The 56,212-nt window shown below is 70.3% G+C and carries 59 protein-coding genes and 2 pseudogenes (2 of these 61 cut by a window edge); 36 read left to right on the top strand and 25 right to left on the bottom strand.

All coding sequences use genetic code 11. The annotated features are described in order from the left end of the window. From coaD to mutM, 6 genes are all read left to right on the top strand, one after another. Positions 1–227, top strand: partial view of a pantetheine-phosphate adenylyltransferase gene (gene coaD / locus AC3ETA_RS22435; protein WP_030950733.1) — the 3' end only. The gene continues 253 nt to the left of window position 1, outside the view; 227 of the gene's 480 nt are visible here — the last part of the coding sequence; its start codon lies beyond the left edge, outside the window; it ends in the stop codon at positions 225–227. Positions 228–288: 61 nt separating this feature from the next. Further along, on the top strand, positions 289–1,386 hold the full coding sequence (locus tag AC3ETA_RS22440; protein WP_432194679.1) for a F0F1 ATP synthase subunit B family protein: 1,098 nt from the start codon (positions 289–291) through the stop codon (positions 1,384–1,386). Between the two features lie 138 nt (positions 1,387–1,524). Further along, entirely contained in the window at positions 1,525–2,169 is a 645-nt protein-coding gene (locus tag AC3ETA_RS22445) for a YceD family protein (RefSeq protein WP_432194680.1), read from the top strand. 2 nt (positions 2,170–2,171) lie between these two features. Continuing rightward, the gene (gene rpmF, locus AC3ETA_RS22450; RefSeq protein ID WP_003951102.1) at positions 2,172–2,345 is read left to right on the top strand and encodes a 50S ribosomal protein L32; all 174 of its coding nucleotides are present in this window, start codon (positions 2,172–2,174) and stop codon (positions 2,343–2,345) included. A gap of 19 nt (positions 2,346–2,364) precedes the next feature. Continuing rightward, the gene (gene rnc / locus AC3ETA_RS22455) at positions 2,365–3,153 is read left to right on the top strand and encodes a ribonuclease III (RefSeq protein WP_432194770.1); all 789 of its coding nucleotides are present in this window, start codon (positions 2,365–2,367) and stop codon (positions 3,151–3,153) included. Between the two features lie 125 nt (positions 3,154–3,278). Next, entirely contained in the window at positions 3,279–4,139 is an 861-nt protein-coding gene (gene mutM / locus AC3ETA_RS22460) for a bifunctional DNA-formamidopyrimidine glycosylase/DNA-(apurinic or apyrimidinic site) lyase (RefSeq protein WP_432194681.1), read from the top strand. Here mutM and AC3ETA_RS22465 read toward each other — a convergent pair. Then, positions 4,112–4,513, bottom strand: coding sequence for a winged helix-turn-helix transcriptional regulator (locus AC3ETA_RS22465; RefSeq protein ID WP_432194682.1), 402 nt, complete (start codon positions 4,511–4,513; stop codon positions 4,112–4,114). The two genes, mutM and AC3ETA_RS22465, sit on opposite strands and share 28 nt — an antisense overlap. A 107-nt stretch (positions 4,514–4,620) precedes the next feature. Between AC3ETA_RS22465 and AC3ETA_RS22470 the strand changes: the two genes are divergently transcribed. Continuing rightward, complete coding sequence (locus AC3ETA_RS22470; protein WP_030950741.1) at positions 4,621–5,211, top strand: flavodoxin family protein; 591 nt, start codon at positions 4,621–4,623, stop codon at positions 5,209–5,211. Between the two features lie 94 nt (positions 5,212–5,305). Here the strand turns inward: AC3ETA_RS22470 and AC3ETA_RS22475 are convergent, their stop codons facing one another. Then, a complete protein-coding gene (locus AC3ETA_RS22475; protein WP_432194683.1) occupies positions 5,306–6,463 on the bottom strand; it encodes a CAP domain-containing protein in 1,158 nt (385 codons plus the stop codon). A gap of 152 nt (positions 6,464–6,615) precedes the next feature. Here AC3ETA_RS22475 and AC3ETA_RS22480 point away from each other — a divergent pair, with 152 nt between their 5' ends. The 4 genes from AC3ETA_RS22480 (at position 6,616) to AC3ETA_RS22495 (ending at position 12,958) form a co-directional block, all read left to right on the top strand. Next, positions 6,616–6,897, top strand: a complete 282-nt coding sequence (locus AC3ETA_RS22480) for an acylphosphatase (protein WP_107902414.1) — start codon at positions 6,616–6,618, stop codon at positions 6,895–6,897. Between the two features lie 382 nt (positions 6,898–7,279). After that, complete coding sequence (locus AC3ETA_RS22485; RefSeq protein WP_030048901.1) at positions 7,280–7,483, top strand: hypothetical protein; 204 nt, start codon at positions 7,280–7,282, stop codon at positions 7,481–7,483. Between the two features lie 236 nt (positions 7,484–7,719). Beyond that, positions 7,720–11,319 carry a chromosome segregation protein SMC gene (gene smc / locus AC3ETA_RS22490; RefSeq protein WP_432194684.1) on the top strand — a complete coding sequence of 1,200 codons (3,600 nt, stop codon included), beginning with the start codon at positions 7,720–7,722 and terminating at the stop codon, positions 11,317–11,319. Positions 11,320–11,542: 223 nt separating this feature from the next. Next, positions 11,543–12,958 carry a sugar porter family MFS transporter gene (locus AC3ETA_RS22495; protein WP_432194685.1) on the top strand — a complete coding sequence of 472 codons (1,416 nt, stop codon included), beginning with the start codon at positions 11,543–11,545 and terminating at the stop codon, positions 12,956–12,958. Positions 12,959–13,076: 118 nt separating this feature from the next. On the opposite strand, the gene AC3ETA_RS22500 is transcribed toward AC3ETA_RS22495, so the two are convergent. After that, positions 13,077–14,048 carry an LLM class flavin-dependent oxidoreductase gene (locus AC3ETA_RS22500; RefSeq protein ID WP_432194686.1) on the bottom strand — a complete coding sequence of 324 codons (972 nt, stop codon included), beginning with the start codon at positions 14,046–14,048 and terminating at the stop codon, positions 13,077–13,079. Between the two features lie 105 nt (positions 14,049–14,153). Between AC3ETA_RS22500 and ftsY the strand changes: the two genes are divergently transcribed. After that, complete coding sequence (gene ftsY / locus AC3ETA_RS22505) at positions 14,154–15,365, top strand: signal recognition particle-docking protein FtsY (protein ID WP_432194687.1); 1,212 nt, start codon at positions 14,154–14,156, stop codon at positions 15,363–15,365. A gap of 263 nt (positions 15,366–15,628) precedes the next feature. Here the strand turns inward: ftsY and AC3ETA_RS22510 are convergent, their stop codons facing one another. After that, the gene (locus AC3ETA_RS22510) at positions 15,629–16,285 is read right to left on the bottom strand and encodes a bifunctional DNA primase/polymerase (RefSeq protein WP_432194688.1); all 657 of its coding nucleotides are present in this window, start codon (positions 16,283–16,285) and stop codon (positions 15,629–15,631) included. 458 nt (positions 16,286–16,743) lie between these two features. Between AC3ETA_RS22510 and nsdA the strand changes: the two genes are divergently transcribed. The 6 genes from nsdA (at position 16,744) to ftsH (ending at position 26,369) form a co-directional block, all read left to right on the top strand. Then, positions 16,744–18,237, top strand: a complete 1,494-nt coding sequence (gene nsdA / locus AC3ETA_RS22515) for a transcriptional repressor NsdA (protein ID WP_432194689.1) — start codon at positions 16,744–16,746, stop codon at positions 18,235–18,237. A gap of 336 nt (positions 18,238–18,573) precedes the next feature. Next, positions 18,574–19,851 carry an ammonium transporter gene (locus AC3ETA_RS22520; RefSeq protein ID WP_432194690.1) on the top strand — a complete coding sequence of 426 codons (1,278 nt, stop codon included), beginning with the start codon at positions 18,574–18,576 and terminating at the stop codon, positions 19,849–19,851. Then, positions 19,848–20,186: a P-II family nitrogen regulator gene (locus AC3ETA_RS22525; protein ID WP_003997576.1), complete on the top strand. Its 339-nt coding sequence runs from the start codon at positions 19,848–19,850 to the stop codon at positions 20,184–20,186. Before AC3ETA_RS22520 ends, AC3ETA_RS22525 begins: the two co-directional genes overlap by 4 nt. 28 nt (positions 20,187–20,214) lie before the next feature. After that, entirely contained in the window at positions 20,215–22,665 is a 2,451-nt protein-coding gene (locus AC3ETA_RS22530) for a [protein-PII] uridylyltransferase (RefSeq protein WP_432194691.1), read from the top strand. A gap of 106 nt (positions 22,666–22,771) precedes the next feature. Further along, positions 22,772–24,325, top strand: coding sequence for a signal recognition particle protein (ffh, locus tag AC3ETA_RS22535; RefSeq protein ID WP_432194692.1), 1,554 nt, complete (start codon positions 22,772–22,774; stop codon positions 24,323–24,325). 106 nt (positions 24,326–24,431) lie between these two features. Beyond that, a complete protein-coding gene (gene ftsH, locus AC3ETA_RS22540; RefSeq protein ID WP_432194693.1) occupies positions 24,432–26,369 on the top strand; it encodes an ATP-dependent zinc metalloprotease FtsH in 1,938 nt (645 codons plus the stop codon). A gap of 30 nt (positions 26,370–26,399) precedes the next feature. Here the strand turns inward: ftsH and AC3ETA_RS22545 are convergent, their stop codons facing one another. Beyond that, entirely contained in the window at positions 26,400–27,263 is an 864-nt protein-coding gene (locus AC3ETA_RS22545) for an SAM-dependent methyltransferase (RefSeq protein WP_432194694.1), read from the bottom strand. A gap of 202 nt (positions 27,264–27,465) precedes the next feature. Between AC3ETA_RS22545 and AC3ETA_RS22550 the strand changes: the two are divergent. From AC3ETA_RS22550 to AC3ETA_RS22630, 17 genes and pseudogenes are all read left to right on the top strand, one after another. Beyond that, positions 27,466–28,231: pseudogene (locus AC3ETA_RS22550) on the top strand (hypothetical protein). Positions 28,232–28,492: 261 nt separating this feature from the next. Further along, positions 28,493–29,089: a hypothetical protein gene (locus AC3ETA_RS22555; RefSeq protein ID WP_030953381.1), complete on the top strand. Its 597-nt coding sequence runs from the start codon at positions 28,493–28,495 to the stop codon at positions 29,087–29,089. Positions 29,090–29,438: 349 nt separating this feature from the next. Continuing rightward, a complete protein-coding gene (gene rpsP, locus AC3ETA_RS22560; protein WP_432194695.1) occupies positions 29,439–29,867 on the top strand; it encodes a 30S ribosomal protein S16 in 429 nt (142 codons plus the stop codon). 2 nt (positions 29,868–29,869) lie between these two features. After that, positions 29,870–30,109, top strand: coding sequence for an RNA-binding protein (locus AC3ETA_RS22565; protein ID WP_003973401.1), 240 nt, complete (start codon positions 29,870–29,872; stop codon positions 30,107–30,109). Positions 30,110–30,191: 82 nt separating this feature from the next. Beyond that, the gene (gene rimM / locus AC3ETA_RS22570; RefSeq protein ID WP_432194696.1) at positions 30,192–30,737 is read left to right on the top strand and encodes a ribosome maturation factor RimM; all 546 of its coding nucleotides are present in this window, start codon (positions 30,192–30,194) and stop codon (positions 30,735–30,737) included. Beyond that, complete coding sequence (gene trmD, locus AC3ETA_RS22575) at positions 30,734–31,567, top strand: tRNA (guanosine(37)-N1)-methyltransferase TrmD (protein ID WP_432194697.1); 834 nt, start codon at positions 30,734–30,736, stop codon at positions 31,565–31,567. Before rimM ends, trmD begins: the two co-directional genes overlap by 4 nt. A gap of 134 nt (positions 31,568–31,701) precedes the next feature. Next, entirely contained in the window at positions 31,702–32,052 is a 351-nt protein-coding gene (gene rplS / locus AC3ETA_RS22580; RefSeq protein ID WP_018531094.1) for a 50S ribosomal protein L19, read from the top strand. 60 nt (positions 32,053–32,112) lie between these two features. After that, positions 32,113–32,829, top strand: coding sequence for a signal peptidase I (lepB, locus tag AC3ETA_RS22585; RefSeq protein ID WP_432194698.1), 717 nt, complete (start codon positions 32,113–32,115; stop codon positions 32,827–32,829). Continuing rightward, positions 32,822–33,913: a signal peptidase I gene (lepB, locus tag AC3ETA_RS22590; RefSeq protein WP_269641832.1), complete on the top strand. Its 1,092-nt coding sequence runs from the start codon at positions 32,822–32,824 to the stop codon at positions 33,911–33,913. The genes lepB (AC3ETA_RS22585) and lepB (AC3ETA_RS22590) overlap by 8 nt, the downstream gene beginning before the upstream one ends. Then, complete coding sequence (lepB, locus tag AC3ETA_RS22595; protein ID WP_432194699.1) at positions 33,801–34,766, top strand: signal peptidase I; 966 nt, start codon at positions 33,801–33,803, stop codon at positions 34,764–34,766. Before lepB (AC3ETA_RS22590) ends, lepB (AC3ETA_RS22595) begins: the two co-directional genes overlap by 113 nt. A 240-nt stretch (positions 34,767–35,006) precedes the next feature. Beyond that, positions 35,007–35,780 (top strand): signal peptidase I, encoded by a 774-nt coding sequence (gene lepB / locus AC3ETA_RS22600; RefSeq protein ID WP_432194700.1) that lies wholly within the window; start codon positions 35,007–35,009, stop codon positions 35,778–35,780. Beyond that, entirely contained in the window at positions 35,770–36,282 is a 513-nt protein-coding gene (locus tag AC3ETA_RS22605; protein WP_432194701.1) for an NUDIX hydrolase, read from the top strand. Before lepB (AC3ETA_RS22600) ends, AC3ETA_RS22605 begins: the two co-directional genes overlap by 11 nt. 56 nt (positions 36,283–36,338) lie before the next feature. After that, on the top strand, positions 36,339–36,647 hold the full coding sequence (locus AC3ETA_RS22610; RefSeq protein WP_003993268.1) for a DUF2469 domain-containing protein: 309 nt from the start codon (positions 36,339–36,341) through the stop codon (positions 36,645–36,647). Positions 36,648–36,754: 107 nt separating this feature from the next. Next, entirely contained in the window at positions 36,755–37,117 is a 363-nt protein-coding gene (locus AC3ETA_RS22615; protein ID WP_432194702.1) for a YraN family protein, read from the top strand. Position 37,118: 1 nt separating this feature from the next. Then, positions 37,119–38,126 (top strand): annotated as a pseudogene (locus tag AC3ETA_RS22620) (YifB family Mg chelatase-like AAA ATPase); the annotation flags it as partial. Between the two features lie 133 nt (positions 38,127–38,259). Beyond that, positions 38,260–38,631 (top strand): hypothetical protein, encoded by a 372-nt coding sequence (locus AC3ETA_RS22625; protein WP_432194703.1) that lies wholly within the window; start codon positions 38,260–38,262, stop codon positions 38,629–38,631. A 16-nt stretch (positions 38,632–38,647) separates the two neighbouring features. Continuing rightward, a complete protein-coding gene (locus tag AC3ETA_RS22630; RefSeq protein WP_432194704.1) occupies positions 38,648–39,253 on the top strand; it encodes a hypothetical protein in 606 nt (201 codons plus the stop codon). A gap of 453 nt (positions 39,254–39,706) precedes the next feature. On the opposite strand, the gene AC3ETA_RS22635 is transcribed toward AC3ETA_RS22630, so the two are convergent. After that, entirely contained in the window at positions 39,707–40,186 is a 480-nt protein-coding gene (locus AC3ETA_RS22635) for a hypothetical protein (protein WP_432194705.1), read from the bottom strand. Further along, entirely contained in the window at positions 40,183–40,917 is a 735-nt protein-coding gene (locus AC3ETA_RS22640; RefSeq protein WP_432194706.1) for an ATP-binding protein, read from the bottom strand. Before AC3ETA_RS22640 ends, AC3ETA_RS22635 begins: the two co-directional genes overlap by 4 nt. A gap of 113 nt (positions 40,918–41,030) precedes the next feature. On the opposite strand from AC3ETA_RS22640, the gene AC3ETA_RS22645 reads away from it, so the two are divergent. Beyond that, entirely contained in the window at positions 41,031–41,786 is a 756-nt protein-coding gene (locus tag AC3ETA_RS22645) for a GntR family transcriptional regulator (RefSeq protein WP_432194707.1), read from the top strand. A 55-nt stretch (positions 41,787–41,841) separates the two neighbouring features. Here AC3ETA_RS22645 and AC3ETA_RS22650 read toward each other — a convergent pair whose 3' ends face one another. The 18 genes from AC3ETA_RS22650 to AC3ETA_RS22735 form a co-directional block, all read right to left on the bottom strand. Further along, a complete protein-coding gene (locus AC3ETA_RS22650) occupies positions 41,842–42,177 on the bottom strand; it encodes a hypothetical protein (protein WP_432194708.1) in 336 nt (111 codons plus the stop codon). Beyond that, positions 42,174–42,434 carry a hypothetical protein gene (locus AC3ETA_RS22655; RefSeq protein WP_432194709.1) on the bottom strand — a complete coding sequence of 87 codons (261 nt, stop codon included), beginning with the start codon at positions 42,432–42,434 and terminating at the stop codon, positions 42,174–42,176. The genes AC3ETA_RS22650 and AC3ETA_RS22655 overlap by 4 nt, the downstream gene beginning before the upstream one ends. Positions 42,435–42,507: 73 nt before the next feature. Further along, a complete protein-coding gene (locus tag AC3ETA_RS22660; RefSeq protein WP_432194710.1) occupies positions 42,508–43,581 on the bottom strand; it encodes a peptidoglycan-binding protein in 1,074 nt (357 codons plus the stop codon). A 74-nt stretch (positions 43,582–43,655) separates the two neighbouring features. Then, positions 43,656–45,374 carry a hypothetical protein gene (locus AC3ETA_RS22665; protein WP_432194711.1) on the bottom strand — a complete coding sequence of 573 codons (1,719 nt, stop codon included), beginning with the start codon at positions 45,372–45,374 and terminating at the stop codon, positions 43,656–43,658. Positions 45,375–45,385: 11 nt separating this feature from the next. Then, complete coding sequence (locus AC3ETA_RS22670; protein ID WP_432194712.1) at positions 45,386–46,375, bottom strand: hypothetical protein; 990 nt, start codon at positions 46,373–46,375, stop codon at positions 45,386–45,388. Then, complete coding sequence (locus AC3ETA_RS22675) at positions 46,375–47,472, bottom strand: hypothetical protein (RefSeq protein ID WP_432194713.1); 1,098 nt, start codon at positions 47,470–47,472, stop codon at positions 46,375–46,377. Before AC3ETA_RS22675 ends, AC3ETA_RS22670 begins: the two co-directional genes overlap by 1 nt. Before the next feature lie 12 nt (positions 47,473–47,484). After that, positions 47,485–48,492, bottom strand: a complete 1,008-nt coding sequence (locus AC3ETA_RS22680; RefSeq protein ID WP_432194714.1) for a hypothetical protein — start codon at positions 48,490–48,492, stop codon at positions 47,485–47,487. 14 nt (positions 48,493–48,506) lie between these two features. Beyond that, positions 48,507–49,841, bottom strand: coding sequence for a phage distal tail protein (locus tag AC3ETA_RS22685; RefSeq protein ID WP_432194715.1), 1,335 nt, complete (start codon positions 49,839–49,841; stop codon positions 48,507–48,509). A gap of 2 nt (positions 49,842–49,843) precedes the next feature. Then, the gene (locus AC3ETA_RS22690; RefSeq protein ID WP_432194716.1) at positions 49,844–52,249 is read right to left on the bottom strand and encodes a phage tail tape measure protein; all 2,406 of its coding nucleotides are present in this window, start codon (positions 52,247–52,249) and stop codon (positions 49,844–49,846) included. 258 nt (positions 52,250–52,507) lie between these two features. Beyond that, a complete protein-coding gene (locus tag AC3ETA_RS22695; protein WP_432194717.1) occupies positions 52,508–52,969 on the bottom strand; it encodes a hypothetical protein in 462 nt (153 codons plus the stop codon). Beyond that, positions 52,966–53,442, bottom strand: a complete 477-nt coding sequence (locus AC3ETA_RS22700; RefSeq protein ID WP_432194718.1) for a phage tail tube protein — start codon at positions 53,440–53,442, stop codon at positions 52,966–52,968. Before AC3ETA_RS22700 ends, AC3ETA_RS22695 begins: the two co-directional genes overlap by 4 nt. 12 nt (positions 53,443–53,454) lie before the next feature. Beyond that, the gene (locus AC3ETA_RS22705) at positions 53,455–53,865 is read right to left on the bottom strand and encodes a minor capsid protein (RefSeq protein ID WP_432194719.1); all 411 of its coding nucleotides are present in this window, start codon (positions 53,863–53,865) and stop codon (positions 53,455–53,457) included. Beyond that, positions 53,858–54,211, bottom strand: coding sequence for a hypothetical protein (locus tag AC3ETA_RS22710; RefSeq protein ID WP_432194720.1), 354 nt, complete (start codon positions 54,209–54,211; stop codon positions 53,858–53,860). The genes AC3ETA_RS22705 and AC3ETA_RS22710 overlap by 8 nt, the downstream gene beginning before the upstream one ends. Further along, the gene (locus AC3ETA_RS22715) at positions 54,208–54,528 is read right to left on the bottom strand and encodes a hypothetical protein (protein WP_432194721.1); all 321 of its coding nucleotides are present in this window, start codon (positions 54,526–54,528) and stop codon (positions 54,208–54,210) included. The genes AC3ETA_RS22710 and AC3ETA_RS22715 overlap by 4 nt, the downstream gene beginning before the upstream one ends. Continuing rightward, entirely contained in the window at positions 54,525–54,914 is a 390-nt protein-coding gene (locus AC3ETA_RS22720; protein WP_432194722.1) for a hypothetical protein, read from the bottom strand. The genes AC3ETA_RS22715 and AC3ETA_RS22720 overlap by 4 nt, the downstream gene beginning before the upstream one ends. 4 nt (positions 54,915–54,918) lie before the next feature. Beyond that, the gene (locus AC3ETA_RS22725; RefSeq protein WP_432194723.1) at positions 54,919–55,107 is read right to left on the bottom strand and encodes a hypothetical protein; all 189 of its coding nucleotides are present in this window, start codon (positions 55,105–55,107) and stop codon (positions 54,919–54,921) included. A gap of 3 nt (positions 55,108–55,110) precedes the next feature. After that, positions 55,111–56,118 (bottom strand): major capsid protein, encoded by a 1,008-nt coding sequence (locus tag AC3ETA_RS22730; protein WP_432194724.1) that lies wholly within the window; start codon positions 56,116–56,118, stop codon positions 55,111–55,113. Between the two features lie 15 nt (positions 56,119–56,133). Then, positions 56,134–56,212: the final stretch of a hypothetical protein gene (locus tag AC3ETA_RS22735; protein ID WP_432194725.1), read on the bottom strand. Its footprint extends 566 nt past the window's final position; the window shows 79 of its 645 coding nt (coding positions 567–645); the start codon falls outside the window, past its right edge — the gene reads right to left on this strand; its stop codon occupies positions 56,134–56,136.

The raw sequence follows: 56,212 nt of genomic DNA on the forward strand, positions 1-56,212 counted from the left end.
TCGTGAAGGGCCTGCGCGCGGTCAGCGACTTCGACTACGAGTTGCAGATGGCGCAGATGAACAACGGTCTGTCCGGAGTGGAGACGCTCTTCGTGCCGACCAACCCCACGTACAGCTTCCTGTCCTCCTCGCTGGTGAAGGAGGTCGCCACATGGGGCGGCGATGTGTCCCACCTGGTGCCGCCGGTCGTGCTGGAGGCCCTCAACAAGCGTCTGCGCCAAGGCTGAACGGGCGGCTACAGTCGTTCCGTCCGTCTCCATCACAGCTGTAGAGAGTGGCGAGCACACGGTGGACGTACAGAACAAGCTCGACGAGATCGTCACGGCGGTCTCAGGTGCCCGGTCGATGCCGATGTCGGCCTCGTGCGTGGTCAACCGCGCCGAACTGCTCTCCCTGCTGGAAGAGGTCCGTGCGGCCCTGCCCGGCTCCCTCGCCCAGGCCCAGGAGCTGATCGGCGACCGCGAGCAGATGGTCGAGCAGGCCCGTCAGGAGGCCGAGCGCATCATCGGCCAGGCGCACGCCGAGCGCGGCTCGCTGATCTCCGACACCGAGGTCGCCCGCCGCTCCCAGGCCGAGGGCGACCGCATCCTCGCCGAGGCGCGCAAGGAGGCCGAGGACGTCCGCGCCGAGGCCGACGACTACGTCGACTCCAAGCTCGCCAACTTCGAGGTCGTCCTCACCAAGACCCTCGGCTCCGTCGGCCGCGGCCGCGAGAAGCTCCTCGGCACCGGGCCCGGCCTCGACGAGCAGGGCTACGAGGACGAGGACGCCCCCGAGCGCAGCCACGACCCGGAGACCCTGCGCCGCACGGCCGACCAGTACGTCGACGCCAAGCTCGGCGCCTTCGAGGCCGTCCTCGCCAAGACCCTGGAGGCCGTCGGCCGCGGCCGGCAGAAGCTGCACGGCCGGATCGCCACCGACGACCTGGGCGCCCTCGCCGACGACCTCGGCACCGTCCAGCACTCCAGCGACGCCGACTACCTCGCCGACCTCGCCGCGCTCGCGGAACGGGACACCCCGGCGGCCCCGGCCGAGCAGCCGTCGGCGGCCGTACCGGCACAGCCGCAGTACGACCCGCACCCCGTGCAGCCGGCGTACTCCCCCACCTCCGGCTACGCTCCGGCGGGAGGTGCCCCCGTCCAGCAGACGGACACCTACGGCGGCTACCCGCAGCAGGCCTACGCCCAGCAGCAGGACCCGTACGGCTACCAGCAGGCCGATCCCTACGGCTACCAGGGCTACGACGCCCAGCAGGCGGGCTACGACCAGCAGCAGGCCCAGCAGGGCGACCACCAGTCGTACGCCCTCGACGAGACCAGCCTCTTCGACACGAGCATGATCACGCCGGAGCAGCTGAGGGCCTACGAGCAGGGGCGCGGCCAGTAAGGGACCACCGGATTGGGCCGTGAGCGAAAGGTCCAGTATCCTGGCTCTTCGGTCGCGCGTACGTCCGCGATCAACGCTGCCCAGGAACACCGACGGGCAGTGACCCCCTGAGCTCAGCAGATCGAAAGCAGGAACGGCGTGACAGCCCGCCTCGACCACCGCAACCCTCTCGTGTTCGACACACACGAGCTGGGCCGGCGGCCCGGTGCGCTGCAGCGCCTGACCCGTACGATCGACGCCCCCAAGGACTTCGGTGTCCAGGGAGTCGTCGGAGTGCCGGAAGGCGCCCCGGTCGAGCTCGAACTCCGGCTCGAGTCGGTCATGGAAGGGGTGCTTGTCACAGGCACCGCCCGTGCACAGGCCGAGGGGGAGTGCGTAAGGTGTCTGGAGCCGCTTCAGCTCGACGTCGAAGCGGAATTCCAGGAGATGTTCTCGTACCCTGACGCCGACGACCGGGGCCGCGTCCACGCGGAGCCCGGCGACGACGCCGAGGACGACGAGGACAGACTCTTTCTCGAGGACGGCCTGTTCGACCTCGAACCAGTGCTGCGTGATGCGGTGGTGCTCGCACTGCCGATGCAGCCGGTGTGCCAGGAAGACTGTCCCGGCCTGTGCTCCGAGTGCGGAGCCCGGCTGGCGGACGACCCGGACCACCATCACGACGCCGTCGACATCCGTTGGGCGGCACTGCAGGGACTCGCCGGTTCACTCGGAGACGGCGAGAAGGACGAGATGAGCGGCGCCGACGCGGAAGCGGGCGTCGACGAGAAGCAGGAGAAGTAGCCGTGGCTGTTCCGAAGCGGAAGATGTCGCGCAGCAACACGCGCCACCGCCGGTCGCAGTGGAAGGCTGCGGTCCCCACCCTGGTTGCGTGCGAGCGCTGCCACGAGCCCAAGCAGCAGCACATCGCGTGCCCGTCTTGCGGCACCTACAACAAGCGCCAGGTCCTCGAGGTCTGAGCGGCTGGTGAGAGGCACTGTGTCCACGCCGAAGAAGAACGCAGCGGACAACCAGGCCTCGTCCCACACGCTGTTGGAAGGGCGGCTCGGGTACAAGCTCGAGTCCGCCCTTCTGGTGCGTGCGCTGACCCACCGTTCCTACGCGTACGAGAACGGCGGTCTGCCGACCAACGAGCGGCTGGAGTTCCTCGGGGACTCCGTCCTGGGGCTCGTGGTCACGGACACGCTGTACCGAACCCACCCCGACCTGCCCGAGGGCCAGCTGGCCAAGCTGCGGGCCGCGGTGGTCAATTCGCGTGCGCTGGCGGAGGTCGGCCGTGGGCTCGACCTGGGCTCCTTCATCCGGCTCGGCCGTGGTGAAGAGGGCACGGGCGGCCGGGACAAGGCGTCCATCCTCGCCGACACCCTGGAAGCGGTGATCGGCGCGGTCTATCTCGACCAGGGCCTGGACTCGGCGGCGGAGCTGGTGCACCGCCTGTTCGACCCCCTGATCGAGAAGTCCTCGAACCTCGGAGCCGGCCTGGACTGGAAGACCAGTCTCCAGGAGCTCACCGCGACCGAGGGGCTCGGTGTACCCGAGTACCTGGTCACGGAGACCGGCCCCGACCACGAGAAGACCTTCACTGCTGCCGCCCGCGTCGGAGGCGTCTCGTACGGCACCGGCACCGGCCGCAGCAAGAAGGAGGCGGAGCAGCAGGCCGCTGAGTCCGCGTGGCGGTCCATCAAGGCCGCCGCGGACGAGCGCGCCAGGAAGGCGGCCGAGAACGCCGCCGGGGACGACGCCGACGCGCCGTCCGCCTCCGCCTGACCGAACAGCGCGATCCGAGCGCCCGACCCTTCGCCGGGGCGGGCGCTCGGCCCATTCAGCAGGCTCCGCGGGACGCACAGGGGTGCGACAGCCCTACGTCCCGTCGCAGGTGTACAGGGGATCCGATGCCCGAGTTGCCCGAGGTCGAGGTCGTACGGCGTGGCCTGGAGCGGTGGGTCGCCCATCGCACGGTCGCCGACGCCGAGGTGCTGCACCCGCGTGCCGTACGGCGGCACATCGCCGGCGCGGACGACTTCGCGCACCGGCTCAAGGGGCACCGCGTCGGCGTCCCCAGCCGCCGCGGCAAGTACCTGTGGCTGCCCCTGGAGGACACCGGGCAGTCGGTCCTGGCGCACCTCGGCATGAGCGGTCAGCTGCTGGTCCAGCCGCACACCGCGCCGGACGAGAAGCACCTCCGGATCCGGGTGCGGTTCGCGGACGCGCTCGACACCGAGTTGCGGTTCGTGGACCAACGCACCTTCGGCGGACTGTCGTTGCACGACAACACCCCGGACGGACTGCCCGACGTCATCGCGCACATCGCGCGCGACCCACTCGACCCGCTCTTCGACGACGAGGCCTTCCACCAGGCTCTGCGCCGCAAGCGCAGCACCGTCAAACGGGCCCTGCTCGACCAGTCGTTGATCAGCGGCGTCGGCAACATCTATGCGGACGAGGCCCTTTGGCGCGCCCGTCTGCACTACGAGCGCCCCACGGGTACCTTCACCCGCCCCCGCACCCAGGAACTCCTGGGTCACGTACGGGACGTGATGAACGCGGCCCTCGCGGTGGGCGGCACCAGCTTCGACAGCCTGTACGTCAACGTCAACGGCGAGTCGGGCTACTTCGACCGCTCACTCGACGCGTACGGCCGTGAGGGGCTGCCCTGCAAGCGGTGCGGTACGCCGATGCGCCGGCGGCCCTGGATGAACAGGTCCAGCTACTTCTGCCCGAAGTGTCAGAGGGCGCCGCGCGTCCCGTCGTAGTTCCGGCGTGCTGCGAGCACGTCGTCCATCTGCCCCTCCACGAAGTGGATGAGGCTCAGCAGCCGCTCGGCGACCCCGCGCCCCAGCGGCGTCAGTTCGTAGTCGACCCGCGGCGGATTCGTCGGCTGGGCGTCGCGGCGCACCAGGCCGTCGCGCTCCAGGGCGTGCAGCGTCTGCGACAGCATCTTCTCGCTGACGCCGTCGACCCGGCGGCGCAGCTCGTTGAAGCGCAGCGAGCCGTCGTACAGGGCACCCAGGGTCAGTCCGCCCCAGCGGCCCGTGACGTGCTCCAGCGTGACGCGCGAGGGGCAGGCCTTGGCGAACACGTTGTACGGGAGGTCCTGCGCCTCCATGAGCTGCTCCGTGGTGTCCATGACTGAAGCGTACTCGAACACAGCGCTTACTGGGAGATTGCACTAACCAAGAGATAGTGCTTTCCTTTCGTCATTGCCAGTGAGCTGCCTATCCCAGGAGTACCCACGTGACCACCCCTGTCGTCTCCATCGCCTACCACTCCGGCTTCGGCCACACCGCCGTCATCGCCGAGGCCGTCCGTGCCGGTGCCGTCGAGGCCGGTGCCGAGGTGCACCTGATCAAGGTGGACGAGATCACCGAGGAGCAGTGGGCGATCCTCGACGCCTCGGACGCCATCGTGTTCGGCTCGCCGACCTACATGGGCACCGCGTCCGGTGCCTTCCACGTCTTCGCCGAGGCCACCTCCAAGCGCTGGGCCGAGCGGGCCTGGACGGACAAGCTGGCCGCCGGCTTCACCAACTCCGCCTCCAAGAGCGGCGACAAGCTGCACACCCTCCAGTTCTTCCAGATCCTGGCCGCCCAGCTCGGCATGCACTGGGTCAACCTCGGCCTGCTCCCCGGCTGGAACAGCAGCGCCGGCTCCGAGCACGACATCAACCGCCTCGGCTTCTTCGCCGGCGCCGCCGCGCAGACCAACGCCGACCAGGGGCCCGACGCCGTCCACAAGGCCGACGTGGCGACGGCCGAGCACCTGGGCCGCCGGGTGACCGAGACCGCGAAGACGTTCGCCCTGGGCCGCGCCGCGATCGCCGCGTAGCCGCGCGACCACCCACGCACAAAGGGGCTCCCACCCGGTCGTCACCGGGTGGGAGCCCCTTGTCGCAGACGGGCCGCCGTCGTGAGCGGTCTGCCTAGTAGCCGAAGTCCTGCGTCCACCAAGGTCCGCCCGCGCCGATGCGGACGCCGACACCGAGGGTCTTGAAGTCGCAGTTCAGGATGTTGGCCTTGTGGCCCGGGCTGTTCATCCAGGCTTCCATGACCGCGGCGGCGTCGGCCTGGCCGCGGGCTATGTTCTCGCCGCCGAGGTCGCTCACGCCGGCCTTCGCGGCCCGGTCCCACGGGGAGGCCCCGCCCGGGTCGGTGTGGTCGAAGAAGCCCTGATCGGCCATGGCCTCGCTGAAGTCCTGGGCGAGATCGGCGAGCGCGCTGTTGGCCGCGACCGGGCTGCATCCGACCTGCGCGCGCTCCTCGTTCACGAGCCGGAGCACCTCGGCCGCGGCGGCCGCCTCGGCGGACACGGTCACGGGGACGCTGGTCTGCTCGTCGGACTTCGGCGGCTTCTTGCTCTGCTTCTCGGGCGCCTTCGTGGCCTCGCGCGAAGGCGTGTCCTTCGGCTTCTCGCTGGGCGTGGCCGAGGGCTTCTTCGAAGGGGTCTTCGTCGGCGCGGCCGACGTGGTCGACGGAGCCGGCGAGGACGGCCGCTGTACGTCACGGCTCGTCGAGCCGCCGCTGTCGTCCCGGTCCGCGCTGCCCGAGGTGCCGCCCTGCTCGGCGGGGGAGTTCGTCGGGGAGCCGGCCGACTGTGCCCGGTCCGTGCCGCTGCCACCGCCGAGCTGGTAGTTGTCGATGCCGGGCACCACGCCCGCGGCCACCGCGACCGTGCCGATGGCGACCGCGGCGGAGACGCCGAGCAGCCCGGTCTTCACCGGAGCCACGGCCTTCTTCTTGCGGCGGCGGTGCGAGCCCCCGGGACGCCGGGCGCCGGAGTCGGGCGAGAAGCCCTCGCTCCGGAAGGCGCCGGTCTCGTCGACCGGGAACGCGGTGGTGTCGTTGAACCGTGCGTAGTCCTCTTCCGTCGCGAAGAGGTACGCGTCGCTTCTGGCGGACGCCTCGGCGTACGCCTCCTGCTGCTCCTGGTGCAGATAGGGCGCGATGCCCCTCGTCGATCGGTCGCCGGCGTACGAGTCCAGCGGGTCGTGGCTCTCCGTGTAGGAGCCGTCCGTATGGGTGACCCCCGTGGCGCGGCCCGTGGCGGCGCGGCCGGCGGCGGAGCGTCGGTGGCGTCCCATGTCCTGGCCTTCCTCGTCCCTGCGGTCTCAACGTCCTCACACAACTCACACGATCGAGTGAGTTTCATATGAGATTCATTGGGTGGGGACGGTACCGCATGGCGCCAGAGGAAGGAGTGCCCCGGGAGACATTGGCCCGTTAGGTTGCAGTCATGAGCGAGGATGTGCGGTTGGTCGCCTGGGTGCGTGGACGCGTCCAAGGTGTGGGTTTTCGCTGGTTCACGCGGGCCAAGGCCCTGGAGATCGGCGGCCTGAGTGGTTTTGCTCTCAATTTGGACGACGGCCGGGTCCAAGTGGTCGCGGAGGGTCCCCGCGGTGGCTGCGAGGGGCTCCTCGACTGGCTCCAGGGCAGCGACACGCCCGGGCGGGTGGACGGTGTCACCGAGATCTGGGACACACCCCGCGGGGGTTACGACGGCTTCGCCATCCGCTGACTCGTTTCTGTGAACAGACCCAGGCGCAAGCGGAGGGACCTGCCACCGGCAACTGCCCCGAGCAGAAATGGGCAGGTGGTTGCCAAGAACGGCTCGTGGTGGCAGGCTCCGCACTCAAGGATGATCGTCACGCCCCGAGGGCCCCGCAGGAGTCGCCACGTCGCCGTTTGTGGGCGTGTGCCGCCGGGTTCACCCGCCAATACGGGGCGTGATCGTGTTGACCGTCAAACTTTTTGGTGAGACGCTGAAAGCCCCGCGCACCCTAGCTGTTTGGCGTGGCTGAACGGCAGCACAACTCCAGGCCTGCCAAGCAACCGCGGGTGCGAATCCCTCACGACCCACACCGCATCGGTCGGTCACTCAGTGTGGAGGACCATCCATCATGGCAAAGGCGCTTCTCGGTTACGTCGGCGGCTCCGACCCTCGACTCCTCGCCGAGATGCGACGGCTCCAGCAGCGTGTCCAGGACCTCGAGTCCGAGCTCGGTCGGATCCAGGCCGAGAACGACGCGCTGACGGCTGCCGCTTCTCACGACAGGATCATGGAGAGCATCGACGCACACCAGGCGGAGCCTGCGCTCACCTGATCACTGCATCGCTCCACAACAGCAACAGCAGTGGTTGGGCGGCCCGTATCAACCGCTAAGTTGTCAGATGACTGGATCTGTCCAGCCGTCAGAAGTTGCAAGGGACGCTTCGGCGTCCCTTCTTTCTTTCCCCCGCATCCTTTCACCCTCTTTAACGTCTGGTGTGCCCTGCACGTTCACCGGTGAAACCGTGCGTTCATGGAGCGAGACTTCCCCGGAAGGTAGAGTCCACCGGCGTGCACCTCAAGGCCCTGACCCTGAGAGGGTTCAAGTCGTTCGCCTCGGCGACCACGCTCCGGTTCGAGCCGGGCATCACGTGCGTCGTCGGACCGAACGGCTCGGGCAAGTCGAATGTCGTGGACGCGCTCAGCTGGGTCATGGGCGAGCAGGGTGCCAAGTCGCTGCGCGGCGGCAAGATGGAGGACGTCATCTTCGCCGGCACCACCGGCCGCCCGCCGCTGGGCCGCGCCGAGGTGTCGCTGACCATCGACAACTCCGACGGGGCGCTGCCCATCGAGTACTCCGAGGTCACCATCACGCGGATCATGTTCCGCAACGGCGGCAGCGAGTACCAGATCAACGGTGACACCTGTCGCCTCCTGGACATCCAGGAACTGCTCTCCGACTCCGGCATCGGCCGCGAGATGCACGTCATCGTCGGCCAGGGCCAGCTCGACTCCGTCCTGCACGCGGACCCCATGGGCCGCCGCGCCTTCATCGAGGAGGCGGCCGGCGTCCTCAAGCACCGCAAGCGCAAGGAGAAGGCGCTGCGCAAGCTGGACGCGATGCAGGCCAACCTCGCGCGCGTGCAGGACCTCACGGACGAACTGCGCCGCCAGCTCAAGCCGCTGGGCCGTCAGGCGGCCGTCGCACGCAGGGCCGCCGTCATCCAGGCGGACCTGCGCGACGCCCGTCTGCGCCTCCTCGCCGACGATCTCGTACGGCTGCGGGAGGCGCTCCGGACCGAGGTCGCCGACGAGGCCGCGCTCAAGGAGCGCAAGGAGGCCGCCGAGCAGGAGCTGAAGAAGGCCCTCCAGCGCGAGGCCCTCCTGGAGGACGAGGTCCGCCGGCTCACCCCGCGCCTCCAGCAGGCCCAGCAGACCTGGTACGAGCTGTCCCAGCTCGCCGAGCGGGTGCGCGGCACGATCTCGCTGGCCGACGCACGCGTGAAGAGCGCGACGTCCACGCCGCCGGAGGAGCGTCGGGGCCGCGACCCCGAGGACATGGAGCGCGAGGCCGCCCGCATCCGTGAGCAGGAGGCGGAGCTGGAGGCGGCCCTCGAAGCGGCCGAGCGGGCGCTGGAGGACACGGTCGCCCACCGCGCCGAGCTGGAGCGTGAACTCGGCCTCGAGGAACGCCGGCTCAAGGACGTCGCCCGCGCCATCGCCGACCGCCGTGAGGGCCTCGCCCGGCTGAACGGCCAGGTCAACGCGGCCCGTTCGCGTGCCGCGTCCGCCCAGTCCGAGATCGACCGCCTTGCCGCCGCCCGGGACGAGGCGCAGGAGCGGGCCGTCGCCGCCCAGGAGGAGTACGAGGCGCTCAAGGCCGAGGTCGACGGCCTGGACGCCGGCGACGCGGAACTCGCCGAGCAGCACGACACGGCGAAGGCACAGCTCGCGGAGGCGGAGGCCGCCCTGACGGCGGCCCGCGAGGCGGCCACCGCGACGGAACGCAGGCGTGCCGCGACCCAGGCCCGCCACGAGGCGCTGGCGCTGGGCCTGCGCCGCAAGGACGGCACGGGAGCGCTGCTCGGCGCGGAGGATCGCCTCACAGGGCTGCTGGGCCCTGCTGCGGAACTCCTGACTGTGACACCGGGCTACGAGATCCCGTTGGCGGCGGCGTTCGGAGCGGCGGCGGACGCGATCGCGGTGGCTTCTCCGTCGGCGGCGGCCGAGGCCATCCGCCTGCTCCGCAAGCAGGACGGCGGGCGGGCGTCCCTGCTGTTGGCGGGAGCGCCGGAGGACAGCGGCGCGACAACGCCCCTCAGGGGTGCGGGGAACGGCGCGACCAGCCACGGCGAACCCGCGGACGCCCGGCAACAGTGCGCTGCCGATTTCGTCCGCGCCCCCTCCGACCTCGTGCCCGCCATCCGACGTCTCCTCCACGGCATCGTCGTCGTCGGCACCCTCGAAGAAGCCGAAGACCTCGTCTACACCCACCCCCATCTCACCGCCGTGACCGCCGAGGGCGACCTCCTCGGCGGTCACTTCGCGCACGGCGGTTCCGCCGGTGCCCCCAGCCTCCTCGAAGTGCAGGCGTCCGTGGACGAGGCCGCAACCGAGCTGGAAGAGCTGGCGGTCCGCTGCGAGGAGCTCACCGAAGCGCAGCACGCGGCCACCGAGCGGCGCAAGGACTGCGCGGCACTCGTCGAGGAAGTGGGGGAGCGGCGCAGGGCGGCCGACCGGGAGAAGTCGTCCGTGGCACAGCAGCTCGGCCGGCTCGCCGGGCAGGCGCGTGGTGCCGCGGGGGAGGCAGAGCGGTCCGTCGCCGCCGCCGCGCGGGCCCAGGAGGCCCTCGACAAGGCGCTCATGGACGCCGAGGAACTGGCCGAGCGGCTCGCCGTGGCCGAGGAGATGCCGGTCGAGGAGGAGCCCGACACCTCGGTGCGGGACCGGCTCGCCGCCGACGGCGCCAACGCCAGGCAGACCGAGATGGAGGCCCGCCTCCAGGTCCGTACGCACGAGGAGCGGGTCAAGGGACTGGCCGGACGGGCCGACTCCCTGGACCGGGCCGCCCGCGCCGAACGCGAGGCACGCGCGCGTGCCGAGCAGCGGCGGGCGCGGCTGCGCCACGAGGCGGCCGTCGCGGAGGCCGTCGCCTCCGGTGCGCGGCAGCTGCTGGCGCACGTCGAGGTCTCCCTCGCCCGCGCCGAGGAGGAGCGTGGCGCGGCCGAGGCCGCCAAGGCCCTGCGGGAGCAGGAGCTGACGGCCGCCCGTGGCGCCGGCCGTGACCTCAAGGCCGAACTCGACAAGCTGACCGACTCCGTGCACCGCGGCGAGGTCCTCGGCGCCGAGAAGCGGATGCGGATCGAGCAGCTGGAGACCAAGGCGCTGGAGGAGCTGGGCGTGGAACCCGCCGGGCTCGTCTCCGAGTACGGCCCCCACCAGCTCGTGCCGCCGTCCCTGGCCGCCGAGGGCGAGCAGTTGCCCGACGACCCCGAGCACCCCCGCAACCAGCCCAAGGCGTTCGTGCGGGCCGAGCAGGAGAAGCGGCTCAAGGCCGCCGAGCGTGCCTACCAGCAGCTCGGCAAGGTCAACCCGCTCGCCCTGGAGGAGTTCGCGGCGCTGGAGGAGCGGCACAAGTTCCTCAGCGAGCAGCTCGAGGACCTGAAGAAGACCCGTGCCGACCTGCTCCAGGTCGTCAAGGAGGTCGACGAACGCGTCGAGCAGGTCTTCACCGAGGCGTACTGGGACACGGCCCGGGAGTTCGAGGGCGTCTTCAGCCGGCTGTTCCCGGGCGGTGAGGGACGGTTGATCCTGACCGACCCCGACAACATGCTCACCACGGGTGTCGACGTCGAGGCGCGCCCGCCGGGCAAGAAGGTCAAGCGGCTGTCGCTGCTCTCGGGTGGTGAGCGTTCACTCACCGCCGTCGCGATGCTGGTGTCCATCTTCAAGGCCCGGCCGAGCCCGTTCTACGTCATGGACGAGGTCGAGGCCGCCCTCGACGACACCAACCTCCAGCGGCTGATCCGCATCATGCAGGAGCTCCAGGAAGCCTCGCAGCTGATCGTGATCACGCACCAGAAGCGCACGATGGAGGTCGCCGACGCGCTGTACGGCGTCTCCATGCAGGGCGACGGCGTGTCGAAGGTCATCAGCCAGAAGCTGCGCTGACGCCGGGCCGCACCCAGCTTCCTCGGTCTGCCTTCACCTCTTCACCTTCACTTCAAGAAGTGAACACATGTCACCCAAGTGCGTCTCCGAAGTCACAGCAGACCCCCTCTTGACTTAGATACTTGAAGGCATAGGGTCTCCAACGTTGCTTTTAACTTCAGGTATCACGGCCTGAAGCGGCTGACCCCCACCCGGCAGCGTTGCCGGTGCCCGAGGAGTACACGTGACCAGCACAGCGCAGGCGTCCACACCAGGAGCCAAGGCGGCCCACCCCGAGCATCTCGGGCACGTCGTCTTCATCACCGCGGCGGCCGCCATGGGCGGCTTCCTGTTCGGTTATGACAGCTCCGTCATCAACGGAGCCAACGGCGGTATCCAGGACCGGTTCGACCTCAGCTCGGGCGTCACCGGTACGGTCGCCGCCAGCGCCCTGCTCGGCAGCGCCCTCGGCGCCGCGATCGCCGGCCGCATAGCCGACCGCATCGGCCGGATCCGCGTCATGCAGATCGCGGCGGTGCTGTTCGCCGTGAGCGCCGTGGGTTCCGGCCTGCCGTTCGCCGCGTGGGACCTCGCCGCCTGGCGCGTGCTCGGCGGTATCGCCATCGGTATGGCCTCGGTCATCGGCCCGGCCTACATCGCCGAGGTCGCTCCGCCCGCCTACCGCGGCCGGCTCGCCTCCTTCCAGCAAGCCGCCATCGTCATCGGCATCGCCGTCTCGCAGCTGGTCAACTGGGCCCTGCTGAACATGGCGGACGGCGAGGAGCGCGGGACCATCGCGGGCATTGAGGCCTGGCAGTGGATGCTCGGCGTGATGCTCGTGCCCGCGCTGATCTACGGGCTGCTGTCCTTCGCCATCCCCGAGTCCCCGCGCTACCTGATCAGCGTCGGCCGCGTCGCCGACGCGAAGAAGGTGCTCGCCGACGTCGAGGGCGGCGTCGACCTGGACGGCCGCGTCGCCGAGATCGAGCAGGCCATGAAGAGCGACCACAAGTCGACGTTCAAGGACCTGCTGGGCGGGAAGTTCGGCCTGCTGCCGATCGTGTGGATCGGTATCGGCCTCTCCGTCTTCCAGCAGTTGGTCGGCATCAACGTCATCTTCTACTACTCGAACCTGCTGTGGCAGTCCGTGGGCGTCGACCCGTCGAGCTCCTTCTTCTACTCGTTCGAGACCTCGATCATCAACATCATCGGCACCGTGATCGCGATGATCTTCGTCGACCGGCTCGGCCGCAAGCCGCTCGCCCTCATCGGCTCCGTCGGCATGGGCCTCTCGCTCGCGGCGGCCGCCTGGGCCTTCTCCTTCCAGAACGGCAGCGACCCGCTGCCGACCGCGCAGGGCTACGTGGCGCTGATCGCCGCCAACGCCTTCGTGCTCTTCTTCGCCCTGTCCTGGGGCGTGGTCGTCTGGGTCATGCTCGGCGAGGTCTTCCCGAACAAGATCCGCGCCGCGGCCCTGGGCGTGGCCGCCTCGGCCCAGTGGATCGCCAACTGGCTGATCACGATCACCTTCCCGGACCTGGCGGACTGGAACCTGTCGCTCACCTACGTCATGTACGCGGTGTTCGCCTTCCTCTCCATCCCCTTCATCCTCAAGTTCGTGCCCGAGACCAAGGGCAAGAAGCTGGAGGACATGGGCTGAGCAGCCCACCCGGACCCGGGGGGAAGGGCCAAGTCCCCGCTGCCCCTCTCCCCGTAACCCGCCGCCGCCCCGGCCCGGCCACTGCCCGAGCCGGGGCGGCGGTGTCGTATGCGGTGGGTCAGTCGTCCAGCGCGGGCAGCACCCGCTCGCAGAACAGCCGCAGACTCCGCCACCCCTCCGCCACGGGCATCCCGCCCGACAAGGGGTGCAGTACGTAGTTGTCGAAGCCCAGCGCCGCGCACTCCTCGGGCGTCACGATCCGGTACACGCCCTCGGCGCGCAGCTCCGCCACCGTCGTGGCCCCCGACTTCACCGCCGAGCGGATCTCCCCGGACTGCCAGGAGGCGTAGGTGCGGGCCTCGTGCAGGAAGTGCCGGCCGTGCTCGGCCCAGGTCCGGTCCGGGTCCTCGGCGACGTGCAGCAGCGGCGTCTCGGCGGCCGGCATCATCGTCCAGCCCTCGGTGCCGTACTCCACCAGCCGCTCCTTGTAGTACGCCTCCAGCTCCGGCAGATGCGCGCTGGGGAAGAACGGCAGGCCGAGGCGGGCGGCCCGGCGGGCGGCGGCCTTCGAGGAGCCGCCGACCAGCAGCAGGGGGTGCGGGTCGGTGAACGGGCGCGGGGTGATCCGTACCGTACGGCCGTGGTACTCGAAGGGCTCGCCGGTCCACGCCTTGAGCAGGGTCTCCAGCAGCTCGTCCTGGAGCCGGCCGCGCCGCTTCCACTCCACGTCGAACAGGGCGTACTCCTCGGGCCGGTACCCGATCCCGGCGACCGTGACCAGCCGCCCGCCGCTGAGCAGGTCCAGGACCGCGATCTCCTCGGCGAGGCGCAGCGGGTCGTGCAGCGGGCCGATGATCGCCGAGACGGTGACCGCGAGGTGCTTCGTCGCGCCGAAGACGGCGGAGGCGAAGGCGAACGGCGACGGCAGCCAGTTGTTCTCGGCGCCGTGGTGCTCCTCCGTCTGCACCGTGGTGATGCCGTGCTCGTCGGCGTACGCGGCCATCTCCAGGGCCGCCCGGTAGCGGGCGGCGAGGGAGGCGGGGGTGGCGTCGGGCTCGACGAGGTTGAAGCGTACGACCGAGACGGGCATGGGGGTCCCCCTTCACCGGGCGGGTATGAAGGCGGACGTTAGCTGACGGTGTGTCAGACATCCAGAGCGGTGTCGCCGGACTCCATGGCCGATACTGGACGGGTTATGGACATCGTCATCCTTGCTGTAGTCATCGCCGTGGTCGTGCTCGGCGCGCTCGGCGGGCTCGTCGTCGGCAGCCGTCGCAAGAAGCAGCTGCCCCCGCCGCCGCCCGCCGCGCCCGACATCACCGCCCCTCCGGCCGAGCCGCACGTCGGCGACGAGGCCGAGACACCGCGCGACGAAGAGCGCCGGACCATAGAGGAGGTGGACCTTCCCGACGGCTCGACCGGAGTCGCCGTCGAGGAACCGCCCGTCGTCGAAGAGCTCCCGCCGACCGAGATCGAGGTGCCGGAGCCCACCGCCGGCCGCCTGATCCGGCTGCGCGCCCGGCTCTCCCGCTCGCAGACCGCCCTCGGCAAGGGGCTGCTCACGCTCCTGTCGCGCGAGCACCTCGACGAGGACACCTGGGAGGAGATCGAGGACACCCTGCTCACCGCCGACGTCGGCGTGGCCCCCACCCAGGAGCTGGTCGAGGGCCTGCGTGAGCGCGTGAAGATCCTCGGCACCCGCACCCCCGAGGAGCTGCGCGGCCTGCTGCGCGAGGAGCTCCTGAAGCTGGTCGGCACCGACATGGACCGCGTGGTCAAGACCGAGCCCGAGGCCAGCAAGCCCGGCATCGTGATGGTCGTCGGCGTCAACGGCACCGGCAAGACCACCACCACCGGCAAGCTCGCCCGCGTCCTCGTGGCCGACGGCCGCAGCGTGGTCCTGGGCGCCGCCGACACCTTCCGTGCCGCCGCCGCCGACCAGCTCCAGACCTGGGGCGAGCGGGTCGGCGCCTACACCGTGCGCGGCCCGGAGGGCGGCGACCCCGCCTCCGTCGCCTTCGACGCGGTGAAGGAGGGCAAGGAGATGGGCTCCGACGTCGTCCTCATCGACACCGCCGGGCGCCTGCACACCAAGACCGGCCTCATGGACGAGCTCGGCAAGGTCAAGCGGGTCGTCGAGAAGCACGCACCGCTGGACGAGGTGCTGCTCGTGCTGGACGCCACCACGGGGCAGAACGGCCTGGTGCAGGCCCGTGTCTTCGCCGAGGTCGTCGACATCACCGGCATCGTGCTGACCAAGCTGGACGGCACCGCCAAGGGCGGCATCGTCGTCGCGGTGCAGCGCGAGCTGGGTGTGCCCGTGAAGCTCATCGGGCTGGGGGAGGGCGCCGACGATCTGGCGCCGTTCGAGCCGGAGGCGTTCGTTGACGCCCTTATCGGAGAGTGACACCGGCTACCGGATTCGGTACCTGGTGCAAGAAGCGCCCGCCCCCGAGGTGCAGTCGGGGGACGGGCGCTTTGCCGTGCAGGGCCTGGGGCCTGGTGCGAAAGTGGCGCCTGCCGCGCGACGCCCGGCACCCCCTGTCGCCGCACCGCCCGAAAAGCCCGAGTACGTCCAGTACGAGAGCTTCCGGGCGGCACGCCGAGGGGACGCACCGAACGCCGCGCGGCCGCCCTTCGGGCGACGGCGCCACTTTCGCAACAGGCCCTCTAGGCCCGTGACCTGTGTGCCACGTACGCCAGCGTGCCCAGCAGCAGCCGGGCCGCCGGCGGCTTCGTCGCCGTGTCCAGGGCCGGCGGACGCAGCCAGCGCACCGGGCCCAGGCCGCCCCGGTCGGACGGCGGGGCCGTGATGTGCTTCCCGGGGCCGAGGCCGCGCAGATCGAGGTGGGTCGGGTCGTCCCAGCCCATGCGGTAGAGGATCTCGGGTAGCTCGGCGGCGGCACCGGGGGCGACGAAGAAGTGCGCGCGGCCGTCGGGGGTGGCGGTGACCGGGCCCAGGGGCAGGCCCATCCGCTCGAGCCGGGTCAGCGCGCGGCGTCCGGCGGACTCGGCGACCTCGATGACGTCGAACGCCCGGCCGACCGGGAGCATCACCGCGGCGCCCGGGAACTCCGACCACGCCTTGGTGACGTCGTCGAGCGTGGCGCCGGCCGGGACCCGGGGCGCGAAGTCCAGGGGGTGCGCGCCGGGCGCGTCGCAGTCGGAACGGCCGCACGAGCAGGCGCCCGCGGCGGCGCGTGCGCCGGGTACGGCGTCCCAGCCCCACAGTCCGGTGAACTCGGCGACGGCGGTGCACTCCGAGGCGCGGCCGCGTCGCCGCGAGCCGGATCGCATCTCCCGGATGCCGCCGATCGTGAAGCCCATGCCCCCTCCAACGGTCAAGCGCGCCGGTGGTTACGACGCGAATGCAGAATGTGACTCTGCGTGTTCCTCGGTGAACGGGTACCCGTTTTGCGCCGCGGGGTCCATGCGGCGCTTCGAAGTGCCCCGGGTGGTGGGCCCGGCGACACGCGCCCCTGAGTGCTTCGCTCCGCCCACTTCCGGCCGTCCTATGTCAAGTGAATCGCGTGGAGGCGTCCGTGAGTTCATTCGAAGGGGTGGCGAATGGTGGCGATTCAGGGATCGCCATGGCTGAAGCCGTGATCGTAGGATTACCGTGAGTGCACGGAGCTTCGGGGCACATGCGCTCGTGGGTATGCCGCAGGCAAGTCGGCTTTCCGTTCGAAGGGTGAGAACTGCCGGACGGGCGACCGTATTTACCGGCATTCTGATAGGGCTTGGCGCACTCGGTGACAAGTGGTCCAAGGGATGGGGGCGTTCCAGTGAGCGGCAACAGTGAAGGCGGTACGAGTGCCGGTGGCGCATCGCACGCCGACAGGCGCCCGAACGAGCTCCTCACGTCCTGGTTCGTCCGCAGCGGCTGGTCGAAGGGCGAACTCGCCCGCCAAGTGAACCGCCGGGCCCGCCAGTTGGGTGCCAACCACATCTCCACCGACACCTCCCGCGTACGCCGCTGGCTGGACGGCGAGAACCCCCGCGAGCCGATCCCCAGGATCCTGTCCGAGCTGTTCTCCGAGCGCTTCGGCTGCGTCGTCTCCGTCGAGGACCTCGGCCTGCGCGCCCCCCGTCAGTCACCCTCCGCGTCCGGTGTCGACCTGCCCTGGACGGGCCCGCAGACGGTGGCCCTGCTCAGCGAGTTCTCGCGCAGCGACCTGATGCTGGCGCGGCGCGGCTTCCTCGGGAGCTCGCTGGCCCTGTCCGCGGGCCCGGCGCTCATCGAGCCGATGCAGCGCTGGCTGGTCCCCGCCCCGCCCGCCCCGTACCACGAGCCCCGCACCGTCCCGTCCTCCCGCGCGCGGGGCCGGCTGTCCAAGCCCGAGCTGGACCTGCTGGAGTCCACCACCGTGATGTTCCGGCAGTGGGACGCCCAGTGCGGCGGCGGCCTGCGCCGCAAGGCGGTCGTGGGCCAGCTGCACGAGGTGACCGACCTCCTCCAGGAACCCCAGCCCGAGGCCACCACCCGCAAGCTGTTCAAGGTCGCCGGCGAGCTGGCCGAGCTGGCCGGCTGGATGTCGTACGACGTCGGGCTCCAGCCCACCGCGCAGAAGTACTTCGTCCTCGCGCTGCACGCCGCCAAGGAGGCCGGTGACCGGCCGCTCGGCTCGTACGTGCTGTCCAGTATGAGCCGCCAGATGATCCACCTCGGCAGGCCCGACGACGCCCTGGAGCTGATCCACCTCGCGCAGTACGGCAGCCGGGACTGCGCGAGCCCGCGCACCCAGTCGATGCTGTATGCGATGGAGGCCCGCGCGTACGCCAACATGGGCCAGCCCGGCAAGTGCAAGCGGGCCGTCCGGATGGCCGAGGACACCTTCGCCGAGTCCGACGAGTGGGACGAGCCGGACCCCGACTGGATCCGCTTCTTCTCCGAGGCCGAGCTGTACGGCGAGAACTCCCACTCCTTCCGTGACCTGGCTTATGTCGCGGGCCGCAGCCCGACCTACGCCTCGCTGGCCGAGCCGCTGATGCAGCAGGCCGTGGACCTGTTCGAGAAGGACGGCGAGCACCAGCGGTCGTATGCGCTGAACCTCATCGGTCTGGCCACGGTCCATCTGCTGCGCCGCGAGCCCGAGCAGAGCGCGGTCTGTGCCGAGCGGGCCATGGCGGTCGCCAAGAAGGTCCGCTCCGAACGCGTCAACACTCGTATTCGAAAGACGGTCGACACGGCCGTACGCGATTTCGGAGATCTCGCGGAGGTCGTGGACCTCACCGACAAGCTCGCCGTCGAGCTCCCGGAGACCGCCGAAGCGGTCTGACACCCGGGGCCGAACCCTGGGACCGCAGAACCCCGGCCGCGGCCGGCCCTCCCGAACTGCCCGACTCGGCTCCCCCATGCCAGGTCATCGGAAGGCCGACCGCGGCCGGTTTTCGTTCCTTCGAGGAAGGTTGCGCCACGATAACGATCGTGCAGCCGAACATCTCGCGGTTCATCGACACGTAACACGCCAGGTGCCTTCGTCACACCCGCGAAACAACGAGGGGCTTCCGCCGAAACCGTGCTGCGTCAATCTCTTGGCGCATAACCGGCCCACCCCTCAATCCGCTCAGGGTTCGCCCGCACGGGCCGTACCAACGACGAGGAGATACCGGCATTGAACGGCACAGACACCGGATTCGTATTGATCAGTGCAGCGCTCGTCATGGTGATGACGCCCGGGCTGGCGCTCTTCTACGGCGGCATGGTCCGAGCCAAGAGCGTGCTCAACATGCTGATGATGTCCTTCATCTCCCTCGGCATCGTCAGCGTGCTGTGGGTGCTGTACGGCCACTCCCTCGCCTTCAGCGGTGACACGGGCGGCTTCATCGGCAACCTGGACATGATCGGGCTCAAGGGCGTCAACGCCGACAGCACCATGGAGAGCTTCACCGGCAACGACATCTCGTTGTTCGCCTTCTCGCTCTTCCAGATGCTGTTCGCCGTCATCACCGCGGCCCTGATCAGCGGTGCCCTCGCCGACCGTGTCAAGTTCGGCGCGTGGATGATCTTCATCGGCGTGTGGGTCACCGCGGTCTACTTCCCGGTCGCCCACTGGGTCTGGGGCGGCGGCTGGCTCTCGCAGCTCGACCCGGCCGTGATCGACTTCGCGGGTGGTACGGCGGTCCACATCAACGCCGGTATCGCCGCCCTCGCCGCGATCCTGGTCGTGGGCAAGCGCGTCGGCTTCAAGAAGGACCCGATGCGCCCGCACAACATGCCGCTCGTCCTGCTCGGCACCGCGCTGCTGTGGTTCGGCTGGTTCGGCTTCAACGCCGGCTCCGAGCTGGGCGTCGACGGCACCACCGCGCAGATGGCCATCAACACGCAGGTCGCCACCGGTGCCGCCATGCTCGGCTGGCTGATCTACGAGCGCATCCGCCACGGCGCGTTCACCACGCTCGGTGCCTGCTCCGGCGCGGTCGCCGGTCTGGTCGCCATCACCCCGTCCGGCGGCAACGTCAACATCTTCGGTGCCCTGCTCATCGGTGTCGTCGCCGGTGCCGTCTGCTCCTGGGCCGTCAGCCTCAAGTACAAGCTGGGTTACGACGACTCGCTCGACGTCGTCGGTGTCCACCTCGTCGGCGGTGTCATCGGCACCCTGATGGTCGGCTTCCTCGCCACGGGCGGGGCCGGCGGTGGCGACCAGTTCCTGTCGCAGACCATCGGCGCCTTCTCGGTGATGGGTTACACCTTCGTGGTGACCTGGATCATCGCCTTCGCCATCCAGAAGACGATCGGCTTCCGGGCCTCCGAGGACGACGAGGTCAGCGGCATCGACCAGGCCGCGCACGCCGAGACTGCATACGACTTCAGCGCGGCTGCGTCCTCGCACATCTCGGTCTCGCCCGCCCAGAGCAGCACCGCTGCCGACACCAAGAAGGTGGACGCATGAAGCTCATCACCGCCGTCGTCAAGCCCCACCGGCTCGACGAGATCAAGGAAGCCCTCCAGGCCTTCGGAGTCCACGGCCTGACGGTCACCGAGGCGAGCGGCTACGGTCGTCAGCGGGGCCACACCGAGGTCTACCGCGGTGCCGAGTACACCGTCGACCTGGTCCCGAAGATCCGTATCGAGGTCCTGGCCGAGGACGACGACGCCGAGCAGTTGATCGACGTCATCGTCAAGGCCGCCCGCACCGGCAAGATCGGTGACGGCAAGGTCTGGTCCCTTCCGGTCGAGACGGCTGTACGGGTACGGACCGGCGAGCGCGGGCCCGACGCGCTCTGAGGCAGGGAAACAGAACAGGAGTCGCTGGGTGACGAGCACGGACGTTTCCAAGGATGCAGAGGGCTCGGGACCCAGCGGCTACGCGGCGGCCCGGCTGCGTCTCCTCACCGAGGAGGCGCGGTCCGGGCCGCCGCGCCGTACCGCCCTCGCGGAGCTGACCGACGAGTGGCTGACCGGCCTGTTCGCGGCCGGTGCCGAGGGGCTGCGCGGCGTCTCCCTGGTCGCCGTCGGCGGGTACGGCCGCGGCGAGCTGTCCCCGCGCAGCGACCTGGACCTGCTCCTGCTGCACGACGGCGCCGACAGCAAGGCGGTGGCCGCGCTGGCCGACCGCATCTGGTACCCCGTGTGGGACCTCGGCCTCGCCCTCGACCACTCCGTGCGCACACCCGCCGAGGCCCGCAGGACCGCCGGCGAGGACCTCAAGGTCCAGCTCGGCCTGCTGGACGCCCGGCACATCGCGGGCGACCTGGGCCTCACGGCGGGACTGCGCACCTCGGTTCTCGCCGACTGGCGCAACCAGGCCCCCAAGCGGCTGCCCGAGCTGCAGGAACTGTCCGCCGAACGCGCCGAGCGCCAGGGCGAGCTGCAGTACCTCCTGGAGCCCGACCTGAAGGAGGCGCGCGGCGGTCTGCGGGACGCCACGATCCTGCGCGCCGTCGCCGCGTCCTGGCTGGCCGACGCCCCGCGCGAGGGTCTCGACGACGCCCGGCGCCGGCTGCTCGACGTACGCGACGCCCTGCACCTGACCACCGGGCGGGCGACCGACCGGCTCTCGCTCCAGGAGCAGGACCAGGTCGCCGCCGAGCTCGGCCTGCTCGACGCCGACACGCTGCTGCGGCAGGTGTACGAGGCGGCGCGGGTGATCTCGTACGCCAGTGATGTCACTTGGCGTGAAGTGGGGCGCGTATTGCGGGCGCGCGCCGTACGGCCGCGTCTGCGCGCCATGCTGGGCGGCGGTACGAAACCCACCGCCGAGCGCTCGCCGCTCGCCGAGGGCGTCGTGGAGCAGGACGGCGAGGTGGTGCTCGCCCGTGCCGCACGCCCCGAGCGTGACCTCGTGCTCCCCTTGCGGGCCGCGGCCGCCGCCGCTCAGGCCGGACTGCCGCTCTCCCTGCACGCCGTACGGCGCATGGCGGCGAACGTGCGCCCGCTGCCCACGCCCTGGCCCGCCGAGGCCCGAGAGCAGCTGGTCACCCTGCTGGGCTCCGGGCGGCCGACGATCGAGGTGTGGGAGGCACTGGAGGCCGAAGGACTGATCACCCACTTCCTGCCCGACTGGGAGCGGGTGCGCTGCCGTCCGCAGCGCAACGCCGTGCACATCTGGACCGTCGACCGGCACCTCATCGAGACGGCCGTGCGCGCCTCCGAGTTCACCCGCCGCGTCCACCGCCCCGACCTCCTGCTGGTCGCCGCGCTGCTGCACGACATCGGCAAGGGCTGGCCCGGCGACCACTCCGTGGCCGGCGAGATCATCGTCAAGGACGTGGCCGCGCGCATCGGCTTCGACCGCGACGACGTGACGGTGCTCTCCACCCTCGTACGCCATCACCTGCTGCTCGTCGAGACGGCCACCCGGCGCGACCTGGAGGACCCGGCCACCGTCCGCTCGGTCGCCGAGGCCGTCGGCTCGCAGGGCACCCTGGAGCTGCTGCACGCCCTGACCGAGGCGGACGCCCTGGCCACCGGCCCGGCCGCCTGGTCCTCCTGGCGCGGGTCCCTCGTCGCCGACCTGGTCAAACGCGTCGGCGCGGTCCTCGCCGGGGACGACCCCGCCGAGCCCGAGGCCGCCGCGCCCACCGCCGAGCAGGAACGGCTCGCCATCGAGGCGATCGCCACCGGCAGCCCCGTACTGGCGCTGCGGGCCCAGACCGAGCCGCCGGCCGAGGAGCAGTCACCGGGCGATCCGGAGCCGCTCGGCGTGGAACTCCTCATCGCCGTCCCCGACCAGCCGGGCGTGCTGCCCGCGGTGGCCGGTGTCCTGGCGATGCACCGCCTGACCGTGCGCACCGCCGAGCTGAGCGCCCTGGACCTGCCCGACGGCGTCGAGGGCGCCGTCCTGCTGCTGAACTGGCGGGTCGCCGCCGAGTACGGCTCGCTGCCGCAGGCCGCCCGGCTCCGCGCCGACCTCGTACGGGCGCTGGACGGCTCCCTGGACATCGCGGGCCGGCTCGCCGAGCGGGACGCGGCCTATCCGCGCCGCCGGGGCGTGGTGGCGCCGCCGCCGAGGGTGACGGTGCATCCGGCCGCCTCCCGGCTGGCCACGGTCATCGAGGTGCGCGCCCAGGACGCGCCGGGGCTGCTGTTCCGGATCGGGCGGGCGCTGGAGGACGCGAGCGTGCGGGTGCGCAGTGCGCATGTCAGCACTCTCGGCGCCAACGCCGTCGACGCGTTCTATGTCACAGGGCCCGAGGGCGCCCCGCTGCCCGGCGACGAGGCGGCCGCCGTCGCACGCAAGCTGGAGGAGATGTTGCGGGGCTGAGACCCTGTTCCAAGGCTCCTGACCCAGGGATCCCGGCAACCTGCGCCGCCGGGATACCCTGGAGGGCGATTCCCAGCTGCCACCGACCCCGAGGACCGCGAGCGCCGTGTTCGATACTCTCTCCGATCGCCTCTCAGCGACTTTCAAGAACCTGCGCGGCAAGGGACGGCTCTCCGAGGCGGACATCGACGCCACCGCGCGCGAGATCCGCATCGCGCTCCTCGAAGCGGACGTGGCGCTGCCGGTCGTCCGGACGTTCATCAAGAACGTCAAGGAGCGTGCCCTGGGCGCGGAGGTCTCCAAGGCGCTGAACCCGGCCCAGCAGGTCCTGAAGATCGTCAACGACGAGCTCGTGACGATCCTCGGTGGCGAGACCCGCCGCCTGCGGTTCGCCAAGCAGCCCCCGACCGTGATCATGCTGGCCGGTCTCCAGGGTGCCGGTAAGACCACCCTCGCGGGCAAGCTCGGCCGCTGGCTGAAGGAGCAGGGCCACTCGCCGCTGCTGGTCGCCTGTGACCTCCAGCGCCCGAACGCCGTGAACCAGCTGAGCGTCGTCGCCGAGCGCGCCGGCATCGCGGTCTACGCGCCCGAGCCGGGCAACGGCGTCGGCGACCCGGTCAAGGTCGCCAAGGACTCCATCGAGCACGCGAAGTCCAAGGTCCACGACATCGTGATCGTGGACACCGCCGGCCGCCTGGGCATCGACCAGGAGATGATGCAGCAGGCCGCGGACATCCGTGACGCGGTCTCGCCGGACGAGATCCTCTTCGTCGTCGACGCGATGATCGGCCAGGACGCGGTCAACACCGCCGAGGCCTTCCGCGACGGCGTCGGCTTCGACGGAGTGGTGCTCTCCAAGCTCGACGGTGACGCCCGCGGTGGTGCCGCCCTGTCGATCCGGCAGATCACCGGCAAGCCGATCATGTTCGCGTCGAACGGCGAGAAGCTCGACGAGTTCGACGCCTTCCACCCGGACCGGATGGCCTCCCGCATCCTCGACATGGGTGACCTGCTCACCCTGATCGAGCAGGCGGAGAAGACCTTCGACCAGGCCGAAGCCCAGAAGATGGCGGAGAAGCTGGCCTCCAAGAAGGGCCAGGACTTCACGCTCGACGACTTCCTGGCCCAGATGGAGCAGGTCAGGAAGATGGGCTCCATCTCCAAGCTGCTCGGCATGCTCCCGGGCATGGGCCAGATCAAGGACCAGATCAACAACCTGGACGAGCGGGACGTCGACCGCACGGCCGCCATCATCAAGTCGATGACCCCGGCCGAGCGCCAGGAACCGACGATCATCAACGGCTCGCGGCGCGCCCGTATCGCCAAGGGATCCGGCGTCGAGGTCAGCGCGGTCAAGAACCTCGTCGAGCGGTTCTTCGAGGCCCGCAAGATGATGTCCCGCATGGCCCAGGGCGGCGGCATGCCCGGGATGCCGGGGATGCCGGGCATGGGCGGCGGTCCCGGCCGCACCAAGAAGCAGCCGAAGAAGGCCAAGGGCAAGCAGCGCTCCGGCAACCCGATGAAGCGCAAGCAGCAGGAGCAGGAGGAGGCCGCCCGCCGGGCCGCCGCCGCTCAGGCCGGTGGCGCCCTCGGACTGCCGGGCCAGCAGGCCGGACAGGACTTCGAGCTGCCCGACGAGTTCAAGAAGTTCATGGGCTGACGGCTCTCGTACGACCGTCTCGTCCCGTACGTCGCAAGGGCGTCCCTCTCCGCGAGGGGCGCCCTTTGCGCGTGCCATGGCCCGCTGTCTGCCGTAACGTCCAGATATGAGCGATGCGGCGCCACCACGCAAGGCCCCTGACCAGCCGTGGCGCACCGAGGGCACCCCGGACGAGCCACCCAGGAAGTCCGGCGGCCGGCGCCCACGCGGCCGCTGGTGGAGCCTGCTGGTCACCGGCGTGATCGTGTTCCTGCTGGCGTACATCGGACTGACGTACCTCGACGAGGGCGACGAGCCGACGATCTCCTACACGGAGTTCAGCCGGCAGGTCGACGACGGCAACGTCTCCAAGATCTACTCCAAGGGCGACGCCATCCAGGGCGAGCTGAAGACCGCCGAGGACAACCCCGAGGGCGACGGCAAGTACACCAAGTTCAAGACCCAGCGCCCGGCCTTCGCCGACGACGAGCTCTGGCAGGAGCTGAGCAGGAACGACGTCACGGTGACCGCACAGCCGGTCGTGAAGCAGCGCGGCCTCCTGGTCAACCTGCTGATCTCGCTGGCCCCCCTCGTCGTCATCGTCGCGCTGTGGCTCTTCATCGCCCGCCGGTTCGCCGGGGGCCGCGGCGGCGCGGGCGGCATGTTCGGGCGCAAGCCGCCGCCCAAGCCGGTCGAGCTGCTGCCGGGCAAGCACCGCACGACGTTCGCCGACGTGGCCGGCATCGACGAGGTCAAGGGCGAGCTGGACGACGTCGTGGACTTCCTGGAGCACCCCGACGCCTATCGCAGGATGGGCGCGAAGATGCCCCGCGGCGTGCTGCTCGCGGGCTCGCCGGGCACCGGCAAGACCCTGCTGGCGCGGGCGGTGGCCGGCGAGGCGGGCGTGCCGTTCTTCTCCGCCTCCGCGTCCGAGTTCATCGAGATGATCGTCGGTGTCGGCGCCTCGCGCGTGCGCGAGCTGTTCGCCGAGGCCCGCAAGGTGGCCCCGTCGATCATCTTCATCGACGAGATCGACACCATCGGCCGGGTGCGCAGCGGCGGCGCCTCGGTGAGCGGTCACGACGAGCGCGAGCAGACGCTGAACCAGATCCTCACCGAGATGGACGGCTTCTCCGGCTCGGAGGGTGTGATCGTCATCGCCGCGACCAACCGCGCCGACATCCTGGACCCGGCGCTGACCCGGCCCGGCCGCTTCGACCGGGTGGTCAACGTCTCCCCGCCGGACCGCCGCGGCCGCGAGGCGATCCTGGCGATCCACACCCGTGACATCCCGCTCGCCGAGGACGTGGACCTGATCCAGCTGGCCCGCAAGACCCCGGGCATGACAGGCGCGGACCTGGCCAACCTCGCCAACGAAGGGGCGTTGCTCGCGGTCAAGCGGGGCCAGGAACAGGTGACCGCCGCGGACCTCTCCGAGGCACTGGAGAAGGTGCAGCTGGGCGCCGAACGCACCCTCGTGATGCCTGAGGAGGACCGCCGCCGCACCGCGTTCCACGAGAGCGGGCACGCCCTGCTCGGCATGCTCCAGCCGGGCGCCGACCCCGTCCGCAAGATCACCATCGTGCCGCGCGGCCGGGCCCTCGGCGTGACGATGTCGACCCCGGAGGTGGAGCGGTACGCGCACTCCGAGGAGTACCTGCGCGGCCGGATCATCGGCGCCCTGGGCGGCATGGCGGCCGAGGACGTCGTCTACGGGGTCGTCACCACCGGCGCGGAGAACGACCTCGAACAGGTCACCAACATCGCGCGCGGGATGGTGGCCCGCTGGGGCATGAGCGAACGCGTCGGCCGCCTCTCCGCCCTGCCGAGCGACGCCCAGCAGGCGTACGGGCTCTCCGCCGCGCCGCGGACGCTCGACGTGATCGACGCCGAGATGCGCCGGATCGTCGACGACTGCTACGAGGAGGCCCTGCACAAACTCCGCGACCACCGCGGCCGGCTGGAGGCGCTCGCGGAGGCCCTGCTGGAGCACGAGACGCTCGAGGAGGCGGACGCCTACCGGATCGCGGGGATCACCCGGCTGAAGAAGGACGAGGCCGAGTAGGGCGACGGCCTGCGAAGTGCCGGGCCCGGATCACGGCACGCGCGCGATGAGGTACCGGAACACGTTCGGCATCCACACCGTGCCGTCCTGCCGCTGGTGCGGATGCAGCGCCTCCGCCAGCTCCTTGTCGACCTGGACCTGGTCGGTCGCACGGATCGCCGCGTCGAACAACCCCGTCGACAGCAGCCCCCGTACGGCACTGTCGACGTCCGCGTACCCGAAGGGGCAGGCGACCCGCCCCGAACCGTCGGGCCGCAGCCCCGCGCGCTGGGCGACCTCTTCGAGGTCGTCGCGCAGAGCCGGGCGCCAACTCCCCGTGCTGCGCAGGGGATCGGCCAGCTTCGTCGCGACCCGCAGCACCGACGACGTGGCGCAGCGCTCCGGCGGACCCCAGCCGGCGAGCACCACCGGCGTCCCCCGCTCGGCGAGCGGGGTGACGTCTGCGAGCGCCTCGCCGAGGCCCTCCGAGTCACCCGCGAGGCACCCGATCGGCTCGAACGCCGTCACCAGGGTGTACGCGGGCGTCTCCGCGCCGGCCGCGTCCCGGGGTGAACCGTCGACGAGCCGGACCTCGGCACGCGCGCGCGTGCCCCACGTCTCCGCCTGGGGCAGCAGCCGCTGCCGGGCCAGAGTCAGCCGTTCCGGGCAGTCGGACTCGACACCGGCGACGGCCGCGCCTCTGGACGCCGCCATCAACAGGGCGAGCCCGCTGCCGCAGCCGAGGCCCAGCAGCCGGGTGCCCGGGCCCACTTCCAGTCGCTCGTAGACGGCCTCGTAGAGCGGCACCAGCATCCGCTCCTGGATCTCGGACCAGTCACGCGCGCGTGCACTCGGATCCACACGGGGTGTCGCGCCCGTATGGGAGAGGTGCTGCCGCACGAGCGTAGGTGTCATGTAAAGCGCCCCATTCCGCCGAGAGTTGTCACTGTGCCCGATGCCGTAGCGCCCTGTGACGATGCGCTCACGCTCCCCCCTCGTATGCCAGGAAACTCCGCGCCATGCGTCGCGTCCAGGGGTCTCGTGGCCCTGCTTGCGGGATCCGGGCGTCCGTGGCCGAAATTCACATTCCGGCAACATGGGCCCGTACCATCTGGCCATGGCAAAGGCACCCGTACTCACGCCACGGGCACATGACTTCCGGCGCTGGTACCAGGACGTCGTCAACAAGGCCGAGCTGGCGGACATCGGTCCGGTGCGCGGCACGATGGTGATCCGGCCGTACGGCTACGCGCTGTGGGAGCGGATGCAGGCGGAGATGGACGCCCGCATCAAACGGGCCGGTGCCGCCAACGCCTACTTCCCGCTGTTCATCCCGCAGTCAGTCGTACCTGACGCGCGAGGCCGAGCACGTCGAGGGCTTCGCGCCCGAGCTCGCCGTCGTCACGCACGGCGGATGCGCCCGCGGGTGTTCCTGCGCACGACGGAGTTCCTCCGGCAGGAGGGCCACACCGCCCACGCCACCTACGAGGACGCCCGGGACTACGCCGCGCAGATTCCTGGGGCTCCTCCACCCGCATGGTCGGCGGCCTGATCATGGCCCACGGCGACGACGCCGGCCTGCGCGTGCCGCCCCGGCTCGCGCCCGTCCAGGCGGTCGTCCTCGCGATCAAGGGGGGGCGAGCCGGTTCTGGCCAAGGTCCGCGAGATCGGCGAATCCCGTACGTCTCAGGTGTCGACGATCGAGGAGGCCGCGACCGCCGGTGGCTGGGCACGCCTGCCCGTGGGCCACGCTCGGCGAAGAAGGCGAGGCCGCGCCGGCCGCGCACGGCGTGACCGTACGCTGTCCGGTCGCCGAGGACGGGTCGGTGCCGGAGGCCGACGACGCACCCGGTAACGTCGCGGTCGTCGCGCGCGCTTACTGAGATGACGCCCGTGGGGAACCAGAGCGACCGAAACGCCTCTTGCGCATGCGCGAACCACACAGGGTCCGGCGGGTGGACACGGCCTACGTGCCGGGGCGTACGTCAGGCTACGCACCAGCTTGGTACGAGCTGTGAGGCTTCTCCGCAGATCAGCGCACCCGCCCTCGTCGTGGCGCATCATTCGCAACTGACGGGTACGTGCAAATTATTTGGGATGCCCCGGAATCGGAACACAGCGGCACTCCGGCTCGTTGTCATTACGTGAGCACGACACAGACACCACCTGTTCTCGCCGCGGAGCTGGCGCAGGCGTGGGCCGACATTCAGCGGTACCACCCCGAGCTGCCGGATCTCGCCGCGCCAGAGTCCCTGATCGGGGAGTCGTCGTCCGCGTGCGGTCACGAGCTCTCCTTCGAGCGACTGCTTCACGAGGCAGTCCATGGGATCGCCGCCTCGCGCGGCGTCCGCGACACCTCCCGGGCCGGCCGTTACCACAACCGCAGATTCCTCTCGATCGCCGAGGAGCTGGGCCTGGACCACCCCGAGGAGCCGCATCCGAGCAGCGGCTTCTCCCTGGTCACGCTCAACCCCGAGGCCAAGCGGCGCTACCGCCCGACCATCGAACGCCTCCAGCGCGCACTGAAGGCACACACCGCGGCGACCTCCGCCGACACCAGCCGGACCTTCCGGGGCCCGGCCGCCCGCCACGGCTCCTCCGGTGGCGGCGTACGCGTCAAGGCGGTCTGCGACTGCGGCCGTAACGTCCGCGTCGTCCCCTCGGTCCTGGCCCAGGCCCCGATCGTGTGCGGCGGCTGCGGAAAGCCGTTCCGCATCCCGGAGGTCGTGGGAGCGGCGTAACGACGCCCCGTCGGACACCGGCATCTCGTGGCTGCCGGTTCGGCACGTGGCGTCGACGGCGAGGGGTGCCGTTGCGTGCTCGTACGCGGCACCCCGGTCGCGCCGGGTCGTGAAACCCCGGAGGGCACCCTGCGCGCCGGGTGCCCCTCAGCCATGCCCGGGCGCCGGCGCCGTACCCCTCGGCCGAGGAGTGCCCGTGGGATGTGGCACAATGGCTAGCTGTACTCGACAGCCGCACAGGACCCCTCTCTCCTCCGGCTGACGCGTCCATCGGGCACTCGGGTACCGCATCCCCACGCGGCTTCTCTCGCCGTGCCCAACCACGTCAAAACCAGGAGAACCCACTCCCGTGGCAGTCAAGATCAAGCTGAAGCGTCTGGGCAAGATCCGTTCGCCTCACTACCGCATCGTCGTCGCCGACTCCCGCACTCGCCGTGACGGCCGTGCGATCGAGGAGATCGGCAAGTACCACCCGACCTACAACCCGTCGGTCATCGAGGTGGACGCCGACCGTGTGGCGTACTGGCTGGGTGTCGGCGCGCAGCCGACCGAGCCCGTCCTCGCCATTCTGAAGAAGACCGGCGACTGGCAGAAGTTCAAGGGCGAGCCCGCCCCGGCTCCGCTGCTCGTCGCCGAGCCGAAGAAGGCGCGCCCGTCGTTCGAGGCCCTCGGTGGCGACGACGAGGGCAAGGGTGAGGCGATCACCCAGAAGAAGAAGGCGGAGAAGAAGGACGAGGCTGCCTCTGAGTCTTCTTCGTCTGAGTCGGCCGAGGCCTGAGCATGCTCGAGGAGGCTCTCGAGCACCTCGTGAAGGGCATCGTCGACAACCCTGACGATGTGCAGGTCGCTTCCCGCAACCTGCGCCGCGGGCGCGTGCTGGAGGTTCGGGTCCACCCCGACGACCTCGGCAAGGTGATCGGCCGCAACGGCCGCACCGCGCGTGCTCTGCGCACCGTCGTGGGCGCCATCGGCGGCCGCGGTGTCCGCGTCGACCTCGTCGACGTGGACCACGTCCGCTGACGCCGAAGACAGCACCGGCTCGGGCCGGGGAGGGCCACTGGGCCGTCCCCGGCCCGCAGTCGTATGACAGGAGATTGGACACGTGCAGCTGGTAGTCGGACGGATCGGCCGCGCCCACGGCATCAAGGGCGAGGTCACCGTCGAGGTACGCACCGACGAGCCGGAACTGCGGCTCGCGCCCGGAGCCGTGCTCGCCACCGATCCCGCCTCCACGGGACCCCTCACCATCGAGGCCGGCCGTGTCCACAGCGGCCGCCTCCTGCTGCGCTTCGAGGGCGTGCGCGACCGCACCGGCGCCGAAGCACTGCGCAACACCCTCCTGATCGCCGAGGTCGACCCGGCCGAGCTGCCCGAGGAGGAGGACGAGTACTACGACCACCAGCTCATGGACCTGGACGTGGTGACCGCCGACGGCGTCGAGGTCGGCCGGATCACCGAGATCTCGCACCTGCCCGCCCAGGACCTCTTCATCGTCGAGCGGCCCGACGGGAGCGAGGTGATGATCCCCTTCGTCTCGGAGATCGTCGCGGAGATCGACCTGGAGGAGCAGCGGGCGGTCATCACCCCGCCGCCGGGTCTGATCGACGACCGCGCGGAGACCGTCTTCACCAGGGACGACAGCGAATGAGGCTCGACGTCGTCACGATCTTTCCCGAGTACCTGGAGCCGCTGAACGTCTCCCTGGTCGGCAAGGCACGCGCGCGTGGACAGCTGAACGTCCAGGTGCACGACCTGCGCGAGTGGACGTACGACCGCCACAACACGGTCGACGACACGCCCTACGGCGGCGGCCCCGGCATGGTCATGAAGACCGACCCCTGGGGCGACGCGCTGGACTCCGTCCTCGCCGAGGGCTACGAGAGCGGCTCCGGCGCCCCCACGCTGATCGTCCCCACCCCCAGCGGCCGCCCCTTCACCCAGGAACTCGCCGTCGAGCTGTCCGAGCGGCCCTGGCTGATCTTCACGCCGGCCCGCTACGAGGGCATCGACCGCCGTGTCGTCGACGAGTACGCCACCCGCATGCCCGTCCACGAGGTGTCCATCGGCGACTACGTCCTCGCCGGCGGCGAGGCGGCCGTCCTGGTCGTCACGGAGGCCGTGGCCCGTCTGCTGCCCGGCGTGCTGGGCAACGCCGAGTCCCACCGGGACGACTCCTTCGCGCCCGGCGCGATGGCGAGCCTCCTGGAGGGGCCCGTCTACACCAAGCCCCCGAAGTGGCGCGGCCGGGACATCCCCGACGTGCTGCTCAGCGGCCACCACGGCAAGATCGCCCGCTGGCGCCGCGACGAGGCGCTCAGGCGTACGACCGCCAACCGGCCCGACCTCATCGAGCGCTGCGATCCCAGGGCCTTCGACAAGAAGGACCGCGAGATGCTCTCCATCCTGGGCTGGACGCCCGACCCGGAAGGGGAGCGGTTCGGCCGATTTTGGCGCAGGACCGAGGCCGTGGAAGAATAGGCCGCTGTTGTGCGCCGTCCGGCGTGCGCCCCTGCCACAGGGGGACACGACGCCCGCCCCGACGAGCACGACACTCTCACCGAACATCTAGTTCCCGTTGATGACCTGTGGCATCAGCGAAGAAAGCAGACGAAATGTCTCACCTGCTCGACTCCGTCGACGCCGCGTCGCTGCGCAGCGACGTCCCGGCCTTCCGCCCCGGCGACACCGTCAACGTCCACGTCCGCGTCATCGAGGGCAACCGCTCCCGCGTGCAGCAGTTCAAGGGCGTGGTGATCCGTCGCCAGGGTGCCGGCGTGCGCGAGACCTTCACGGTCCGCAAGGTCTCCTTCTCCGTCGGCGTCGAGCGCACCTTCCCGGTGCACACCCCGATCGTCGAGAAGATCGAGCTCGTCACCAAGGGTGACGTCCGCCGCGCCAAGCTGTACTACCTGCGCGAGCTGCGCGGCAAGGCGGCGAAGATCAAGGAGAAGCGCGAGAACTGAGCGCTTCAGGGGGCTCACCCCCACGGGGTCCGCGGCGGGGCCGGATAACATCTGGCCCCGATGGACACCGAAGCACAGCCGACGGAGCGCGACCGCTCCTCCCGCCCTTCCGGCACCGGGGACGCCCCGGACCCGGAGGGCCAGGAGGGACGGTCGCGTTTCGCGTTGGTGGCGCGGATCTCCGAGTGGCTGCCGGGCGGGCGGATCAGCCTGACCCTGCTGGTCCTGCTCGTGTTTCTGCTGCTGCTCAACACGTTCGTGGTACGACCGTTCGAGATCCCCAGCGGATCCATGGAGTCCGGATTGAGGATCGGGGACCGCGTTCTCGTAAATAAGTTGGCGTACCGTTTCGGTGCCGATCCGCGGCGCGGTGATGTTGTGGTGTTCGACGGAACCGGGTATTTCGGGGATGCCGACTACGTCAAGCGCGTTGTGGGTGTGGGGGGAGACCACGTGGTCTGCTGTGACAAGGAGGGGAGGATCCAGGTGAACGGCCGGTCGGTCGACGAGTCGACGTTCCTGTACCCCGGCGACAGCGCGTCCGCGGTGCGCTTCGACGTCGTCGTGCCCGACGGCAGCCTGTTCGTCCTCGGCGACCACCGCAGTGCCTCCAGCGACTCCCGCGACCGCCTCGGCTCGCCCGGCGGCGGCATGATCCCGGTCGACGACGTCATCGGCCGCGCCGACTGGATCGTCTGGCCCACTGCGCACTGGACCCGCCTGCACCGCCCTGACGCCTACGCGCGCGTGCCTGCCGCGGAGGGCGCGCATGGGTAACCGTGGCAAGCCCCGCGGCGTGCCCAGCAGCCCCGCCGACAACCTCCTGCCCACCGGCGTGCGGCGCGCCTCCAGCCCCGCCGGCGGCCGGACCCGCGCGGAGCGGCGCCAGCTCCAGCGCAAGGTCAAACGACGGCGCAGGCGTTCGGCGATCAAGGAGATACCCCTCCTCGTCGGTGTCGCGGTCCTCATAGCGCTGGTCCTCAAGACCTTCCTCGTCCAGGCATTCGTGATCCCCTCCGGTTCCATGGAGGCCACGATCCAGATCGGCGACCGTGTCCTCGTCGACAAGCTCACCCCCTGGTTCGGCTCCAAGCCGCAGCGCGGTGACGTCGTGGTCTTCAAGGACCCCGGCGGCTGGCTCCAGGACGAGCAGACGACGGTGAAGAAGGAGGACCCCGTCGTCGTCAAGCAGGTCAAGGAGGCACTGACCTTCATCGGCCTGCTGCCGTCCGACGACGAGAAGGATCTGATCAAGCGGGTCGTCGGCGTCGGCGGAGACCGCGTCAAGTGCTGCGACACGCAAGGACGGGTCACCGTCAACGGGGTTCCCCTGAACGAGGACTATCTGTATCCCGGCAACTCCCCCTCCGAGGCGAAGTTCGACATCACCGTGCCGCAGGGACGCCTGTGGGTGATGGGCGATCACCGGGCCAACTCCGCGGACTCCCGCGCACACCAGGACCAGGACTACGGCGGCACGGTCTCCGAGGAGGAGGTCGTCGGACGGGCGATGTGGATCGCCTGGCCGCTCGGTCACTGGACGACTCTGGAGGAGCCGAATACCTACGCTTCGGTCTCCGACTCGGCGGCAGGGTCGACCGCGTCTCCCCAGCTGTCGCATAGGGTTGCTTCCGACGATTCGAACGGAACGATCCAGCTCCCGACCCCTGCGGAACTCCCGCTCGTTATGGGAGTGGTGGGCCTGCGTCGTCTTTGGGGCAGGCAGCGGCACAGAGTAAGGAGTTGGCGTGGGGGATGTGGCGGTTGGCGCACGGTCCGGGCACGACGGCGAGGAGCACCGCGGACGCCCCGTGGACGCTGCCGACCCGGCCGCGGACGGCGCCGTGACCTCCGGGAATGAGCCCGGATCGGACGGTGACGGCGGACGGTCGGGCGGGCAGCCCCCGACCGACGGCCAGGGGTCGGGCGGGGCCGCCCCCGCCAAGAAGCAGCGCTCCTTCTGGAAGGAACTGCCGATCCTCATCGGCATCGCGCTCGTCCTCGCGCTGCTGATCAAGACATTCCTGGTGCAGGCGTTCTCGATCCCCTCGGACTCGATGCAGAACACCCTCCAGCAGGGTGACCGTGTCCTGGTCGACAAGCTCACCCCCTGGTTCGGCTCCGAGCCCGAACGCGGCGAGGTCGTCGTCTTCCACGACCCCGACAACTGGCTGGCGGGCGAGCCCACCCCGGATCCCAACGCCCTGCAGACCTTCCTCAGCTGGATCGGCCTGATGCCGTCCGCCGAGGAGAAGGACCTCATCAAGCGCGTCGTCGGCGTCGGCGGCGACACGATCCAGTGCGAGGGCACCGGCCCGCTCACGGTCAACGGCAAGGCGCTGAACGAGCCGTACGTGTACCCCGGAAACACGCCGTGCAGCCAGGACGACCAGGGCGGCCAGTTCAAGGTGAAGGTCCCCAAGGGATTCATCTGGGTCATGGGTGACCACCGGCAGAACTCCCGGGACTCGCGCTACAACCAGTCCGACGTGAACCACGGCATGGTCCCCGTCGACAAGGTCGTCGGCCGCGCCGTCGTCATCGCCTGGCCGATCAACCGCTGGAGCACCCTGCCGGTGCCGGACACCTTCTCGCAGAACCTGGGCGCGGGCTCCGCCGCGCTGACGGTGGCGCCGCAGGGCGTTGCCCTGGTGGGCGCGGTGCCGTTCGTGCTGTGGCGCAGGCGTCGGGCCGCGGCGGCGGAGACGCGCTGACCGCCTGGTCGCCGGTGGCGGGCCCTTTGGGACTGCCGTCGTGAGCCCTTGCGGCCCCGGGGCGCCTGATGGCGCTTTCCGGGGCCGTCTTCGTGAGGCGCCCGTACCGCTCGCGGCCGCACCGCCCGGGACCGGGCTCCGGCCGGCGTCGAAGACTGGCGAAAGCTTTGCCGAGCCGGTGCTTCCGGGGGCTCGGGAGGGGCTGCCCCCTGTCGGTACCGCCGGGTAGGGTGCCGATTCATGGGTGGCGAGAGCACTTCACGTACGGCGCCGCGTGACGGCGGCGCGAGCAGGGGCCCGGCGGGCAGCCGGACCGGACAGCGGTTGTCCGGGCTGGCCGTGGCGCTGGGCCTGGTGCTGTTCCTGGGCGGGTTCGCCTGGGGAGCGGTGGTCTACCGGCCGTACACCGTGCCCACCAGTTCGATGGCGCCCACGATCGGCGCCGGTGCGCGGGTCCTGGCCGAGCGCATCGACGGCGATCAGATCCGCCGGGGCGACGTCGTCGTCTTCACCGACAAGACCTGGGTGACCAACGCGCCCGTCGTCAAGCGCGTGGTCGCGACCGGCGGCGACACGGTGTCCAGCACGGGCGGCAAGCTCACCGTCAACGGCAAGAAGATCGACGAGCCGTATCTGGCCGACGACGGCCTCGGCGAGCTCCAGAACTTCCCGAGCGTGACCGTGCCCGAGGGCAGGCTCTTCCTCCTCGGCGACGAGCGCAGCGGCTCCCTGGACTCCACGGCCCACCTCACGGACGCCGCCGGCGGCACCGTGGCGCGCAGCGCCGTCTCGGCCCGGGTGGACGCCGTCGTATGGCCCATGAGCGGCATGCTGGAGCGCCCCACGGGCTTCGAGCAGCTCGGCGCGCTGTCGCCCCAGGGGCCGCTGCGCACGGTCGTCGCGCTGATCCTCGTGGGCGGCGTGCTGGTCCTGGCCGGCGGTGCCTACGGCCCCGTCGAGAAGCGCTTCGCCGGGCGCTCCCGCGCGCGGACGGAGCCCGCGAGTGCCCGCTGAGGCGGTGCGAGGGCACGACGACGGGCTGCGCAAGGTCGCCCGGGTCGTACTGCTCGACCCCGAGGACCGCATCCTGCTGCTGTACGGCCACGAGCCGGAGGACCCGGCCGACGACTGGTGGTTCACGCCCGGCGGGGGACTGGAGGGCGACGAGACGCGAGAAGAGGCCGCACTGCGGGAACTCGCGGAGGAGACGGGCATCACGGAGGTCGAGCTCGGCCCCGTGCTGTGGCGGCGGATGTGCTCGTTCCCGTTCGCGGGACGCCGCTGGGACCAGGACGAGTGGTACTACCTGGCACGTACGACACAGACGGCGACGCGGGCCGTGGCACTCACCGAGCTGGAGCGGCGCAGCGTAGCCGGTGCGCGCTGGTGGACGTGTCAGGAACTTGCCCGAGCGCATGAGACGGTGTATCCGACCAGACTCGCCGAGCTGCTGCGGACTCTGCTCGACGAAGGTCCCCCCGCCGGGCCCGTGACCCTTGACACCGAAATTGTCTAGGTGCTGACGGGACTGGCGCACAATGGTGGGATCGCACGGCTGAAGGGGAACATGCCATGAGCGCCGAGGACCTCGAGAAGTACGAGACCGAGATGGAGCTCAAGCTCTATCGGGAGTACCGCGATGTCGTCGGTCTGTTCAAGTATGTGATCGAGACCGAGCGGCGCTTCTACCTGACCAACGACTACGAGATGCAGGTGCACTCGGTTCAGGGTGAGGTGTTCTTCGAGGTGTCCATGGCAGATGCCTGGGTGTGGGACATGTACCGGCCGGCGCGGTTCGTGAAGCAGGTTCGGGTACTCACGTTCAAGGACGTGAACATCGAGGAGCTGAACAAGAGCGATCTGGAGCTTCCGAGCGGGTGACGTTCACTCGCGGGAGTGAGGAAGTTATCCACAGTCGCGGACTTGTCCACCAAGATCCAATAGCTCGCTGAGCTGCTCGCATCGTTGGCGCCGGAGGTGGTGCCGACATGAACGCACGCAGTGCACTCGGCAGGTACGGCGAGGAACTGGCCGTGAGGCGGCTGGCCGGGGCCGGGATGACGGTTCTGGAGCGCAATTGGCGCTGCGGCAGGACCGGGGAGATCGACATCGTGGCTCGGGACGGGGACGTCCTGGTCGTGTGTGAGGTCAAGACGCGCAGGAGCGGTGGCTACGAGCATCCGATGGCCGCTGTCAGTCCTGAGAAGGCGCAGCGGCTGCGCGGCCTCGCAGAGCACTGGATCCACGCTCACGGAGGGGCGCCGCCGGGAGGTGTGCGAATCGATCTGGTCGGAGTACTCCTGCCCGACCGGGGCGCGCCCGTGGTCGAGCACGCGCGGGGGGTGGCCTGACATGGGCTTCGCGCGTACGTGCTCGGTGGCGCTGGTGGGCGTCGAAGGGGTCGTGGTCGAGGTCCAGGCGGACCTGGAGCCCGGGGTGGCGGCGTTCACCTTGGTGGGCCTGCCGGACAAGAGCTTGTCGGAGAGCCGGGACCGGGTGCGGGCGGCCGTCGTGAACTCGGGCGGTGAGTGGCCGCAGAAGAAGCTCACCGTCGGGCTCAGCCCGGCGTCGGTGCCGAAGGCGGGCAGCGGCTTCGACCTGGCGGTGGCCTGCGCCGTCCTCGGCGCAGCCGAGCGGATCGACCCACGGGTTCTCGCCGACATCGTGATGATCGGAGAGCTCGGCCTGGACGGCCGTGTGCGACCGGTCCGGGGCATCCTTCCGGCGGTGATCGCAGCGGCGGACGCCGGCTATGAGCAGGTTGTCGTCCCGGAATGCGCCGCGGCCGAGGCCTCGCTGGTGCCGGGCGTGTCCGTGTTGGGAGTGCGCAGTCTGCGCCAGCTGATCGCCGTCCTCGCCGACGAGCCCGTGCCCGATGAGGAACCCGACGGCCAGGGCCGCCCGGATCCGCTGCTCGCGGGCCTGCGGGTGCCGGGAACAGGCGCGGCCACGGGCATGCCCGGCCTGGGCGCGATCCAGTCCGACCACGGGCACGACCTGGCCGATGTGGTCGGCCAGATCTCGGCGCGCACGGCCGTGGAGGTGGCTGCCGCGGGCGGACATCACCTGTTCCTGGAGGGACCGCCCGGCGCCGGCAAGACGATGCTCGCGGAGCGGCTGCCGGCCATCCTGCCCAGGCTCGGCAGGGGAGAGTCGCTGGAGGTCACCGCGGTGCACTCGGTGGCGGGTCTGCTGCCTCCCGGCAAGCCCCTGATCGACGTGGCCCCCTACTGCGCCCCGCACCACTCGGCGACGATGCAGGCACTCGTCGGGGGCGGCCAAGGCGTCGCGCGACCCGGCGCGGTGTCGCTCTCCCACCGGGGCGTCCTGTTCCTGGATAGCACGTGCAAAACAGGTGGATGGATCGCCTCACTCTTTCATCATCTGTTTGGGCGTCCCGATGGCCCTGACCTGCGGAAACTACCTTCCCGGTGCCACGCACCCTGAAGAGGTGCATAGTGGAATAAGTCGGGCACCGTCAGGGTGGTGGCTTATGGCTCAGCAAACCGAAGAGCCTGTGCGTAGTCCGACGCCCGAGCAGCTAGCAGCCGAGACGCGCACGACCCTCGCCAAGATCGCAGTCGCTGGCGTGGGTGTCTTCCTCGTCGGTCTCGCTGTGTTCGTTCTCGCAGCTGTGCCACTTGCCAATGCGGTAGCTGGACAGCAGACTGACTTCTCGTTTACGGCCAGCTTCTCGGTGAACATCGCGCTTGCCGCCACCGCGAGCGTCACGGGTGCAGGGTGTGTAGTTCAAAGCATGAGGCTCAAGCGGCATAAGGAGCAAGTAAGGGAACTTGAGCGGCGGCTCGTGGCTAAAGAAGAGAAGCCTAAGAAAAAGCAACGCAGTCGAGTTGCCGGATCGTAGATAGGTATTGATTAAGATGGGAATCACATCCGCGGAAGCCTTCGTGGTCATGCTCGTGGCCTTGACTGCAACGTACGGCGTGCTTGTGCTTGGTATTCCGTGGGTGGTGCGTTTGATCTTTCAATTGCGGGTTGAACGCGTCCATAATGCGTGTATGAATGCCATGCTTGATGGAAAGCTCCCATATCAGGTGCCCGTCGAACGGTTTCTTAAGTTCACGTCTTGGATGGCCAATAATCCAAAATTCTTTTCCCCTTCTCGGAGGCTCGCCCTCACGCTGGCGCGCAACAAACTATCGGACGATGTAGGTGAGTGCGTTTGTAGCCACCGCTACGCTTCCCTGTCGGACGATCAGCGCGATGTGATGCAAACCTTCAGTGCGGAGTTGCAGCGCGCCTGGGATCGTTATGTGCGGTGGGGCGGATGGGTTAGCTGGCTCCTCTATCCGGTATATGTTCTCACCGATCGCATGGAGGCTCGACGCGCTCTGAGGGAAGGGGCGGATGATGACTCTGAGCGCGCAGAGGTGCTCAGGTGGATCGTCGCCCGCAGTGAGCCTGAATTCTCAATGAAGATTGATGAATCAGCGTGCAGAGATATTGCCAATCTCTCAGGGGTGTAAAGGTTCGCTATTCCGTCCTTGTTCTGTGGTGTGAGGCCCCTAGACAGCACGTGTACAACAGGTGCGCTCAACCAGGGCCCCGGACATGGAACGGCCCCGGTACCTCGCGGTAGGTACCGGGGCCGTTCGGCCTCGCCGTGCCGCACGGGGGAGACGACGGCGGGCCCTTCCCGCTACGGGCGCCGTCGGCGCTGCTGCCCGGAGCGGGGGCGAGGACGCACGCGGGGGCGCGCGTGCGTCACGGGTGGCTCGACACGGCGACGTCGACGGCGGGCGGCGACCAGGACGATGCGTCGTCGTCCCCCGGGCACGGGTCGGCGTGCGCCCGGGTGATCATGTCCGGCCCACTGTTCGTCGGCACGGCGACGCGCTCGGTTTTCTGCCCGGGGCGCAGGGGCCCGAGGCAGAACGGGCAACGGCCCGTAGGCGCGGCCATGACTCGACCCTCCGGGATCATCGGTTGCGAACGGACGTCGCGCCCATATAGGCGCGGCCGGTGGCGACGACGCGGGCGAGGTACGCCTCGACGGCGTCGGGGCCCGCCCCGGGTGGTACGGGGTCGAGGCCGATCGTCAGGCACACGGGCCCGTCGGCCGCGACGTGCTGGCACCACTCGGCGCCGGGTGCGGGGAGCCGTAGGAAGAACTGGGGGTGTCCGTAGTCGAGGGCGACATACGGCCCGCGCACGACCAGGCGGTCGCCGACGTTCGGCACGCGGTCGGCGGCCGGGTGTAGGCGCATGGCGTCGACCATGCCCAGTAGGCCGGTCTCGACGCTCTCGGCGGTCTCTCCGGGGCGCCGCGAGGGCGCGTGGCCGATCAGGACGTGAGCGACCGGCACGTCGAGGCCGCCGCGTTGCAGCCACGTCGACACGGTGCAGCCAGCGGCAAAGCCAGGGCCGGGCACGGCCCGGAACACCACGGGGTCGGTCATCGGTCGACCTCCACCCATACGGACTTGCCGAACGGCCGGTCGGCGACGTCCCATCGGGCGGCGAGTGCGTCGACGATGTGCAGTCCGCGACCGCGGGCCCGCTCCCCCGACTCGTTCCGCATGCGGGGGCGTCGGCGGACCGGGTCGCGCACCTCGACGCGCACGCAATCGGTCGTCGTGAGGACGGCGACGGCGACGGCGTCGCCCGGTTCCGTGCCGTACCGGACCGCGTTGGTCACCAGTTCGGAGACGACGAGTAGGACGTCGTCGAGGCGGTCGTCGGCGACGGGCGGGTCGTCCTGGCCCAACACCTCGCGCACGTAGGCGCGTGCCTTGCTGGGAGCCTCCGGGCCGGTGGGGAAGATGGCTTGTGCCGGGGGGCCGGCCGGGGGGTCACAGCACTGCCGAACGTCGCCCGGCTGCATGTGCACCATGCGGAATGTCCCTTCGTGCGTCTGCCCGGTCCGTGGTGCGGGCGGGAAGTTGACGCCGCTCACGACTCGCCGTCCCGAAAGCACTGACGCCCACACGCGTAACTCGCCCGTGGTGTCGCTGCTGCCCCACGCTGCGGCCTGCTCGACGACGGCGAGCAGGGCCTCGTATGCGTCGGCGTCTGCCGGTGCCGGTACCGAAACGCGCACGTGGGCGCCGTGGTCGCTCACGGTGGCCGAGGCGCGGCTCGCCTGCTCCATGGCGGAGCGCAGATCGGCGAGGGGTGAACGGGCAGGCATGACGGGGTCCTCCGGACTCTGTGAGGAGAGTCAAACTCATCTCGAAGAGTACGCGGGTAGTCCGTAGTCTGTCAGGTGCGTCACTGTTGAAACTCCCTCTTTGGAGGTCCCACGTGGTGGACTCGGCGCCGTACCTCGTGATTGCCGAGGAACTACGCGGGCGGATCGTTGGCGGGGAGTTCGCGCCCGGTGATCGGCTGCCCTCGGTTGCTGAGCTGGGTCGGGCCCACGGGGTGTCGCCGTCGGTCGGCGCGCGGGCGTATGCCGTCCTGGTCGAGGACGGTCTCGTGATCTCGCGGCACGGTGCCGGGCACTACGTGCGCGGTCCGGAGTCGCCGGAACTGTTGGTGCGCCGGTCGAGGCCGCGGGCGGAAGATTCGCCGTTCGCGCAGGGTGCGGCCGAACAGGGCGCGGTCGGCACGTGGCGGCACGACACGGCGACGGCTGTCGCCGACGCTGCGGTCGCGGCGCGGTTGGAGATCCGCGAGGGCGACCCGGTGATGCGGACGGATTACGTGTACCTGGCCGACGGTGTGCCGGTGCAGCTCGCCACGTCGTGGGAGCCGACGGCGATCACGGGGTCGTCGCTCATCGTGCTACCCGAGGCGGGTCCGTACGCGGGCGTGGGCGTGGCTGCGCGTATGCGGGTGATCGGGATTGACGTCGGCGAGGCGGTCGAGCGGGTGCGGGCGCGCGGTGCGACGCGGGCCGAGGCGTCGGCGCTGGGGATCAATCACGGGGCGCCGGTCCTGTTCATCGAGCGCGCCTACTACGACCAGAGCAACTGGCGGCCGGTCGAGACTGCCGATATCACCATGCGGGGCGATCGGTGGGTCGCGGAGTACGGACGGCGGCCGGCGCGGTCGTAGGTACGACAAAGGCGCCCCCCGCGACGGCCGCGTGTGGCCGTACAGGGGGCGTTTGTCATGGGGTGGTGGCGAACTGCCACAGGGACAGGGCGAGGCCGACCAGGGCGACCAGGGCGGCGACGGACGGGAGCGGCCACCGTGCGCGTTCGAGGTCGGCGAGGCGCTGGTCGTTGCGCTTCTGACGTTCGGTCTCCCCTCGTTCGAGGACGTCGACGGCCTCGGCGAGCTGGTCGACGCGGGCGGCCTCCTGCTCGATGCGCCGGTCGGCCTGGTCGTGCCGCTGGGTGAGAAGGTTCAACGTGCCGTTGACGGTGGCGAACCCTTCAGCCATGGTGCCGCGCAACTCCGCGAGGGCGACGGCGATCGCCGCCGTGTCGGTCGGTTCGGTCACTGGGCGGGGCCCCCGTCGTCGTCGACCAGGCCGAGGCCGAACCGGTCGAGCAGGGTCTCGAACGTGGGGTGCGCCATGATGCGGGCGGCGACGCCTGCGACGCCGGCGGCTGTGGCGGCGGCGGCCACGGCCCACGGCGCGGCGGCGGCGAGGGCGTCGGAGTCGGCGACGACCGCGGCGAGGGCGGGCACGACGGCGACGACCGCGGCGAACGTTTGGAGCGCGGTACGGATGGCGCGGCGGTTCTTCGGGCTCAAGGGGGGTGGTGTCCTCTCTGCGGGTGGGCCAGCCGGGCGCGGTGGGCACGGGCAGGTCCGGGGGCGGGGGTGATCAGGCGAACAGGCGAGCCCACGTCTGCGGGCCGGGGTATCCGTCGGCGTCGTGGCCGGTCCAGCCCTGGGCCCGTTGGAACGCGCGCACGGCGTTGCGGTCGGCGTCCGACCAGGACGGGCCGGGGCCGACCTTGTAGAAGCGGCCGTATCCCTTGGCGACCAGCCGCTCGCCGAGCAGGGTCACGTACCGGTTCGACTTGCCGGGGCCGAACTTGTCGCGGCCGGGAAAGGCTGGCGCGGTCGCCTTGCCCTTGCTGGGGAGCGTGCCGAGCAGGCGCCGCAGGGAGGTTTCCCCCGGCACGCCGTCGGCGTCGTCGCCGCGGTAGCCGAGGCTGCGCTGATAGGCGGCGTAGTTCTCGGTGTCGGCGTCGGTCCACTTGGGGCCCGGACCGACCTTGTAGGCGTTGCCGAATCCGGCGGCGACCAGGGCGCGGCCGACGCGGGTCACGTGGTCGCCGCGCGCCCCGTAACCGTAGGTCAGTCCGTTGATGGTGACCTGGTAGCGGGCGACGTTCGGCACGGTGCCGGACGTGCCGCCCTGCGGTGCGGTTCCGTCTGTGGGCGGCGTGTATCCCTTGACCGGCATCCCGGCCTTCACCCACGCGTACAGCGTGGCGCCGGGGCACAGAGTCGCGTATCCGTCCTTGTGACCCTTCTTGGCGAGGGTGCGACCGGTGCGGCGGCACGCCTCGTCGTACAGGGCGCGGCACGCGGCGAGGGCGGCCTCGGTCGGCTCCTGGTCCCCGCCGATGGCGATCTGTACGCCGATGCCGCTCACGTTGTGGCCGGGGCAGTGCGCGCCCTGGCGGCCCCATCCGCGGCCCTCGAAAATCTCGCCGGCCTGCGAGACGACGAAGTGATAGCCGATGCCGGCCCAGCCGCGGCCGAAGTGCTCTGCCTCGATGGCGCGCGGGATGGCGTAGCCGGTCCGGCTGATGGGGTGCGCTCCGTCGTAGTGAACGAAGAACTCCGTACGGGAGCTGAGTGGTACGTGGGCCGGGCCGTCGCTGCGCGGGTCGTTGTCCCACGGCTTGGCGCCCCACGTGGCACGGCTGATGATCTTGACGGACATGGGCTGTCTCCAGACATGAAAAAACGCCCTCGGCGCGGTGCCGGGGCGTGCGAAAGGCGGTGTGCGTGGGGGCGTCAGACCATGGCCAGTGCCATGATCGCGGGGTCGAGGCCGACCTCGCCGGTCGACTGGTCGACGGTGGTCGGCAGTGAGGTGCGGCTGTCGAGGCACCACGCCCGCTGAAAGGCCGTCCCTAGGAAGAAGTTGGCGGGGGCGCTGGGCGCCTCGTTCTGTATGTGCATGTAGTAGAAATCCGTGCTGCTGCCGGCGCTGAGCAGAAACGCGGCCCAGTAGCGGCCGGGTTGGAGCGTTGCTGTGGCGGTCAACGGGACGGGGACGGCCCCGATGTGGTTGGAGCTGGCCCCCGGCGCGGTGCCGCTGATCTGGCCGGCGGCGGGCAGGCTGGATACCTGCCCGGATGTGGCCACGCGTGCCCCGCTCTCGTTGTAGATGCCGGCGTAGAACCGGACTGCGGGAACCGTTGTTGAGCCGGCCCACCCGCGGGCGAAGATCACAACCCTGTTGACCTGCGTCGGCTCGGTGATATTGATACCGGCGAAGTAGATCCGCTGTACGACGGCGGCTTTGATCGTCGTTGGGTTGCTGACGTGCGCGGGGTCGCACGACCAGGCGGCGAAACCGACGGCCTGCGGGGTCCACATGTTCCGGCCGGCGGCCGTGGGCATCTGCGCGATGGGCACGCGGGCCGAGGCGTCTAGGCTGGCGACACCGTTCGCGGCGCCCCGCGCTGTGGTAGCTACGGCCCCGACGTCGGCGGCGGCCAGGGCGACGTTTCCGTTCGCGTCCGGACTCTTGCCGTTGACGGTGGCAACGGCGCCTCCGCCGGCGGCGCCGAGGGTGAACGCGACTCCGTCGGACTGGCGCACTTTGAGGGCGCCGGCCTCGGCGTAGAGGACCGCCCCGGACGGGTTCGCCGTCGGTGGCGTCGCGGCGTTGGCGAACGCGAGGATTCCGCCGGCTCCTCCGCCGAAGGTGGCGTTCCCGCCTCCGACACGGACGTCTTGAAACGTTGCCGTTGCGGTGGTGATCAGTTGGGCGTTCTTGTTGATGGCCGTATACGCGGACTGGTCGGCGTTGGATGCCTTGAAGGCATCGGCGCTGGTGCCTGCGTAGACGATGTGCAACATGCCGTCCATGCGGGAGTACCCGCCGTTATTGGCGACGGCTCCCACGTCCGCGGCGCCGAGGACGACCGCGGCCTCGGCCTTGCCGTTGACGGACTGGACGACGCCGGGGGCGCCGGCCGGTCCCTGCTCGCCCTGTGGTCCCTGCGGGCCGGTCTCGCCCTGGGGGCCGGTTGCGCCGGTGTCGCCCTTGGCGCCCTGGGGGCCGACCAGGGACGCGAGCCACTGCTCGACCGTGCCTTGGTACCCGTTCTTGACGGCGACCGCGTATGCGCTGTCGCCGCGGACGGCGACATACGTCGGCGTCGCGGGGTCGGTCGGGGCGATATCGGCGAGGTCGACCGCGGGCGTCTCCGCGGGCAAGAGCACCTGATAGACGCGGTTCATCGCCACGCCGGCGAGTTGTTCAGCGACGGAGTACGACCAGCCGGACGGGTTCATGCCGGGGGCGTCGGTTGCGGGGAGCACGACGTCGAATGCGCCGGTCGCGTCGAGCGGCGCGGTGACGGGCCCGCCGAGGATCACGTCGAACTCGCCGAACGTGAGGATGCCGGGGGCGCGGAAGACGACTTGCCCGGCGAGGGGCTGGCCGGCCGGGGTGAGGAACCGACCGGTGACGCGTACGGTCGGGATGCCTTCGGGCAACACGGGGGACTCTCCTAGTCGTCGACGACGTACAGGCCACGCCTGGGGGCGGGCTCGGGGGCCGGCTTGGGTTCGGTGGGCTCGGGCGTGGCCGGCCAGGGCGGGGGCTGCTCGGGGGCGTCGACGCCCTCGCCCGGCGCGGTGCCGTCGGTGTCGGCGGCGAGGGTGCGGGCGGCGAACGTGGTCGCTGCGGCGGTGAGCGGCGGGTCGGGGATCTCGCTGGCCGAGTAGGTGCGCCGGGTGTATCCGCCAAGACAGTTGATGATCACGCCGTCGGTGCCGGACGCCTCGCGGGCCTGAATGCGGATGAACACGAGCTGTTCCCACCCGGCGCGGTGCAGGGGGAACGTGTACCAGGCAGTTTTGTAGGTGGCGGTCGTCGCCGAGGACGGGCCCGTAACGGAATCGGTGGCAACGTCGGTCCAGCTCGATTCGCTGGCGAGGCGGTACTGAACCTTGACCTCGCATTTGCTGCCGGGGGCAGCGGCGAATTCAAGGTGCACCGTGGCGACGGGGTTGTGCCGCTGGATGCTGGCGAACCACGCATTTTGAAACGTGTCGCTGGTGATGACTTCCCGGCCACGTGGTAGCGACTGGAACGGCAGGGGGAGCGCTGGCGAGCCGAGGCCGAGGCCGGACGCGCTGTCGTCGCTGAGCACTCCGTGCCCGGCGCGGTCCCAGATGGCGACGGTCTGCGTGTCGATACCGAGAACGGAAGGGACGGCGCGCACGGTGAACGCGGTACTTCCGTCCTCGCGCTGCATGACGACACCCTGTTGTGGCGTGCCGTCGACGTGGTTGTAGAAGGGGCCGAACTCGCCGACGCCGAACAGGCCGGTTCCATTGGGGGCGAGGACTTCCAGCGTGCCGCCCTCGCCGATGACTACTCGGCCGTTGAGGATCTGGTTCAGGGCGGGCCGCATCTGGGCCCGGCCGCGCAGCGTGCGCACCTCGCGTTCGAGTGCGGCGACGCGGTCGAGTAGGTCTTGCGGGACGTAGGCCATTACGCGGCTACCTCCAAGTAGAGCTTGGCCGTCTCGGGGCGGCCTCGCTCGGGCGGGTTGATGGACAGGCCGACGACGCGGTACCGGCCGTCGAGGATGTCGGGATGCCACAGGTCGCGGATGCGTAGGCGGACGGTTGCGCCGAGCAGGGCGGGGGTCACGGTGCCGCCGAGCAACACCTCGACCTCGGGGATCTGTACGGGGCGGCGGGCGGCCGTCCAGTCGGCCGACGCGTGGGCGTCGAGCGTGGCCTTTTGCTCAACCGTGGTGTAGTCGGACGATCCGTCGAGGCGGGGCCATCCGGCGGCGAGGTCGTCGTCGGCGACCAGGCGCTCGGACATGAGCGGCACGGAGTCGGCGGCCTGGTTCTGGTTGATGCTGGCGCCGCGGGACTGCCACCCATTGGCGAGGGCCGACGCGTCGTGCGGCCACGTGTAGGTGAGGACGGGCCCGGGGTGGTCGAGCACGATCTCGGCGGCGCCGGTCCGGATGATCGGATGGCCGAGGACAAGCCGTTTCACGCGCCGGCCGCTGGTGTCCCGGAACGACGCAATACGCCATTCGAAACCGCGCTCGACGGCGGCGAGCTGGTCGATAAGGTCGCCGATCACGGGCAGGTCGTAGCGGCTGAACGTGCGGTCGCGGGTGACGCCGGATGGCTCGCCGTCGTAGGTGATGCCGATATCGCCCCCGGGCGTCGACTGCACGTAGTCGAGCAGGCCGCGCACAATGTCGAACTGGTCGACCTGCTCGGCGACCAGGGTGTCGAGCAGCAGGCGCCGGTATAGGTACGACTCCCACCCGCCGCACTGGATCTGCGCGGCGAGGAATCCGCGGGCGTCACTGGCGAGGTTGAGCGTCCACAGGATGCCGCCCCACCAGATTTCGCGCCCGCGCTCGACCCATACGCCGGTACGGCCGGGCTGCAACGCCTTGCGGGCCCGGTCGGCGATTGCCCGGTTCGGGATGGGCACGGTGCCGGTGAGCCGGCCGGTCTTGCCTATGTAGTCGTCGAGTGCGACGCCCTGTACGGGCAGTGCGTCGAGTACCTGGTCGCTGCGTAGGTCGGTAAACAGGAACCGGTAAGGGGTCTGCACGTGGCGCCCCCTTTACTGCACGAACGTCGCGGAGATCCGCAGATTGGTGCCCTTTTCGAGGGCGTTGTCGTTGCGGTCCGGTCCGCCCCCGGCCCACGTCCGAAGGGTCACCAGGCCGTCGCCTCCGATGGCGCACGCCCCGCTGCCGTAGCCGTTCGCTGCGGTCGCCTCGACCAGCAGGACAGGGCGCCACCCGGTGGGCAGTGTGGCGACCAGGGTGTCGGGCAGGTTGGGACTGGCGAGCAGGTTCGCGCCGGTCCGGGCCCAGTTGCCGAGGACCTGCACGACGCCGTTTCGGCGGCGGGCGGCAAAGGAACTGAGCGACCAGCCGGACGCGGTGGTCAGGCCGCCGCTGATGGTTTCGGCGGCGCGCTCGGGTGGCCGGTAGGTCTCCCACTGGGCGCCGGTGGCGTTCCAGCGTTCGAGGGCGCCGTCGGCGTCGCGGTACTGGCCGTCGTACGCGCCGTCGAAATTGAGTCCCCACCCCTGGGGGATGATCCCGCCCACGGCGGCCGTGTAGCGGCGGCGGTCGGCGAGGGCGGACGACCAGTCGATACCGCCCACGCCGGCGCTCGCGCCCGCGGGCACGGTGACGTCCCACAGGCGCAGGGAGCACGCGGGGAGGGCCGGCGCGGTTGGGGTCGCGGTGGCCTCGCCCTCGACGATCTCGATACGGGCGAGGGTGTTCTCGTTCTGGTCGAACAGGCCGTCGTACACCCGCAGGATCACGGAGTCGATTCGCGCGAACTGGGCGGCGCCGTCAGTGAACGTGACGGTCTCGGGGGCGTCGACCGCGACGGGGTATGCGCCCTGTGCGGTGGTGCCCTGCACGGCGGCGCGACCGACGCCGACCTGTAGGGACATGGCGCCGGCGCCGGTCGCGGCGAACGGCGTTCCGCCGGGAATCACGCCGTCGCGGGTGCGTATCTCGTCCTCGGGCGACCAGGTGCCGACCGGGGCGAGGCGGGTGTCTTCTCTCGTCTGCCCCTTGGGCAGCAGCCATGCGGGGCGCACGGTCACGGCGGGGGGTCTCCTTACCAGTAGGCGGCGCGGTAGCGCACGACGACGGACGCGGCCGGGTCGTTGCTGCCGGGCGCGGCGCGGAAGCTGAGCGGCGTTGTGCCGGGCGGGAACGTGAACGTCTGCTCGGGGACCGACCGGTTCGAGGCGGTGCTGAGCCGCGACGCGGTGCCGTTGAGGACGACGGTCCCGGCGAGGGTGTCGACGACCAGGACGTCGCCGGCGGCGAGCGGCATGTCGTATTCGAGGACGTCGCCGGTCGTGATGTTCGTCAGGCTCGGCAGGGTGACCGGGCCCCGGAACTCGACGACCGGGTGAGTGTCCGCGGTGCCGCCGTTGACGACCGACATGCGGCCGGTACTGCCGGGCTCGCCGAAATCGAGCGGCCACGACAGGACATCGGCGCTGGTGCTGATCCGGAGCGAGGACGTGCCGACGGGCACGGGCGCGGCGAGGGCGGCCGGGAAGGTGACGACAGGCTGTACCCATGCGGCGCCGGTCGGCGCGGTGCTGGTGAGCGACGCGGCGCCCTGCTCGCTGGTTTGGTCGGCGAGGTGCTGGCCGGCCGCGTCCCACCATCGGAGCGTGAGCGTGGCGGCCTGGTCGACGGCGACCTCGGCGGCGAACACGACGGTCCGGCCGGCGGTGACGGCCCACCCGTAGTCGCTGCCCTCGGCGGCCCACACAAGTTCGGCGAACGCTGCGAGGGGTTGCACGGACACGGGGCCGGTGCCGTCGCCCGTTATGACCGGGTCGCCGTCGCTCCACCAACGCCAGACCTCGCCCACGTCCGCGGCCTGGTCGGCGGGCAACACCTCAACCTCGGCCGACTCCCACGTGAGGCCGGCCTCGGACACGGGGAGCTGGGCCGTGGCGGTCTGCTCGGCGAGGGCGTAGCGGCGTGGGTCGGATGCGACCCACTCGATCGCCCCGCCCGTGATCGTGCCGAGGCGGTAGCCGGTGCTCGTGGGCACGGCCCGCCGGGTGGCGCGGGCGTAGCTGAGCAGGGGGCCGCGCTCGTCGACCCATACAACGAGAGGGATCTCGTCGACGCGCGGCGCGGTCCCCGCTTCCAGTCGGCCGACGGCCTCGCCGATCTGCGCCCGGGGGGCGCGCACGACCAGGCCGTCGACGCCGATCGTCCTCGACTGGGCGAGCAGCAGGCCGGGGAACGCGCCGTGCGCGTCGGCGCGCTGCACGCTCCCGGAGTCGAGGGCGGGGAGGTCTCCCCACCCGGTGAGCGTCCGCCATCCGTAGGGCGTGCCGGGGCCGAGCAGCAGGTCGCCGTATTGCACGTGCCCGGGTCGGGTGACCAGGGCGCCCGCGGCGGCCGTGGCGGTGACAGGCATCGTCACCCCCTTGCCTTGGCGAGCCACGCGAGCGCGCGCGCGTTGTCGTCGGGGGTGCCGTTCTCGGCGGCGTGCCAATGCTCGATCTGTACAGTCGCGCCCTGGGGCGTCGAGGCGTACGGCGAGCCGTAGGCGCCGACTGTGGCGCCCGCGCCGGCGAACTGGGGCACGGCGGGCGGGGTGACCAGATTGGACATGACCCGGTCGAGGGCACCCTGTCCGGACCGGATGCCCTTGACGACGCCGGCGGGAATCCAGCGGCCAACGGCTTTTGCCATGAGGCGACTTGGACTGTGAATTCCGAGCGCCTTTGCAATCGGGCCCGGAATCAGATCCTTTGCCCAGCTCATCAGGGTAGAACGCAGCCACGAACCCATGGACCTAATGCCGTTCCACAGGCCGCGCACGACGTCGGTTCCCTTGCTGTACAGCAATTGCTTAAGGGAGCCGATACTGGTAGAGATCCGCTTAGGTAGGCCGCGCACCCACGCGACCATTTCACCGGCCATGTTTACCGTGGCCGTCTTGATGCCCTGCCAATGGCTGATGATCAAGCCAAGAAGTGTCCACCTAAGAAAAGCGTTATGCAGCGCTCCGGGAATTCCCTTGACCCAATTAACGAGGTTATCCCACGCGGATTTCGTGGCCTTCCAAATCGTGTCCCAATGCTTGATGATCAGGCCAACGAGTGTGAAGTTCAGGAACCACTCGACCAGCGTCTCGCCGACACTGACGATCTTGTCCCAAATCCAGTCCCACGCCTTGGTGGTGTACTCGACGATCGAATCCCAGTTGGAGACGATCAGGGCGACCAGGCCGACAACGGCGGCGATCACCAGGGCTATCGGGCCCATGGAGATCAGCCACGCTGCGGCCATGCGCGCGGCCTGAATCATGGCCTGGGCGCCCATGGCGACCCACGACGCGACGACGGTCGCCGCGGTGGCGACCGCTCTCGCCCCCTGGGCGATCCACCCCGCAATGATCGTTGCGTTCGCCGCGAGGAAAGAGGCGACCGCGCCGGCCTGGGCGGTGCCCTGGGCGATCCACCCGGCGACAACGCGCGTTGTTGTTGCCCACGCTGTGGCGCCAAGGGCGATCAGCGTCGGCAGGAAAAACGCGGTGATCAGGCCGCCGGCGACCAGGAACGCGGTCGAGTGGTCGGAGACGAAACCAGCCGCCGCGGCGATGCCCTTGCCGAACTTCACCGCGACGTCGGCACCGGTCATCAGGGCCGGCACGACGTAGTCGCCGACGACACCGACCAGCGCTTGCATAGCGCCCCGCTTGAACGCCTCGAACCGGGTCGCCGCGTTGTCGTGCAGAGCCTTGCCCGCGGAGTATGCGGCGCCCTTGACGTCGCCGAGGGCACCCACGGCGGCGCTCGGGTCAATGCTGAGCAGAGCCCGCGAAAGGTCTTCCGACTGGGTACCGAGCAACTGCTGAGCGAGCCGGAAACGCTCGGTCGGGTCCTTGACGGCCCGTAGGCGGTCCGTGATCGTGTCGAGTGCCGCTTTGGCCTGCGGCCCGCCCTTGGCGAATGCCGCGGCCATCTTGTCGGCATTCAGCCCAAGAGCTTTCAGCCCCTCGGCTCCGCTACCGTCCTTGACGCGGATGTTCAGCTCTTTAAAGCTGTCCGCGACGATATCGGCGTCGCGTGCGCCTCCCTGCAACCCCTGTTGCAGTATGCCCATGGACGTCTTGGCGTCGAGGCCAAGGTCGCGGAACTGGGTCGGGTATTCCGCGTACGTGTCGAGCAGATCCTCGGCGACATTGACGCCGTTCTGCGTGCCCTTCACCAGGACGTCGAGGGCTTCCTCGGCGGAGTCAGCGACGCCGGTTTTCAGCATCGTTCCGACGGCGCGGGACACCTTCCCGACGTCCTCGCCCATGACGGCGGCGGTGTCGGCGACCTGCTTTCCGAGGGTCTGAATCTGGTTCTGTGTGGCCTCGGGGGGCAGCAGGCCGTTTTGGGCTATGCCCTTGATGACCTCGGCGCCTTCCTCGACCGAATCGACGATCGCGCCGGCGTACAGGTCGCCGGCTACCTCGCCGTACTTCTTGGCGACCGGTCCAGTCGTGCCGAGCTGCGCCTGTAGGTTGCCGGTGATCTTGCCCTGTTCGAGGGCCTGGCCGACTCCCGTCATCAAGGCGGCGCCGATACCGGCGCCGACGGCGGCCCACCCGAACGCCTTCAACGCCCCTGCGCCCTCGCCGGCGGCGTCGCCGGCGCCCTGGGCCATGCCGTCGCCGAGGGCGTCGCCGGCCTGCTGCCCGGCGCGGTTGGCGTCGGCGACCATCTGGTCGCCCGTGGCGCGCATCTGCGCTTCGGTGCGCTGCATCCCGGCCGCGGCCGGCCGGTCGTCGACTGTGATCGTGGCGAGGAGTTCGCCGACGGTCAGTGCCACGCCGGATCACCTCCCGTCGGGGGTCATCCGGCGCGGTGCCGGGGTGGTGCTCTTACGCGGCCGGTAGGCCGGTGATAGCTGCGATCTCTGCGGGGTCGGTAACCTTGCGTGGGGTGCGCGACCAGGCGCGGGCGAACCGGGCCTCGCCGGACAGGCCAGAGATCAGGGCCAGGAAACGGCGGGTAGAGAGGGTGGCGAGGTCACGCGCGCTGAGGCCGTACTCGCGGGCGAGGTCGCCCTCGACGGCGGTCCAGTGCTTCAGGACCGCTTGCCAGAACTCCGCCCCTTCTTCTTCCCCTTCGCCCTGCGTGCCGCCCGGTTCGGCCCTGGTGCTTTTCCCGCTTCCTGCTGGGCGTACAGCTCCGCGGCGCGCTGCATGGTGCAGCTTCCGGGCTTGCGGATGTTGGCGGCCGAGTAGATCAGGACGACGCCGAGTTGCCGGTCGGTCATGCCGTGGTCGGCCCACGTGTCGAGGACGTCGCCCCCGTACAGGGTGGCGAGCATCTTCCGTACGTCGTCGGCGCTGCTGCTGTTCTGTACGCGCTCCATCTGGAGCGTGAACAGAAGCGGCAGGGACTCGGGCAACTGGTAGTCGCGGCCGTACAGGGTGAGGGACTGGCGCGGTCGGGTGGCCGACTCCTCCGCGAAGAACGCGTCAAAGTCGGCCGTCCCGGCGGCGCCGTCGAGCTGCTGCTCGTCGTCGAGGTCGAGGTCGGTCACGGGGCGGTCACCACCTCGGCGGTAGTGGCGGCGCCGCACTTGGTGATCGTCGCCGACCAACTGGTCTTGTCGTTGCTCCCGCCTCCCTGCTCGCCCGGCGTCACGGTGGCGTCCCACACGACCCACTGCGTCTGTGTCTCGTGCCGCCACCTGATCCGGTTGCGGGAGTCGAAACCGAGGCGGTTCGACCACTCGTGGTCGATGTACGCCTGTCCGACGTCCTGCGCCTTGGTGGTTTTGTCGATCCGGTACTGACCTTCGATCGTGAGCGAGGCGCCCCTCTGCATCACATCCTGTTCGTACTGGCCGTCGCTCTCGAAAACCGTCGTGTCGACCGTTTCCTCGTTCTCACCGGGGTTGTGCGTGAACGTGTTGATACCGGCGATCGGGAGCCACATCTCGGTAGACGCGTTGGCGTCCTCGACCTCGAACACCCACCCGCGGGCGTCAATGGGCCGGCTGCTGCCTGCCATGGCGGTTTCTCCTTACGTCTGGGGGCCGGACACGTCGAGGTCGAAATTCACGACGTGCTCGTGCCGGCCGTTGCTGTCGGGCCCCAGAGGGGCGGGGGCGCCGCGGGCAGCGGCGAGGGTGAGCCACGTACCGTCGGGCAACTCGACGCCGGCCCGGCCGTGCAGCGCGCGGTACAGGGCTTCGGCGCGGGTGCGGGAGACGCGGGGGTCGGGCCCGCCGCGCACGCGCACCTGTAGACGCCGCTGTTCGGCGTCGTCGCGGGACTCCGGGGCCGGGCCGTCGTACAGGGCGAGGGACACGGCGGCGTCGGGCGCCGGCGGCATCGCCTCGACGAACAGGTCGCCGCTCGTTCCGGTGGGGTCGTAGTCGACCAGGCCGAGGCCGTCGAGGAACCGTGCGAGGCCGTCGAGCAGGTCAGCCACGGAGCGACCTCCGCACGTGTGCCGCGATGATCTCGGCGACGGTGTCGGCTTCCTCTTCGAGGGGCCGTTCGAGGTACTTCGCCGTACGGCCGGCGTCGTGTCTGAGGTTGAGGTCTTCGTGTTGGCGGACGGCGTACGGCTGGTCGTAGCTCACGCCGGCGGTGAGGGACTGCTCGTCGACGGACGCGACGCCGGACCGTTCGAGGGTGCCCTCTTCGATCGGGACGCGGGCGCGGGAGCGTTCGAGCACGTGCTCGGCGGCGAGGCGTAGGCCGCGGACGACGCCGGCGCGGGTGCCGCGAAGTGCGGCGGCGCCGTTCCATGTGAGGCGGGCTCGGGCGGTCACTCGCAACTCACCTCCGTGCAGGCGGGAACCGGGAGGCCGGGCGCAGTGTGGTCGGCCGTCGTGATCGCCGTCGTCGTGCGGCCGTTGGGGAGCGTGATCCGGGAACCGGGCGGGCAGTCGAGGCCGGGCGCGGCAATCACGGTCGTACTGCTGACGACCTCGCGGCCGTCGGTCGCGCGCCGTACCTGCTTCACTGCGGCGGCGACCAGGGCGGGCACGTCGGGTACGGGCGGGCCCCACTGGGGGCCGTACGCGCCGTCGCCGAGGTAGGGCTCGACGGTGATCCGGTGCCTGAGCAGGTAGGCGGGGACCCTCACCAGATCACCCCCGGGAGCAGGCCGGCCAGCATCAGGGCGCGGTGCGCGCGGGGGGCGAGGTCGACGTCGCCCGGGGCGCGCGGGTCGTCGCGGCGGTCGCCGAGGGAGACAGGGCCGATAGAGACGCTGCCCCATCGGCCGGCCGCTCCGGTGCCGTCGTCGCCCGTGGCGAGCTGGTACTCGACCTGTGCGCACGTCGCGTCGGCGAGGGCCTGCACGATGGGCGGGTCGATCGGCATACCGGCGTCGCTGGTGCAGTAGTACGCGCACAACAGGGCGGCGTCGACGTCCGCGGACGCGCGGGCGAGCAGTCGCTCGGCGTCGGCCGGGGCCGGTTGCCCGGTCCACGCGGCCAACTGCTCGGGGGTCGCGTAGACACGGGGCACGGGGCTACTCCTTCGGCGTCTCGGTCTTCGCCGGGGCCTTGCGCTTCGGCGCGGTGTCCTCGACGTCGTAGCCGTGCCGGCGGGCGTAGGCGATCACGGTCGGGTCGTCCGTCTCGGCCTGGCCGTCGACGAACTGGAGGCCGCCCACGCCGGAGCCGTTGAACTCCTTGACGGGGGTACGGATCACTGCCATGGGTCAGCCCACCTTCACGTTGCGGAACACGGTCGCGGCCTTGGTCGCCTTCAACGCGACCGCTACGGGGCCGAGTTCGACCTCGCCGGTCTTGACGGCGCCCGGGGTGTCGAACTGGGGGAGCCACTGACGCACGACGGTGCCGCCCATGCAGGCGACGCCGTGGAATCCGTCGAGGCCGACCCGGTAGGCGTAGAGGTCGGTGAGGCCGGTCACGCCGGTCTGCGCCCCGACGTCGCGGGTCTCAATCGGGATGATCGGGTTGTTCGAGCCGGCCTTGTCGCCCGGGTCCGCGAACACGATGTCGCCGTACTGCTCGCGCATGATCGGCCGGCCGCCCGGACCGAGCAGGCCGTCGACCGGGTTGCGGGTGTACATGCCGGCGCGGCGCGCGGCGGCGCGGACGCGGGCAAGGGCCCGCTTGTTGCCGAGGATGATCGTCGGCGAACCGTCGAGCAGGGACAGCCATTCGTCGATGGCGTCGAGGGCCTTGTGCTCGGCGCGGGCGTTGGTGTCGAAGTCGGTCCAGTCGGTGACCTCGCTGGCGCGGAACTCCGTCGCGGTCCCGGCGAGGGCCTTGTCGAGGCCGTCGAACGACTCGGCGTCGACCGCGGTGTCGCCGTTGATCACGGTGTCCTGGAACTGGGTTCGGGTCGCCTTGATCTTCTGCTGCATGTTCAGCGTGACGACGCCGGACGCGTTCGGGCCGATACGGGAGATCACCCGGTCGACCTGGAACGACCCACCCATCACGGTCAGGTCGACCGTGTAGCGCTGGGTCGTGACGTTCTGCGGGGTGTACTCGGTGTTGAGCGCGCGGAACGCGGCGGTCGGCTGGGTGATGAGCCGGCGGTAGCCGTAGGTGAGTGTGTCGCCCCCGTCGGCGGGGTTGACGACGTCGGCGAACGTGAGCGAGTCGAGGATCGCGGATTCCTTGCGGAACTCGTCGATCACGGCGACGTCTATGTCGTCCTGGGTGTTGTTCTTCGCCTCGGCGAGAGTGACGGGCATGGGGTGCTCCTAGGTTCAGGCGCCCAGACGGGCGGCGATGGCGTCGTGCAGCGATCCGGGCTTGCGCTCGGGCGGGGCGGGGGTGCCGAAGTCG

Source organism: Streptomyces sp. bgisy027, assembly GCF_057710365.1.

Excerpts from the sequence above, each read along its gene's own strand:
- mutM (WP_432194681.1), top strand. The coding sequence starts at position 3,279 with ATGCCCGAGTTGCCCGAGGTCGAGGTCGTACGGCGTGGCCTGGAGCGG.
- AC3ETA_RS22465 (WP_432194682.1), bottom strand. The coding sequence starts at position 4,513 with ATGGACACCACGGAGCAGCTCATGGAGGCGCAGGACCTCCCGTACAAC.
- AC3ETA_RS22475 (WP_432194683.1), bottom strand. The coding sequence starts at position 6,463 with ATGGGACGCCACCGACGCTCCGCCGCCGGCCGCGCCGCCACGGGCCGC.
- AC3ETA_RS22480 (WP_107902414.1), top strand. The coding sequence starts at position 6,616 with ATGAGCGAGGATGTGCGGTTGGTCGCCTGGGTGCGTGGACGCGTCCAA.
- AC3ETA_RS22485 (WP_030048901.1), top strand. The coding sequence starts at position 7,280 with ATGGCAAAGGCGCTTCTCGGTTACGTCGGCGGCTCCGACCCTCGACTC.
- AC3ETA_RS22500 (WP_432194686.1), bottom strand. The coding sequence starts at position 14,048 with ATGCCCGTCTCGGTCGTACGCTTCAACCTCGTCGAGCCCGACGCCACC.
- ftsY (WP_432194687.1), top strand. The coding sequence starts at position 14,154 with ATGGACATCGTCATCCTTGCTGTAGTCATCGCCGTGGTCGTGCTCGGC.
- AC3ETA_RS22510 (WP_432194688.1), bottom strand. The coding sequence starts at position 16,285 with ATGGGCTTCACGATCGGCGGCATCCGGGAGATGCGATCCGGCTCGCGG.
- AC3ETA_RS22525 (WP_003997576.1), top strand. The coding sequence starts at position 19,848 with ATGAAGCTCATCACCGCCGTCGTCAAGCCCCACCGGCTCGACGAGATC.
- ftsH (WP_432194693.1), top strand. The coding sequence starts at position 24,432 with ATGAGCGATGCGGCGCCACCACGCAAGGCCCCTGACCAGCCGTGGCGC.
- AC3ETA_RS22545 (WP_432194694.1), bottom strand. The coding sequence starts at position 27,263 with ATGACACCTACGCTCGTGCGGCAGCACCTCTCCCATACGGGCGCGACA.
- AC3ETA_RS22565 (WP_003973401.1), top strand. The coding sequence starts at position 29,870 with ATGCTCGAGGAGGCTCTCGAGCACCTCGTGAAGGGCATCGTCGACAAC.
- trmD (WP_432194697.1), top strand. The coding sequence starts at position 30,734 with ATGAGGCTCGACGTCGTCACGATCTTTCCCGAGTACCTGGAGCCGCTG.
- rplS (WP_018531094.1), top strand. The coding sequence starts at position 31,702 with ATGTCTCACCTGCTCGACTCCGTCGACGCCGCGTCGCTGCGCAGCGAC.
- lepB (WP_432194698.1), top strand. The coding sequence starts at position 32,113 with ATGGACACCGAAGCACAGCCGACGGAGCGCGACCGCTCCTCCCGCCCT.
- lepB (WP_269641832.1), top strand. The coding sequence starts at position 32,822 with ATGGGTAACCGTGGCAAGCCCCGCGGCGTGCCCAGCAGCCCCGCCGAC.
- lepB (WP_432194700.1), top strand. The coding sequence starts at position 35,007 with ATGGGTGGCGAGAGCACTTCACGTACGGCGCCGCGTGACGGCGGCGCG.
- AC3ETA_RS22610 (WP_003993268.1), top strand. The coding sequence starts at position 36,339 with ATGAGCGCCGAGGACCTCGAGAAGTACGAGACCGAGATGGAGCTCAAG.
- AC3ETA_RS22615 (WP_432194702.1), top strand. The coding sequence starts at position 36,755 with ATGAACGCACGCAGTGCACTCGGCAGGTACGGCGAGGAACTGGCCGTG.
- AC3ETA_RS22625 (WP_432194703.1), top strand. The coding sequence starts at position 38,260 with ATGGCTCAGCAAACCGAAGAGCCTGTGCGTAGTCCGACGCCCGAGCAG.
- AC3ETA_RS22630 (WP_432194704.1), top strand. The coding sequence starts at position 38,648 with ATGGGAATCACATCCGCGGAAGCCTTCGTGGTCATGCTCGTGGCCTTG.
- AC3ETA_RS22635 (WP_432194705.1), bottom strand. The coding sequence starts at position 40,186 with ATGACCGACCCCGTGGTGTTCCGGGCCGTGCCCGGCCCTGGCTTTGCC.
- AC3ETA_RS22640 (WP_432194706.1), bottom strand. The coding sequence starts at position 40,917 with ATGCCTGCCCGTTCACCCCTCGCCGATCTGCGCTCCGCCATGGAGCAG.
- AC3ETA_RS22660 (WP_432194710.1), bottom strand. The coding sequence starts at position 43,581 with ATGTCCGTCAAGATCATCAGCCGTGCCACGTGGGGCGCCAAGCCGTGG.
- AC3ETA_RS22670 (WP_432194712.1), bottom strand. The coding sequence starts at position 46,375 with ATGGCCTACGTCCCGCAAGACCTACTCGACCGCGTCGCCGCACTCGAA.
- AC3ETA_RS22685 (WP_432194715.1), bottom strand. The coding sequence starts at position 49,841 with ATGCCTGTCACCGCCACGGCCGCCGCGGGCGCCCTGGTCACCCGACCC.
- AC3ETA_RS22700 (WP_432194718.1), bottom strand. The coding sequence starts at position 53,442 with ATGGCAGGCAGCAGCCGGCCCATTGACGCCCGCGGGTGGGTGTTCGAG.
- AC3ETA_RS22725 (WP_432194723.1), bottom strand. The coding sequence starts at position 55,107 with ATGGCAGTGATCCGTACCCCCGTCAAGGAGTTCAACGGCTCCGGCGTG.
- AC3ETA_RS22730 (WP_432194724.1), bottom strand. The coding sequence starts at position 56,118 with ATGCCCGTCACTCTCGCCGAGGCGAAGAACAACACCCAGGACGACATA.